This window comes from Burkholderia sp. L-4 (genome assembly GCF_056856535.1).
On the sequence record NZ_JBXEOX010000004.1, the window covers coordinates 115,344 to 173,014 of the forward strand.

46 protein-coding genes, 4 tRNA genes and 10 pseudogenes (2 of these 60 cut by a window edge) are annotated in these 57,671 nt (G+C 57.8%); 20 read left to right on the forward strand and 40 right to left on the reverse strand.

Annotation, left to right across the window (positions count from 1 at the left end):
* Together mdeB and AC1VVG_RS35605 are read right to left on the reverse strand one after the other, a co-directional pair.
* Window positions 1-1,023, reverse strand: partial view of an alpha-ketoglutarate dehydrogenase gene (mdeB, locus tag AC1VVG_RS35600; protein WP_482837681.1) — the 5' portion only. Its footprint begins 1,707 nt before the window's first position; the window shows 1,023 of its 2,730 coding nt (coding positions 1-1,023); it begins with the start codon at window positions 1,021-1,023; its stop codon lies beyond the left edge, outside the window.
* Window positions 1,020-2,252 carry a methionine gamma-lyase gene (locus tag AC1VVG_RS35605; protein WP_482837682.1) on the reverse strand — a complete coding sequence of 411 codons (1,233 nt, stop codon included), beginning with the start codon at window positions 2,250-2,252 and terminating at the stop codon, window positions 1,020-1,022. The genes mdeB and AC1VVG_RS35605 overlap by 4 nt, the downstream gene beginning before the upstream one ends.
* Before the next feature lie 138 nt (window positions 2,253-2,390).
* On the opposite strand from AC1VVG_RS35605, the gene AC1VVG_RS35610 reads away from it, so the two are divergent.
* The 9 genes from AC1VVG_RS35610 to tnpB (AC1VVG_RS35650) all read left to right on the forward strand — a co-directional run bounded on the left by AC1VVG_RS35610 (window position 2,391) and on the right by tnpB (AC1VVG_RS35650) (window position 6,020).
* A complete protein-coding gene (locus AC1VVG_RS35610; protein WP_482837683.1) occupies window positions 2,391-2,879 on the forward strand; it encodes an Lrp/AsnC family transcriptional regulator in 489 nt (162 codons plus the stop codon).
* 560 nt (window positions 2,880-3,439) lie between these two features.
* Window positions 3,440-3,823 carry a transposase gene (locus AC1VVG_RS35615; protein WP_482837684.1) on the forward strand — a complete coding sequence of 128 codons (384 nt, stop codon included), beginning with the start codon at window positions 3,440-3,442 and terminating at the stop codon, window positions 3,821-3,823.
* A 13-nt stretch (window positions 3,824-3,836) separates the two neighbouring features.
* Window positions 3,837-4,379, forward strand: a complete 543-nt coding sequence (locus tag AC1VVG_RS35620; protein ID WP_482837685.1) for a hypothetical protein — start codon at window positions 3,837-3,839, stop codon at window positions 4,377-4,379.
* 25 nt (window positions 4,380-4,404) lie between these two features.
* Window positions 4,405-4,626, forward strand: coding sequence for a hypothetical protein (locus tag AC1VVG_RS35625; RefSeq protein ID WP_482837686.1), 222 nt, complete (start codon window positions 4,405-4,407; stop codon window positions 4,624-4,626).
* 230 nt (window positions 4,627-4,856) lie between these two features.
* Window positions 4,857-4,930 (forward strand) — tRNA-Gly (locus AC1VVG_RS35630).
* Between the two features lie 2 nt (window positions 4,931-4,932).
* Window positions 4,933-5,020, forward strand: a tRNA-Ser gene (locus AC1VVG_RS35635).
* Window positions 5,021-5,100: 80 nt separating this feature from the next.
* Window positions 5,101-5,177 (forward strand) — tRNA-Ile (locus tag AC1VVG_RS35640).
* Between the two features lie 112 nt (window positions 5,178-5,289).
* Window positions 5,290-5,676: an IS66-like element accessory protein TnpA gene (tnpA, locus tag AC1VVG_RS35645; RefSeq protein WP_482837687.1), complete on the forward strand. Its 387-nt coding sequence runs from the start codon at window positions 5,290-5,292 to the stop codon at window positions 5,674-5,676.
* Window positions 5,673-6,020, forward strand: a complete 348-nt coding sequence (gene tnpB, locus AC1VVG_RS35650; protein ID WP_038785480.1) for an IS66 family insertion sequence element accessory protein TnpB — start codon at window positions 5,673-5,675, stop codon at window positions 6,018-6,020. Before tnpA ends, tnpB (AC1VVG_RS35650) begins: the two co-directional genes overlap by 4 nt.
* 204 nt (window positions 6,021-6,224) lie before the next feature.
* Here tnpB (AC1VVG_RS35650) and istB read toward each other — a convergent pair whose 3' ends face one another.
* Both istB and istA read right to left on the reverse strand, forming a co-directional pair.
* Window positions 6,225-7,013, reverse strand: a complete 789-nt coding sequence (istB, locus tag AC1VVG_RS35655) for an IS21-like element helper ATPase IstB (protein WP_440022064.1) — start codon at window positions 7,011-7,013, stop codon at window positions 6,225-6,227.
* Between the two features lie 4 nt (window positions 7,014-7,017).
* Window positions 7,018-8,529 (reverse strand): IS21 family transposase, encoded by a 1,512-nt coding sequence (istA, locus tag AC1VVG_RS35660; RefSeq protein WP_482837717.1) that lies wholly within the window; start codon window positions 8,527-8,529, stop codon window positions 7,018-7,020.
* Between the two features lie 238 nt (window positions 8,530-8,767).
* Here istA and tnpC (AC1VVG_RS35665) point away from each other — a divergent pair, with 238 nt between their 5' ends.
* On the forward strand, window positions 8,768-10,282 hold the full coding sequence (gene tnpC / locus AC1VVG_RS35665) for an IS66 family transposase (protein WP_482837688.1): 1,515 nt from the start codon (window positions 8,768-8,770) through the stop codon (window positions 10,280-10,282).
* Window positions 10,283-10,422: 140 nt separating this feature from the next.
* Window positions 10,423-10,507 (forward strand) — tRNA-Leu (locus tag AC1VVG_RS35670).
* Window positions 10,508-10,734: 227 nt separating this feature from the next.
* On the opposite strand, the gene AC1VVG_RS35675 is transcribed toward AC1VVG_RS35670, so the two are convergent.
* From AC1VVG_RS35675 to AC1VVG_RS35700, 6 genes are all read right to left on the reverse strand, one after another.
* The gene (locus tag AC1VVG_RS35675) at window positions 10,735-11,046 is read right to left on the reverse strand and encodes a hypothetical protein (RefSeq protein WP_482837689.1); all 312 of its coding nucleotides are present in this window, start codon (window positions 11,044-11,046) and stop codon (window positions 10,735-10,737) included.
* Between the two features lie 281 nt (window positions 11,047-11,327).
* On the reverse strand, window positions 11,328-12,653 hold the full coding sequence (locus tag AC1VVG_RS35680; protein WP_482837690.1) for a glycosyltransferase family protein: 1,326 nt from the start codon (window positions 12,651-12,653) through the stop codon (window positions 11,328-11,330).
* Window positions 12,650-13,948 (reverse strand): hypothetical protein, encoded by a 1,299-nt coding sequence (locus AC1VVG_RS35685; protein WP_482837691.1) that lies wholly within the window; start codon window positions 13,946-13,948, stop codon window positions 12,650-12,652. Before AC1VVG_RS35685 ends, AC1VVG_RS35680 begins: the two co-directional genes overlap by 4 nt.
* Window positions 13,949-14,031: 83 nt before the next feature.
* Window positions 14,032-14,760 carry a hypothetical protein gene (locus AC1VVG_RS35690; RefSeq protein WP_482837692.1) on the reverse strand — a complete coding sequence of 243 codons (729 nt, stop codon included), beginning with the start codon at window positions 14,758-14,760 and terminating at the stop codon, window positions 14,032-14,034.
* Window positions 14,753-15,493, reverse strand: coding sequence for a DUF2968 domain-containing protein (locus tag AC1VVG_RS35695; RefSeq protein ID WP_482837693.1), 741 nt, complete (start codon window positions 15,491-15,493; stop codon window positions 14,753-14,755). The genes AC1VVG_RS35690 and AC1VVG_RS35695 overlap by 8 nt, the downstream gene beginning before the upstream one ends.
* Before the next feature lie 877 nt (window positions 15,494-16,370).
* Entirely contained in the window at window positions 16,371-16,913 is a 543-nt protein-coding gene (locus tag AC1VVG_RS35700) for a YadA family autotransporter adhesin (protein ID WP_482837718.1), read from the reverse strand.
* 145 nt (window positions 16,914-17,058) lie between these two features.
* Here AC1VVG_RS35700 and AC1VVG_RS35705 point away from each other — a divergent pair, with 145 nt between their 5' ends.
* Complete coding sequence (locus AC1VVG_RS35705) at window positions 17,059-18,507, forward strand: hypothetical protein (protein ID WP_482837721.1); 1,449 nt, start codon at window positions 17,059-17,061, stop codon at window positions 18,505-18,507.
* Here the strand turns inward: AC1VVG_RS35705 and AC1VVG_RS35710 are convergent.
* The 15 genes and pseudogenes from AC1VVG_RS35710 to AC1VVG_RS35780 form a co-directional block, all read right to left on the reverse strand.
* Window positions 18,501-19,070, reverse strand: a pseudogene (locus AC1VVG_RS35710) (hypothetical protein); the annotation flags it as partial. The gene AC1VVG_RS35705 and the pseudogene AC1VVG_RS35710 sit on opposite strands and share 7 nt — an antisense overlap.
* 314 nt (window positions 19,071-19,384) lie before the next feature.
* Window positions 19,385-20,194, reverse strand: coding sequence for a response regulator transcription factor (locus tag AC1VVG_RS35715; RefSeq protein WP_482837694.1), 810 nt, complete (start codon window positions 20,192-20,194; stop codon window positions 19,385-19,387).
* Window positions 20,191-21,666: an O-linked N-acetylglucosamine transferase family protein gene (locus AC1VVG_RS35720; RefSeq protein WP_482837695.1), complete on the reverse strand. Its 1,476-nt coding sequence runs from the start codon at window positions 21,664-21,666 to the stop codon at window positions 20,191-20,193. The genes AC1VVG_RS35715 and AC1VVG_RS35720 overlap by 4 nt, the downstream gene beginning before the upstream one ends.
* Window positions 21,667-21,690: 24 nt before the next feature.
* Window positions 21,691-21,987, reverse strand: coding sequence for a hypothetical protein (locus tag AC1VVG_RS35725; protein ID WP_482837696.1), 297 nt, complete (start codon window positions 21,985-21,987; stop codon window positions 21,691-21,693).
* A 42-nt stretch (window positions 21,988-22,029) separates the two neighbouring features.
* Complete coding sequence (locus AC1VVG_RS35730) at window positions 22,030-22,842, reverse strand: peptidylprolyl isomerase (RefSeq protein ID WP_482837697.1); 813 nt, start codon at window positions 22,840-22,842, stop codon at window positions 22,030-22,032.
* A gap of 121 nt (window positions 22,843-22,963) precedes the next feature.
* Window positions 22,964-24,142 (reverse strand): DUF2827 domain-containing protein, encoded by a 1,179-nt coding sequence (locus AC1VVG_RS35735; RefSeq protein ID WP_482837719.1) that lies wholly within the window; start codon window positions 24,140-24,142, stop codon window positions 22,964-22,966.
* A 65-nt stretch (window positions 24,143-24,207) separates the two neighbouring features.
* A complete protein-coding gene (locus AC1VVG_RS35740; RefSeq protein WP_482837698.1) occupies window positions 24,208-24,756 on the reverse strand; it encodes a hypothetical protein in 549 nt (182 codons plus the stop codon).
* Window positions 24,757-24,767: 11 nt separating this feature from the next.
* Window positions 24,768-25,907 carry a DUF2827 domain-containing protein gene (locus AC1VVG_RS35745; protein ID WP_482837699.1) on the reverse strand — a complete coding sequence of 380 codons (1,140 nt, stop codon included), beginning with the start codon at window positions 25,905-25,907 and terminating at the stop codon, window positions 24,768-24,770.
* On the reverse strand, window positions 25,904-27,040 hold the full coding sequence (locus AC1VVG_RS35750; RefSeq protein WP_482837700.1) for a DUF2827 family protein: 1,137 nt from the start codon (window positions 27,038-27,040) through the stop codon (window positions 25,904-25,906). Before AC1VVG_RS35750 ends, AC1VVG_RS35745 begins: the two co-directional genes overlap by 4 nt.
* Before the next feature lie 176 nt (window positions 27,041-27,216).
* Entirely contained in the window at window positions 27,217-28,029 is an 813-nt protein-coding gene (locus AC1VVG_RS35755; RefSeq protein ID WP_482837720.1) for a YadA family autotransporter adhesin, read from the reverse strand.
* A 63-nt stretch (window positions 28,030-28,092) separates the two neighbouring features.
* Window positions 28,093-32,670: pseudogene (locus AC1VVG_RS35760) on the reverse strand (beta strand repeat-containing protein); the annotation flags it as partial.
* A 303-nt stretch (window positions 32,671-32,973) separates the two neighbouring features.
* Window positions 32,974-33,087: pseudogene (locus AC1VVG_RS35765) on the reverse strand (ESPR domain-containing protein); the annotation flags it as partial.
* An 11-nt stretch (window positions 33,088-33,098) separates the two neighbouring features.
* Window positions 33,099-34,235 (reverse strand): tetratricopeptide repeat protein, encoded by a 1,137-nt coding sequence (locus AC1VVG_RS35770; protein ID WP_482837701.1) that lies wholly within the window; start codon window positions 34,233-34,235, stop codon window positions 33,099-33,101.
* Between the two features lie 181 nt (window positions 34,236-34,416).
* Complete coding sequence (locus tag AC1VVG_RS35775; protein ID WP_482837702.1) at window positions 34,417-34,815, reverse strand: hypothetical protein; 399 nt, start codon at window positions 34,813-34,815, stop codon at window positions 34,417-34,419.
* A gap of 151 nt (window positions 34,816-34,966) precedes the next feature.
* Entirely contained in the window at window positions 34,967-35,725 is a 759-nt protein-coding gene (locus AC1VVG_RS35780) for an EAL domain-containing protein (protein WP_482837703.1), read from the reverse strand.
* Between the two features lie 301 nt (window positions 35,726-36,026).
* On the opposite strand from AC1VVG_RS35780, the gene AC1VVG_RS35785 reads away from it, so the two are divergent.
* Together AC1VVG_RS35785 and AC1VVG_RS35790 are read left to right on the forward strand one after the other, a co-directional pair.
* Entirely contained in the window at window positions 36,027-36,587 is a 561-nt protein-coding gene (locus AC1VVG_RS35785) for a recombinase family protein (protein ID WP_482837704.1), read from the forward strand.
* A 259-nt stretch (window positions 36,588-36,846) separates the two neighbouring features.
* On the forward strand, window positions 36,847-37,134 hold the full coding sequence (locus AC1VVG_RS35790) for an H-NS histone family protein (RefSeq protein ID WP_482837705.1): 288 nt from the start codon (window positions 36,847-36,849) through the stop codon (window positions 37,132-37,134).
* Between the two features lie 14 nt (window positions 37,135-37,148).
* Here the strand turns inward: AC1VVG_RS35790 and AC1VVG_RS35795 are convergent, their stop codons facing one another.
* Window positions 37,149-38,018 carry a recombinase family protein gene (locus tag AC1VVG_RS35795; RefSeq protein WP_482837706.1) on the reverse strand — a complete coding sequence of 290 codons (870 nt, stop codon included), beginning with the start codon at window positions 38,016-38,018 and terminating at the stop codon, window positions 37,149-37,151.
* A 695-nt stretch (window positions 38,019-38,713) separates the two neighbouring features.
* On the opposite strand from AC1VVG_RS35795, the gene AC1VVG_RS35800 reads away from it, so the two are divergent.
* Both AC1VVG_RS35800 and AC1VVG_RS35805 read left to right on the forward strand, forming a co-directional pair.
* Window positions 38,714-39,265 (forward strand): DUF2975 domain-containing protein, encoded by a 552-nt coding sequence (locus AC1VVG_RS35800; protein ID WP_482837707.1) that lies wholly within the window; start codon window positions 38,714-38,716, stop codon window positions 39,263-39,265.
* A gap of 9 nt (window positions 39,266-39,274) precedes the next feature.
* Window positions 39,275-39,499, forward strand: a complete 225-nt coding sequence (locus AC1VVG_RS35805) for a helix-turn-helix domain-containing protein (protein ID WP_482837708.1) — start codon at window positions 39,275-39,277, stop codon at window positions 39,497-39,499.
* A 707-nt stretch (window positions 39,500-40,206) separates the two neighbouring features.
* On the opposite strand, the pseudogene AC1VVG_RS35810 reads toward AC1VVG_RS35805, so the two are convergent.
* Window positions 40,207-41,088, reverse strand: a pseudogene (locus AC1VVG_RS35810) (IS3 family transposase); the annotation flags it as partial.
* A 66-nt stretch (window positions 41,089-41,154) separates the two neighbouring features.
* On the opposite strand from AC1VVG_RS35810, the gene AC1VVG_RS35815 reads away from it, so the two are divergent.
* Window positions 41,155-42,198 (forward strand): IS110 family RNA-guided transposase, encoded by a 1,044-nt coding sequence (locus AC1VVG_RS35815; protein ID WP_482835405.1) that lies wholly within the window; start codon window positions 41,155-41,157, stop codon window positions 42,196-42,198.
* A gap of 252 nt (window positions 42,199-42,450) precedes the next feature.
* Here AC1VVG_RS35815 and AC1VVG_RS35820 read toward each other — a convergent pair.
* Window positions 42,451-42,708 (reverse strand): annotated as a pseudogene (locus AC1VVG_RS35820) (transposase); the annotation flags it as partial.
* Between the two features lie 203 nt (window positions 42,709-42,911).
* Window positions 42,912-44,297 carry a trypsin-like serine peptidase gene (locus AC1VVG_RS35825; protein ID WP_482837709.1) on the reverse strand — a complete coding sequence of 462 codons (1,386 nt, stop codon included), beginning with the start codon at window positions 44,295-44,297 and terminating at the stop codon, window positions 42,912-42,914.
* 476 nt (window positions 44,298-44,773) lie between these two features.
* Here AC1VVG_RS35825 and AC1VVG_RS35830 point away from each other — a divergent pair.
* Window positions 44,774-44,878, forward strand: a pseudogene (locus AC1VVG_RS35830) (transposase); the annotation flags it as partial.
* A gap of 25 nt (window positions 44,879-44,903) precedes the next feature.
* Here AC1VVG_RS35830 and AC1VVG_RS35835 read toward each other — a convergent pair.
* From AC1VVG_RS35835 to AC1VVG_RS35845, 3 genes and pseudogenes are all read right to left on the reverse strand, one after another.
* A pseudogene (locus AC1VVG_RS35835) lies at window positions 44,904-45,761 on the reverse strand (IS3-like element ISBvi3 family transposase); the annotation flags it as partial.
* A gap of 256 nt (window positions 45,762-46,017) precedes the next feature.
* A complete protein-coding gene (locus tag AC1VVG_RS35840; RefSeq protein ID WP_482837676.1) occupies window positions 46,018-47,031 on the reverse strand; it encodes an IS110 family RNA-guided transposase in 1,014 nt (337 codons plus the stop codon).
* 66 nt (window positions 47,032-47,097) lie between these two features.
* Window positions 47,098-47,438, reverse strand: a pseudogene (locus AC1VVG_RS35845) (transposase); the annotation flags it as partial.
* Between the two features lie 94 nt (window positions 47,439-47,532).
* On the opposite strand from AC1VVG_RS35845, the pseudogene AC1VVG_RS35850 reads away from it, so the two are divergent.
* Window positions 47,533-47,790: pseudogene (locus AC1VVG_RS35850) on the forward strand (transposase); the annotation flags it as partial.
* 252 nt (window positions 47,791-48,042) lie between these two features.
* On the opposite strand, the gene AC1VVG_RS35855 reads toward AC1VVG_RS35850, so the two are convergent.
* The 4 genes from AC1VVG_RS35855 to AC1VVG_RS35870 all read right to left on the reverse strand — a co-directional run bounded on the left by AC1VVG_RS35855 (window position 48,043) and on the right by AC1VVG_RS35870 (window position 51,730).
* Window positions 48,043-49,086 (reverse strand): IS110 family RNA-guided transposase, encoded by a 1,044-nt coding sequence (locus AC1VVG_RS35855; RefSeq protein WP_482835405.1) that lies wholly within the window; start codon window positions 49,084-49,086, stop codon window positions 48,043-48,045.
* 178 nt (window positions 49,087-49,264) lie between these two features.
* Window positions 49,265-50,830, reverse strand: a complete 1,566-nt coding sequence (gene tnpC / locus AC1VVG_RS35860) for an IS66 family transposase (protein WP_175907236.1) — start codon at window positions 50,828-50,830, stop codon at window positions 49,265-49,267.
* A gap of 31 nt (window positions 50,831-50,861) precedes the next feature.
* A complete protein-coding gene (tnpB, locus tag AC1VVG_RS35865) occupies window positions 50,862-51,212 on the reverse strand; it encodes an IS66 family insertion sequence element accessory protein TnpB (protein ID WP_121863073.1) in 351 nt (116 codons plus the stop codon).
* Complete coding sequence (locus AC1VVG_RS35870; protein ID WP_175907237.1) at window positions 51,188-51,730, reverse strand: transposase; 543 nt, start codon at window positions 51,728-51,730, stop codon at window positions 51,188-51,190. The genes tnpB (AC1VVG_RS35865) and AC1VVG_RS35870 overlap by 25 nt, the downstream gene beginning before the upstream one ends.
* Here AC1VVG_RS35870 and AC1VVG_RS35875 point away from each other — a divergent pair.
* Window positions 51,715-52,581 (forward strand): annotated as a pseudogene (locus AC1VVG_RS35875) (IS3 family transposase); the annotation flags it as partial. The gene AC1VVG_RS35870 and the pseudogene AC1VVG_RS35875 sit on opposite strands and share 16 nt — an antisense overlap.
* Before the next feature lie 198 nt (window positions 52,582-52,779).
* Here AC1VVG_RS35875 and AC1VVG_RS35880 read toward each other — a convergent pair.
* From AC1VVG_RS35880 to AC1VVG_RS35895, 4 genes are all read right to left on the reverse strand, one after another.
* Window positions 52,780-53,508 (reverse strand): prepilin-type N-terminal cleavage/methylation domain-containing protein, encoded by a 729-nt coding sequence (locus AC1VVG_RS35880; RefSeq protein WP_482837710.1) that lies wholly within the window; start codon window positions 53,506-53,508, stop codon window positions 52,780-52,782.
* A 1,483-nt stretch (window positions 53,509-54,991) separates the two neighbouring features.
* Entirely contained in the window at window positions 54,992-56,095 is a 1,104-nt protein-coding gene (locus AC1VVG_RS35885) for a hypothetical protein (RefSeq protein WP_482837711.1), read from the reverse strand.
* Window positions 56,092-57,237 carry a type II secretion system protein gene (locus tag AC1VVG_RS35890; protein ID WP_482837712.1) on the reverse strand — a complete coding sequence of 382 codons (1,146 nt, stop codon included), beginning with the start codon at window positions 57,235-57,237 and terminating at the stop codon, window positions 56,092-56,094. Before AC1VVG_RS35890 ends, AC1VVG_RS35885 begins: the two co-directional genes overlap by 4 nt.
* Window positions 57,238-57,254: 17 nt before the next feature.
* Window positions 57,255-57,671 carry the final stretch of a hypothetical protein gene (locus tag AC1VVG_RS35895; RefSeq protein WP_482837713.1) on the reverse strand. The gene runs 801 nt beyond the window's last position, so 417 of the gene's 1,218 nt are visible here — the last part of the coding sequence; the start codon falls outside the window, past its right edge; its stop codon occupies window positions 57,255-57,257.

Genomic DNA, 57,671 nt, shown 5'->3' on the forward strand with positions numbered 1-57,671 from the left:
CTGGAACTGGCCGTCGACGGTGTCGGCGAACGCGCGGGCGAGCGCGCCGGCGTGATCGCGCGCGAACAGCGGATCCCAGTCGGAACCCCACAGCACCTTGATCACGTTCCAGCCGGCGCCGGCGAACAACGCCTCGAGTTCGTCGATCACGCGGCCGTTGCCGCGCACCGGGCCGTCGAGCCGCTGCAGGTTGCAATTGATCACGAACACGAGGTTGTCGAGCCCTTCGCGCGCGGCGAGCGACAGCGCGCCGAGCGATTCGGGTTCGTCCATTTCACCGTCGCCGAAGAAGCCCCACACGGTGCGGTTCGCGGTGTCCGCCAGGCCGCGATGCTGCAGGTAGCGCATGAAGCGCGCCTGGTAGATCGCGTTGATCGGACCGATGCCCATCGAGCCGGTCGGGAACTGCCAGAAGTCGGGCATCAGCCACGGATGCGGATACGAGCACAGACCGGGCCCGGCGATTTCGCGGCGGTAGTGCTTCAGGTGTGCCTCGTCGAGGAAGCCTTCGAGATACGCGCGTGCATAGACGCCCGGCGACGAATGCGGCTGGAAGTAGACGAGATCGCCGCCGGAACCGCCGTCGTCATGCCCTTCGCCCGTCGCCGCGCGGAAGAAATGGTTGAAGCCGACTTCGAACAGGTCGGACGCCGACGCATAGCTCGCGATGTGTCCGCCGAGCTCGCCGTATGCGCGGTTCGCGCGCACGACCATCGCGAGCGCATTCCAGCGCAGCGCGGCCGACAGACGCGCTTCGAGATCGGCATCGCCCGGATACGGCGGTTGTTCGTGCGCGGCGATCGTGTTCACGTACGGCGTGACGGGGCCGCGCGATGCAGCAAGACCGCGCGTGCGCGCGTGCGCGACCAGGCGATCGAGCAGGAACTGCGCGCGATCCTGGCCGACGTGAGCGACGACCGCGTCGAGCGCCTCCAGCCATTCGGCGGTTTCTTCGGGGTCGGCATCCACCGGCGCCGGCTCACCTTGCCGCGCTGCCAGCTGACTGTGGAACAGATCCGTCATGATTCGATTTCGGACTGGCGGAGTTGGGCTGCGTCGGTACGGCCACCGGCATCCAGCGCCTGCACCAGGTCGCCGAGAAGATCGGAAGTATCTTCAAGCCCGACAGACATACGGATGAGCCCGTCAGAAATGCCGTGTGCCGCACGTTCTTCTCGTGTGTAGGTCGAATGAGTCATGCTGGCCGGATGCTGCACGAGCGATTCCGCGTCGCCCAGACTGACTGCGCAGATGAACAGTTTCAATGCGTTGATGAAGCGCTTTGCCGCAGCTTCGCCCCCGCGCAGTTCAAACGCGATCATGCCACCAGCGCGGCGCATCTGTCGGGCGGCCAGTTCGTATTGCGGGAAACTCTTCAGACCAGGAAAATAAACCGCCTCGACCAGCGGGTGTAGTGACAGGAAATCCGCAACGACCTCGGCGTTACTACAGTGTCGCTCCATCCGTAAGGACAGTGTCTTGAGCCCGCGCAGCAACAGGAACGCGTCCTGAGGAGACATCACCGCGCCGGTCATGTCCTTGAGGCCCTGCAGGCGAATCTGAGTCGCGAGTTCCATTGAGCTGACGACCAAGCCTGCGGTAATGTCACCATGACCGCTCAAGTACTTGGTGGCCGAGTGCACGGCGACGTCGGCCCCCAGCTCCAGCGGTCGCTGCAGATAGGGCGTGCAATACGTATTGTCGACCACGACCTTGGCACCGTGGCGGTGGGCGATTTCTGCGACGGCGGAAATATCGACCATGCGCATGTTCGGGTTGGCCGGGGATTCGAAATACACGACACGCGTTGCTGCCGTCATCGCGCCCTCGACTTCACTCGGATTCGACATGTCGACGTAGGTGACACGTACGCCGAACTGTCCGATGCCGTGATTCAGGAACGCGAACGTGCAACCATACAGCGTACGGTCGGTCAGAATTTCGTCGCCAGGTCGTAGCATGGTCCACAAGGTGGCAGTAATGGCCCCCATCCCAGACGAGAAGGCGACGGCCGCTTCGCCACCTTCCAGCGACGCGATCCGGGCCTCGAGCAGCGCGAGCGTCGGATTGCTGATACGTGTATAGAAATAACCCGGTTCCTCGCCGGCAAAACAACGACCACCATACTCGACTGTCGGAAAGGCGAAAGTTGCCGACAGGTAGATCGGCGGAACCAGCGCGCCCTGGTGGGCTTGCGCATCGTAGCCGTGGTGAATGGCGCGCGTCGAGAAGCCAGGGTTGTCGTTTTGCATCATAGGTCTCCTGTTGAACGGTCCTGCTTACTGTAGCCAGCCGAAAACGGAAAGTGCTTCCAAAGTATTGACGTCCTACCCTGCAGGCGCGCACGATTCAGGCGAATATCCCCATCAGAGTAAAAATTTTTGCCGGCCATGACCCTCGACCGCATTGATCGCATCCTTCTGTTGGCGTTGCAGGACGATGCCCGACTGACGATTGCCGAACTCGCCGAACACGCATCGATCACAGCTTCGCCATGTTGGCGCCGCGTCCGGCAGCTCCAGGAGGCCGGATACATCCGTGGATATCGGGCTGTCCTCGCGCCCGACATGCTGGGATATGGTGTTACGGCGTTCGTGAGCGTGATGATGGGGGATCACGCGCAGGACATTGCACGAGAGTTTGAAGCGCGGTTGATGGAGATCCCGGAGATCATTTCGTGTCATCACGTGTCTGGACGCTACGATTTTCTACTCGAGGTGATTGCTTCCGACCTGCACGCGTTCGGCACGTTTACGCGCGAAGTGTTGCAAGCGTTGCCGGGCGTCAAGGAAATCTACTCGAGCTTTTCGTTGAAGGCCGTCAAGAATAGCCGCCAGCTTCCGGTTCCGGGCTTTGTTCTATCGCCAGAGTCGATATGAGTATCGATGGAGGCACGTGCGGAACGATCGGACATTTCAATAGTTGGGTTAAGACTCGGTGAAAATCAACAGCTTGTCGCCCCGTCCATCAAGCGTGGCGTCGATTGCCTCCCGGGGGTCGCGAGGTCCGCTTGTTGATGAGAATTGGCGATCCGTAAATATTTGGCGATATTTTACGTTTTTATGAAAAAATATTTAAGCCAATTTAATTGGCAATGCATATCTATTATATACTTTGGAGGAAGCTCGCACTCGCGTGCTTTATCAAACTCGACAATCACATCACGCATGGCCAACCGACCCACGATCGACGGACAACGCTCTGCGGCATCGCCCATATTCCTGTCAACGATTTGGCACTGCGTGCGTTAACTACGTACAATTTTGGCGTCTCGGGTAGCCCCTTTCCTGGAGTGGGTGAACGAAGGCAGGTGGATCATAAATATGTTGTTACTCACGAGTGGATCGAGCCAGGCACAACGGATTGGGGATCGCGCATGCCGCGTTCCCCGTGCCCGTTTCCCGAACCGTGTCCGGCGAGTCCTCCGCATTTCCCGGTAATGCATATCGACGACGACACGTGGGAGCAAGTCGCACCACTGATTCTTTCTGAAGAACCCTCTGGACCTGGGCGACCTTATACCGACGTGCGGATCGTACTGACGGCGATTGTCTACATCCTGTTGATGAATATCAGTTGGGGCAAGCTGCCTCGCCTGAAATTCGGGACATCGGGCATCACGTGCTGGCGGCAATTCCGCAAATGGGATCACGACAAGGTTTGGCCAAAGATCGAGCGGCGACTTACGCGAGAATGGCGACAACAGGGACACGTCGAATGGAGCGCGCAGCTACGTGATGCGGCTTCAAGTCGACTGGAAGAAATGAAGGTTCGCTCGCATCGCAAACAGATGCGCCAACGTATACGGAGGGCGGGCCGTTGAACCCGCGATTGCAATGGCTCGAAAATCGCATCCCAAGAAGCGAAAGCCTCTAACCAAAGAACAATTGTTGCCGCTGCCTTCTGATAAGGTCCGGGCGTTGTCGCTCGAAGCGCACATCGCATTGTCCGTGCTACGGCGCGGGCACGGACAAGCCATGCAAATCGGTTGTCTCGCAAAGACACTTTACCTCGCGTACTTTATGCGCGATGTAACGTCATCGGGGGCCGAAATCGAGCAGTTCCAGGTCGCCGAACTCATCGTGGAAGACTGCATCAACCGAGCGTCTCGCGGTGAGCACTGGGATTTGCCGGAAGAGGGTCACTCCGCGATCGAACGCATTTTGCAGTTGTACGATACTCAACTTGCCAGCGTGCCCGCACACCGGTTTGCAGACGCGTGGCAGCAGTTCCTGCGTGTCGTCGTAAACAACTGTCAAACACCGATCAACGGTTCGCGCGTTCAATCGCCAACGATCGGTGCTGATGTAGTGGAGGGATTGGTCCACGAATCACTGGACTTGCCTGAAAGTCGCCGCCGCAACATCGAATCCCAGTGAGCCATCTTCAATTCTCCGAGACAACGTGCAACCGATCAAGAAAACACGCGCCCGAGAATTAAACAATGGCCTTGGCGATTTGAAAGAATTGTCCTTCGCTCGTTCAACGAACGTCTCATCGAACCAAGCTACCGCTCCGCCCGCTCAGGGTCGCAAGCTGGCGATGCTGGCCTTGGTCATAGCACTGACGTTAGCCATACTGCACATGATATTGCTGGCGATTTTGTCGACGGCCCCGGTTTCCTGATAAGGAGGTTTATGCGACTAAAGCACATAGCGCGCGCGCTCGTTTCGACTATCACTCTACTGATGCTCGGTGGATGCGGACTATTTGGCTGCGGCGGTGCAGCAAGCAACGGTGGCGGCTGGGGAGGTTGCCATGTCGGGACGCGTTTTTAAGACACGGCACACACCTTAAGGCATCGATTCGCAGTACTTTCTCGTTTACTGGCTTTCGGTCAGAATAGTGCGCTGTGCGCGGGCGTAGCTCAATGGTAGAGCGACAGCCTTCCAAGCTGATGACGAGGGTTCGATTCCCTTCGCCCGCTCCAATGGAAACGTGGCCGAGTGGTTTAAGGCACCGGTCTTGAAAACCAGCGACGGGCAATCGTCCGTGAGTTCGAATCTCACCGTTTCCGCCAACGGGTCTGCGGCGAAATGCCAACAACCGTACGCCCTCCCGGGTCTCTATTGGTGGCGACGCCGCGAGACCCGTCCGTTCGGGCCCGTAGCTCAGCTGGTTAGAGCAGTCGACTCATAATCGACCGGTCGCCGGTTCAAGTCCGGCCGGGCCCACCAGCAACGTAAGCACGAGACCAGTACCGTCTGTGAACGCTCGGTGACGAGTGCCATGATGTCCTGTGAAGGACACGAATGACCAGTCGTGTCCACGATAGGAGTTGTGGACAGAGTGACTCAGACAGTCGAGATCCGGCCGAAACGGCAAACTCGCCGACATCCCACGGAATGGAAGCGGACCATCGTCGCGCTGACATTCGAGCCCGGCGCATCGGTCGCCCGTGTTGCTCGCGAGAACGGCATCAATGCCAATCAGGTGTGGGCATGGCGTCGCCTCCATGCGCAAGGCCTGCTAACGGACGATGCGATTCCAGACGCAATGCTGCCGGTTGTCGTCAACGAACCGTCTCAGCCGTCGATGGCGCTCGAGGTGCCGACTGCGACCGACAACATACCGTCCGGCTCGATCCAGATCCAGCATGGCAAGACGTCGATTCGCATCGAAGGCGCGCCAGACCCGGACGTGCTGCGTTCTGTTCTCGATCGCATTTTACGATGATCGGTCTGCCTCAAAACACGCGGATCTGGATCGCGGCGGGCGTCACCGATATGCGATGCGGCTTCAATTCGTTGGCCGCGAAGGTACAGACGGTGCTGGAGAAAGATCCGTTCTCTGGACACGTGTTCGTGTTCCGGGGCAAGCGCGGTGACCTGCTGAAGTGCTTGTATTGGAGCGACGGCGGGCTATGTTTATTGGCGAAGCGGCTCGAGAAGGGGCGTTTTGCGTGGCCGCGTGCTGACGCCGGCGTGGTCGCGCTCACAACCGCCCAACTGTCGCTCTTGCTCGAGGGTTTCGATTGGCGGCAGCCGGTCGAAGCCGCGCGCCCACGCAGCGCGCTGTAAACCATTGTTAACTGGTGCTCGCGTGATCATGGGCAGTCGTAAACTGTCCTCATGGAATCGACTTCGACCGCGCTGCCCGACGACATCGACGCTTTGAAAGCGTTGCTGCGTGAGCGCGATGTCACGGATCGGCGTAAAGGAGCCGGGGATGATCGGCGTAATGGCGCCAGTAGAACTGGGGGTAAAGTGCGGGTTCGAACGGTTTCAAGGTTGCGGTTTTTTGCCGTTTTTGGCAACTGTATTTTGGGGCGGATCAGGCATGGGTTTCGGTGCGCGTCGGCTGTCACCTTCAAGCACGAGCCGGTAGGCGCCGTGGCGTAACCGATCCAGAGTTGCCGTGCCGAGGATGCGGTTGTCGGGGAACGCGGCGCCCCATTCATCGAAGTGCAGATTCGACGTGAGGATCGTCGCCGCGCGCTCGTAGCGGGCATCCACGAGATCGTGGAAATCCTCATCCTGCGGGGTATGCAGAGGTTTAAGCGCGAAGTCGTCAACGATCAGCAGCGGTACCTTGGCGAACTGCTGGAACCGGCGTTCGTAGGTACCGGTCGCGCGCGCGGCGTTCAGCCGCTTGAACAGCTCGGTCTGCGAGATGAACAGCACGTCGCGCCCCTGTCGGGCCGCGCAATGTCCCAGCGCTTGCGCTAGATGACTCTTGCCCGTGCCCGTTTGCCCGGCGATCAGGATCGCGACCTTCTCGTCGAGGTAGCGGCCGGCCGCGAGATCGTAGACGTAGGCACGGTTCAGCGCGGGCAGCAAGTCGAAGTCGAAGGACTCGAGCGTCTTGCCGATGGCGAAGCCGGCACGCGAGAGGCGGATGGCGAGCTTGCGGTTCTCGCGACGGGCAACCTCGTCGTGCAGCAGCATCGCGAGGAACTCGGTGTAGGCAAGTTTCCCGTCGATGGCCTCGCGGTTGCGCTGTTCGAGCGAGTCGAGGATGCCGGACAGACGAAGCTGCTTGAGGATGGAATTCAGTTCGGGGCTTGGATTCATGGATTCAGTGGATCAGAAGGGATTGGAGGTCACGGCCGAAGCGGCCGCCGTCCTGGTAGGTGCCGCCCGGCGTCGCGGCAGGACGCGTGGTGGCCTGAGCGTCCAGACCCTTATCAAGGATGCCTTTGACGGTGCGGTATTTCGGGCTGCTGAAGGCGAGCGCGCGTTCGCAGGCCGCTTCCAGCCGGGCGTCACCGACCTGCTCGCGCAGCCGGATGAGTCCCTGCGCGCCGCGCAGATTGACGAGCACCATGTCGTTGAACAACGCAAGGATCACGCCGTGGCACGATGGTCCGATTTCCTTCGCGCGCGCCAGGCACCACTGCGGATCGTGCTCGAGCCAGGCCTGCGCCTCGGGCGGCTGATGGTCCCGGACCGTGTGGCGACCACCGGCCCGTTGCCGCGGGTGGGTCGCGACGAGCTGATGCTGGTGGTACAACTGGATGACCGTGTCGGTCGCCTTCAGCCAGAGGGGCTTGCCGACCAGTGCATACGGCGCCGAGTACAGCGCGTTGCGGTAAACGACGTGGCCGTCGCGGTGGACGCTGACTTCCTTCCAGACGGAGATCACCGGCGCCACGTCCGGCAACGCGGCGAGCAACGGGCGCTCGACGCCGAAGCGCGCGAGCGGTTGCTCGTGGGTCGTGCCGTGTGTGCGTGTGCCGGCCTCCTGCAGGACCCACTCGCGAAGCTGCCGATTCGCATCGGCCAGATCCCGGAACTCGCGCAGTGGCACGAAGGACTTCTTGACGTATTTGACGCCCGACTCGACGACGCCTTTCTTCTGGGGATCGCGTGGCGGACAGGCGTCGATCTTGAAGCCGTAGGCTTCGGCAAGCGCCGCGTAGGAGCGTTGTACAGCCGGATCGTACCGGCATGCTCGGATGATCGCGCACTTCGCGTTGTCGATGATGATCCGGCTGGGCCGGCCGCCGAACCATTCGAAGGCGCGCCGGTGGCAGGCCAGCCACGTCTCGACGGTCTGGTCCAGCACGATCTCGGCGTACTGGTGACGCGACCAGCACAACGTCATCACGAAGATCCATGTTCGAACCTCCATGCTCTCGACGCTCAGCACAGGACCGGCGCCGAAGTCGACCTGCACCGCGTCGGCAGGCGCGAACTCAAGGATCGTCGTGGCGGCCACGCCACGCTCGGCGGCAAGATGCCCGACCATACGGCGGACTGCAGAGTAGCTGCCGGTGTAGCCGTGATTGCGGCGCAGTGCAGCATGAATCGTGGTGCCCTGAACACCGGCAGCAAGCCAGCCGCGAATCTGCTCGCGAAACGGCTCCACCGTCGACACACAGGTACTCGGCAGATGCGGCGTGCGGCCGAAGACCCCTGCAATAACCGTATCGTCCGGCAACGGTTGCGTGGGATCGAGCCAACCCCGCGTCTGAGCTTCGCGGCGTACGCTCGTGAGCTTCTTGCGTCCCATCAGTCCGCCGCGCGCGATGTCACGGTCGGAGTCGCCCTGCCGCATACGGACAAGGACTTGGCGATACTCAAACAATTCGAACCTCCGATTGGCCATGGACGCTCCGTTCAAAAAGAACGGAGCGTACCGACTAGGAAAGTTCGAACCGCGCCTTTGCCCCGGCGCCGCTGGCGTCTTTACGACGATCCTGGACTGGCGCCTATACGCCGATCCTCAGGTGGCGCCATAACGCCGATCCTGGGCTGGCGCCTATGCGCCGATCATCAGGTGGCGCCTATATGCCGATCACGGATTGGCTCCATAACGGCGATCCGTGACACGCGACGCCCAGGTCGCCGAGCTGCGGCAGCAACTCTCGTCGCGCTCACTTGAGATCGAGCACCTAAAGCTCACGATCGCGAAACTGCGCCGCATGCAGTTCGGCCGTAAATCGGAGAAGCTGGATCGTCAGATCGAGCAGCTCGAATTAAGGCTGGAGGATCTGCAGGCCGACGAAGGCGCCGCCGATGTAGCAGCCGCTCCCGAGGCAAAGCGACCGCGCCGCGAAGGTCCGAGCCGCAAGCCGCTACCCGAACATCTTGAACGCGAAGAGCGCGTCCATCTGCCCGCCGATGATGACTGCCCCGATTGCGGTGGACAGCTCAAGCCGTTGGGCGAAGACGTCGCGGAGCAACTCGAATACGTGCGTGCGCACTTCCGTGTGATCCGTCATCGCCGCCCGAAGCTGGCCTGCGCGCGCTGCGATCGCATCGTGCAGGCTGCGGCGCCGAGCCGCCCGATCGATCGGGGCATCCCGGGTCCGGCGCTGCTCGCCCACATCGCCGTGTCGAAGTTCGCGTACCACCTTCCGCTGCACCGCCAGGCGGTGATGTACGCGCGTGACGGCGTCGAGATCGATCCCGGCGCGATGGGCTACTGGATGGGCAGCATCACGGCGCTGCTCGCACCGTTGGTCGACGCCGTGCGCCGCTACACGCTGGCCTGCGGTAAGGTGCATGCGGACGACACTCCGCTGCCGGTGCTGGCGCCGGGCAACGGTCGAACGAAGACAGGACGTCTCTGGGTCTACGTGCGCGATGATCGGCCGAGCGGCTCCGACGAACCGCCGGCGGCCTGGTTCGCCTACACGTCAGATCGCCGCGGTGAGCATCCGCAGCGACATCTCGCTGACTTCACTGGTGTGCTGCAGGCCGATGCGTTCGCGGGCTATGCCGAGCTATATCTCGACGGGCGCGTCCAGGAAGCCGCATGTATGGCTCACGCGCGCCGGAAGATCCACGACCTGCATGCGGTGCGCCCCAACGCCGTGACGGAGGAGGCGCTGGGCCGGATCGGCGCGCTCTACAAGATCGAAGAGCAGATCCGCGGCAAGCCGCCCGACGAACGGCGCAGTGTGCGCCAAGCGCGGGCGGTGCCGCTGCTCGACGACATGAAGCGTTGGTTCGAAGCGACGCTCGCCAAGCTCTCTGCAAAATCTGACACGACCAAGGCGATTCAGTACGCGCTGAATCGCTGGCCAGCGCTCGTCTACTACTGCAGCGATGGGTGTGCGGAGATCGACAACCTGATTGCCGAGCGAGCATTGCGAGCCGTCGCTCTCGGACGGCGGAACTATCTGTTCGCCGGCGCCGACTCCGGTGGCGAACGTGCCGCCGCGATGTATAGCCTGATTGGCACGGCGCGCTTAAACGGCCTCGATCCCGAGGCGTATCTCGCCTACGTGCTCGAGCGCATCGCCGACTATCCGGCTAACCGCGTCGACGAGCTGCTGCCGTGGAACGTGGCGCCGTCGCTGCCGCCTACTGCTCGCGTCGACCCCATCCGATAGCGTCGCAGAGCTCCGCAGTCAACAACCTGCACTACGGTACTGCTCGGGCGCTTACCCAGCAACCGGTTTAGCTCATCTGGTAGAGCAACCGATTTGTAATCGTCGGGTGGCGGGTTCGAGTCCTGCATCCGGCAATCCTTGCCCGGATGGCGAAACAGGTAGACGCAGGGGACTCAAAATCCCCCGCCGCAAGGCGTGCCGGTTCGACTCCGGCTCCGGGCACCACCTAGGGTTTTGGTCAATGGAGACTGCCGGACCGATGTTGAGAAAGCGCAATGTTTGGATAAACGCCAAATGACACGAGACGAAAGCGAAGAACAACGCAACTCAGACGACGAGGCATCCGGCGTGCAAGACGGCGAAGGCCGATCAAGAGCGAAGGCGAGGCTGGTCGGCGAAGCGGTCCGGCAACGGGTGCAGCGTGGCTCGTCCGCCCCTCGAATACACTAAAACTAACGTGTTAGCCGACCCTTATCAAGACAAATCTCCTTTATCTTTGCCACCGCATAGTCACGCCCCACTCCTTTTAAATTACTGGCAACACACTGATAGTATTTTTCTTTCCCATTAAATGGGATCGAATCACTTCGATGCAGCTTATCGCATGCATCATAAATGGACTCTACGGCCACTTTGCTTTTCGTTTGCCCAAGATATTTGGTCAGACATTGACCATAACCCAGCTCATCCGCTAAAACTTCCTTCCCTACAAGACACGCCCCTAAAATCAATGCTCCAATGCAGATCATCTTCTTGACGTTCATCGCAGACCCTCGCCGGGACTTGTGCCCGTATAACAGTCGTTATTTTATATTTCACGCTGGCGCAAACTATCATGCTTCCAGATAGCAATCAATTTCTCATATTGATACGCCACTTAATTATGAACAAATATCGCCAAACCGTTAACTACAGTTAGACCTATTGGATCTTTCTACTGTTCTTGCTACGCTTGCGTGGTTGTTTCACCACCGAGGTGAGGCAGCACACTCCGATCATCCGTTTCATGGGTTTGGTACGCAGCCTTATGGCTGCGTTTTTTTCCTCACGTAGGATGCGCGTCGTCATACGCCATCATCAACGCCCGCAAGTCGTACCACATCCCAAAGTAGTGCACGATAAAATTCCCTGGACTGCGGAACATCCACGGGGTATTGACGTCGACCAGGTCCAGAATTGCATCGTCCGTTAGCGCATCCGCCCGCTGCAACCCTCGAATGAACTGATACTGATCTCCGTTGCCTGCATACACCGTCGAGCGATCTTCCATCGCTTCGATGACCTTCATGATGTCGCAGAGCGCGGCCTCATTGCGAGGCGTATTCTTGAACCCCATCACGCCTGCGTTAAACTCCCACTGGCCAACATCGTGCGCCAGCAGCAACTCGCGCCCGCACAACAACGATTCGAGCGCTCGTTGCTGATCTGCGATCAGCACGTCGGCATCAAGCCAAATCACCCAGTCATGGTGCTTCAAATAGCCATGCAACAACCACGGTTTGTACCAGTTTGCGCTGGCTTGCAAGCCGATCTCCTTCGGCAAATCGCGATGAACGTATAGCGTGTAGCCGTGCCTGTCAGCATAACGACGGAAATTGCGCTCCGCTATTCGAGCATACACACTCACATTTGGTGTGAACAGGGTGACGATTGCGATGGCATGACCGGGGTTATAGGTTGCTCGCTCGGCCTCGGGTTCGAGTTCGACACACTCGTATTGTGGGAGCCGGAGGTACGGTAGACCAGCCGCTTGACACTGATTGATATGCTCAACCAGCACGTTCCGGAAGCGCCCCACCACCCCTTTCTGATTGGGCTGTTCGAGTTGGTCGTCCAGACTGAGTGCGAAGGTCGGAACTCTTACCCACTGCGGGTCGTAGTTGTAACCTCCCCCCATCACGACGCACATATTCGCCAACGGCGTCATATAGTGGTGAATCTCAAGTCCGTCGAAGAGCCCCGCTTCTGCTGGTGGCGGTGTTTGCCCACCTGCCCGGCACTGTTTGACGATATTCAGCACCGTTTGTCGTACCGCGTGAGTATTGCGCCAAAACTGCACATCGACCTGTGGCAATCCATGAGCAGCCGTTTGCACGAGCAGGATATCGCGCTCCTGCATGAATACGTGCGCGCGCACTTCCTGACTCAGGATGACGGCATCTTCGCTTAACAGCAGTACGATTTCTCCGTCAGGTGCCTCGCGTAGAATATGCAGCAGCACCTCATAGCGATGCAACACACGAAATGCGTGTAGCGGCGACATCTGCGAGGCATCGACATATCGATGCACGTAGCCGAATCGATTAGCATAGCGGCGATGGTTGGCCAGACTGGCAGGCGCGTCTTGTCGAAAGTGGCTAAGAATGATCATTTCTGCTTGTCGGAATCGTCGTGAGGCAAGGCGGTTGAGTGTCGGCCTGACACCGACACTTGCCATCGAGCATGGGCAGGCTGCCCCGGCAGGCAGCGCGAGCGTAGACCGATTGTGTCGCCTTGTGCGGTCCCGATCTCGAGGGTAACGGGTAAGCCGGATGTGTAGGCCACCTCGCCGTTCCTCGAGATCTCGACTTCGAGACACGACGGCTCATCTGCAAGATGCGTGGCACGCAATTTTAAGGTCGCAATCGCATCGGTGATGCGCAACTTCACATGTGTGTTGCCGCACGTGTGAATCGAGACAACCTGTTGCTCACCGCTGCTGGTAACATGCGGCCATCGATCCGGCTCAAATGTCGTACTCGCATCGATTTCGAGTCCGAGCGGATGGAGAAAAACACTGGCCTCGCCAGCTAAAGAATAGGAGTCCCACTGTACCTCGCGCGGATGTGTCAAGCTGAGCGCCCCACCGTTCTGTAGCGCGCTTGCTGCGTGGCGAGATAAGTAGCGCCAGCGGTTGATGTAGCGGATATCGCCGGTCATATGCAAAGCGCGAACAGATTTTTTTTGATGTTCGAAGACGATTGTGCCGTTTGTCCAGTCCTGACGTTCGCGCAACCCCCACTTTGGCAAAAAATTGTGTTCCTGCCCCAACAGACACACGCCGTGTTCGGCGGCCCAGAGGTGAAGTATCGTGGTATCGAGACCGTAGATCGACTGGAAATCCTGGCCCACCCGATTCAGACAGCGTTGAACAAAATGAGAGAAGCCTACCCACGCTGAGCGGTGCCCAGCAATCAATCCGGCCTGCAACGGAAATCCGTAGCGCTTAATAACCTCGTGTGAGCACTGTTGAATCAGGCGCTCCCGATTGGGGCCGGTGATCGGCCTGGTCACGTAATCGCAATAGTGCAGGTCTGGTGCAACATGTATGCGCCCGCTGTCTTGCACATCGTCAAACAAATCAAACGGCTGTCCGGTGAACCATACATCTGCGTCGTAGAGCGCGAGTTGACCAATTCGAGGGTCTTGCTCCAACACTCTGGCTGCGGAAACGAATCGATCACATGCGAGTTGGCCTGTCTGCGCACTCGGATGAATGGAAATTCCCTGCTCTTCCAGCAATCGCCGTTTGGCCGCACATAATCCATAGTCGATGACGCCAAGTAGATCACGATATCCGGTTGCCCGAATTGACAATACAAACGGGATGAGCATTTCGTACCATGCCTGATCGTTGTCATCTATGGCGACTACGACGATCCGTGCGGCATGAGGTACGGTGTCCATCGGAGATTCATGTTTCTTATCGGGCACGGGAAAGGGTCCTTATCATGGTTCACCGGGGCTTGCAATTTTCGCGCGCCCCCTTGTCAATACTTGATCCACTGTTGCACCCGCATCGCGCTGAATACAACAACGATCCCCAACGCCACGGCCACGACACAATTGAGTCTCTGATGACGCAGACGAAGTCGCGTCCAAAGCGGCCTCGCGATGGCCTTCCTCCGCGCTTTTTCGACGTCTTGCAGCGGGGGCATTGGTTGACGGCTTCGCTCGTCGGACTCAGTCCCCCGAAGCCCTGAGGCTCGCACGTGAAGAATGCACATGAGTTGCCTCTTCGTCGTCCCGATATGCTGCTGATAGCGTCTCAATACGCTGAACAAAATCGCCGTTGCCACGTACGCCACCGTGCACTGAACCGAGTTCGAAACAGACGATGTTGACGGGTCAGAATCGATGACGCCGATGCGGCCACTATCAAACAACTGCGCATGAATTGCCGCGCCCATCGCCTCGACACTTTTGAGTTTTTCGATTGTACTAATTCGATTCGATAGTCCGTAGGATAGGAAAATATTTGAATTTGAAGATGAAAGAGCCTGGTCGATTTTGTCGATCCCATACGGCGTGCCTGCTATGTCGAGCACATTTCGATAGCATTTCGACAATGCTTCTCGCATCAGCATTTCAAGTGTCGAGGGCGATGTGTCGGTATGGAGACTTAGCAGCATTGCCGCGTCACGATCAAAGGTCATGATCGCAGACTCGAGCGCTTGATAGTTGGCTACTTCGGGCGAGCCGGCAAGAATATTACTCATGCCCCTTCTCCATCAACGCCCCTCTGCGATCCGCACGCCTAGACTTGCCCATATCCAGCTGCACGCCGGCTCCCGTCAAATCCCCTTGCAATGCCTGTTGCAGCCGATGCTCCTGCGCCCTGAGCTTGCTCAGTTGCTCTCGCGCCTGCGCCTGCTCTGACTGCAGCGAAAGAACTCCCTCGCGCATCTGTGCCTGGCGTGCATTCACTTGCGTACTTTGTGCGCGCTCGATACTCAGATCCGCCTGCATCGCCTCGACTTTCCGCTTCGCTGAAGCAACTTCCTTGTCGTATCGGTCCCGCCATGCCTGAGCCAAAACGCGATTGCGTTCGACTTGCGCTAATTCTGTGCTCTGCGAGACGAACTGCTTGAACAGCTGATCGGCCAGTCCGGCTCGATCGGTACGCACGACTTTCCAGAATCGCTTGAACTGGAACAAGGCGACGAAGTAGACCAAATTCTCTCTGTCAAAGAACTCGCTGGCGCCATACTCAGCGTTGTAGACCGTACGAAGCTCATCAACCTTCTTGTCTCGAATCAAGCCGATCAGCGTACCGACCTCCCCACGCGTGTAATCGGACGGCACAGTCTGGTCCGACGACGCAGCTTGGTCTGAGGACGGCGCTGCCTCTTCTGATACAGGCATATCTTCCTGCCCATGAGCGACAAGACTCACCACCGCCATGACGCTGAGCAGTACACTTCGGACTGGACCAACCCACCTTGATTTCATTGCGCCCTACTCTCTCGATTCGTGTTCTTCACTTTGTGAACTGATCCGGGATATCGGTGATTCGACGATGTGACAGATAGCGCATCCAGTCTTGCGGCTGCACTGGCTCTGCCTGCGTCGAGATCTCCTCGGGGGTGTTTGTCATTACGCGCTCGCTCATCGCACTGCCACTATCTTGGACATGCGTGCTCCGCGCTAGCGGATGAGCGTGGTGGTGCGCTGGCCCATGCGGGCTTAAGCGAGTTGCCTCCAGTCTCGATTGAGGCAACGTAGGTGTTGGCGAAGATTTCAAGCGCCTGAGCACGGGTTGCTTGATTTCGCTTCGCTGCGTTGGTGCGCGCTCCACATATCGCGGCTTCATGCTCATCCGTGAGGTCTCCGACACGCCTGGTGATACGGTCGTAGCAAGGTCAGCCGAGCTCCGTACAACAGGCGATTGCACAGACTGCGCATGCGCCTGAATCGTTGCGGCACGCGGGACGTCATGTGCCGGCGGCACCACGTGCGGACGCAGCCACCAGCCAATTGAAGCGCCGGTTGCGATCATCCCCCCGAGCAACCAGCCAAACGGATACCGAACGCGTCTGGTTCGTCTGATGGGTGGCGCATACGCTTTTTCGATACGCACGGACTTCGGTTCGGCGGGTGGTACTGCAGCGCTGTCGCTACGCCCCGATCCCGACCCAGACCCCGACCCCGACCCAGGAACATGGACTCTAGCGGCTGACGGTGGAAGCTGCCGATAAAGATTGATCGGCGGACCCATCACGATTCGCTTGTGCTTCGCGTTGCGCTCGCTCATGACATAATCGATGCGCCACGCGTGCACACGCGCGAGCGCATCGCCCCAGGTTGGGCCGCAAACACATGGAACGGCTTAGAACTCATACCCGGCCTGGACCCGTCCACCCACCATCCCTGCACCAGTTACCGACCCAGCCAAATTGAACAACCAGTGCCCATTGCCTGTCCGATAGGTAACGCCTGCGGCCACGGCACTGTATCCACCGTAAGTGGCCGCGCCCGCAGCCATGACTGCTCGGCCCGGCTCGCTAGGCACCAGGCTCGGCATGGCCATCGCCGAAGCGATACCAGCATAGGCTCCGCGCTGCAAGGACGAAACGGAACTGCGCACGGCGTCGAGCTGACTGACGTTGACGGCGTCGGTGGGCGCAACGCCAGCCGCGACATTGACGATCCGACGTGGGTTGTCGGCCGAACCCACCGACACCGTATTAGGATCGGTCGCTACCGAGTTTGCGCCCAGGGCGACTGAATTGGCCGCAGTCGCCGATGCGCCTGCACCCAACGCGACAGCGTTTGTACTCGATGCGAGCGCATTGGCCCCGACGGCTGTTGTGAAGCTCGCCAGCGCCTGTGCCTGGTAACCCGATGCAAATGACTGGCTGTACGCGGCCACCGCTCGAAATCCTACGGCCGTCGCATTCTCCTGTTGCGCCTGAGCATACGCACCGTATGCGGTCGCGCCATTTGCCACCGTACTAGCCTGCGCTCCATTTACTCCGGCCACCGAGCCCGCACTCGCACACAACCCGGTCGCAGTCGTGTCCACGCCGTTTGCCACAGTGCAGCCCGTCGCATCGATACCACTGACGGTCGTCGCATCTCTGATTGCCCCCTGCGTCTGCACAAAGCCATTTGAGCCACCTCCGATCGCCGTGCCTAACACGGTCCCATTCTGCGCATTCACTGCTTCAGACTGGCGAACGATCGGCGAGAGTGTGGTCGAAAGCGAATCGACTCGCGAACTGACAGTGCTGACGCCAGTGGACAGCGACACGATCCCACTGAATGCCGTACTCAGACCGCTTGATGTTGACGTCGAAAGTGATCGGATGCCGGTCGAGAGTGAACTCACTGCCGTAGATGTTGACGTCGACAACGCATTGAAGCCCGTCGAAAGCGAACCAACTGCGCTCGTGTTCGTCGACACTACCGCCGACAGTGATCCCACATTGCTATTCGTCGTACTCAAGCCTGACGACAGTGAGCTCACACCCGTCGAAAGCGAACCAACCGCGCTCGTGTTCGTCGACACTACCGCCGACAGCGATCCGACAATGCTATTCGTCGTACTCAAGCCCGACGACAGTGAGCTCACACCCGTCGAGAGCGAACCAACCGCACTCGTGTTCGTCGACACTACCGTCGACAGTGATCCCACATTGCTATTCGTCGTACTCAAGCCCGACGACAGTGAGCTCACACCCGTCGAGAGCGAACCAACCGCACTCGTGTTCGTCGACACTACCGTCGACAGTGATCCCACATTGCTATTCGTCGTACTCAAGCCCGACGACAGTGAGCTCACACCCGTCGAGAGCGAACCAACTGCGCTCGTGTTCGTCGACACTACCGCCGACAGTGATCCCACATTGCTATTCGTCGTACTCAAGCCCGACGACAGTGAGCTCACACCCGTCGAGAGCGAACCAACTGCGCTCGTGTTCGTCGACACTGCCGCCGACAGTGATCCCACATTGCTATTCGTCGTACTCAAGCCTGACGACAGTGAGCTCACACCCGTCGAAAGCGAACCAACCGCACTCGTGTTCGTCGACACTACCGTCGACAGTGATCCCACATTGCTATTCGCCGTGCTCAAGCCTGACGACAGTGAGCTCAAACCCGTCGAGAGCGAACCAACTGCGCTCGTGTTCGTCGACACTACCGCCGACAGTGATCCCACATTGCTATTCGTCGTACTCAAGCCTGACGACAGTGAGCTCACACCCGTCGAGAGCGAACCAACTGCGCTCGTGTTCGTCGACACTACCGCCGACAGTGATCCCACATTGCTATTCGTCGTACTCAAGCCTGACGACAGTGAGCTCACACCCGTCGAAAGCGAACCAACCGCACTCGTGTTCGTCGACACTACCGTCGACAGTGATCCCACATTGCTATTCGCCGTGCTCAAGCCTGACGACAGTGAGCTCACACCCGTCGAAAGCGAACTCACCGCCGTCGAAGTTGACTGCGACACGCTATAGAGTTGCGATCCATTGATGGCATCCGTGCTTGTACTCGTCACACTGCCGGCCGCGAGTTTCGTGATCGACGTCGACGACATGTTAATTCCGCTCCGGAACGTGCCCAAACCAGTCACCGTCGTTGCACCGTCCAGTGCAATTCCGGAGGGGCCGTACAAATACACGGTTCCTGGACTAGCGCCCCCAACACCACCTACCGCAACATATGCTTCCCCTAATGCCGGATAAGAAGTGGTTTCCTCCTCTGACAAAACGACTCCTGATGATCCCGTACACGCGCCTGGGATCACAGAGGACGCGGCTGAAGTTGTATAGTCTCCATTTGCAGGAACAACGCTTCCTGGCGGCACAACCCCCGTGTAGCTGTAATGGGTCATGGCTGAGTTTGTTCCGCAATTGACAATTGTACCGGCCTGCGATTGAGGCGAAACGCAGGCGAGATATGCCAACACCCCTATATAAGCCGCAGAAGGTCTAATTAACCCGAATCGCGATCCACCTCTTTGATTTCGATGCCGCATCATATGGCTCACATCCAAAACAACCTCAACACGTATACCCATACCAGATCTCGATATTTCAAAAAAACGTTTTTATATTTTAATCATATTGAAAATGATGCGATCATTAATCAACGATTGCGCCAATATCATAAATTCGCATAGATAATATGAGATAGACCAAAATACAATTATCAACTCACCCTATAAACATGAATGCCAAGATTGAGTTACGCAAATTCAGTGGAATCAATTCGTCATGGTCCATCCCAAAAATCGCTCCGGGCAGGAATGCATATCAAACTGCGCACCCAAGTCATCGGCGGCAGCTGGCAGCACACCCACGTTACCTGCTCCCATTTTTTAGAAAAAACCCTTTAATCCGCCTTCACTCGTCTGGGCGAGCCACTTGACCACACCTCATCCTGATGGTCAAAGTGGGCAGAAGATGCGACCCGATCAGTCATCGATGCCACGACATGCCTCTCACGCTCATCCGATGAAGTAACCGTCTCCAGTCGATAGCCAATTGAGTAATACGTCTTTAGGTAGAATCCGTGTCGCGGATCAATCTGCATCTTGCGCTTCAACCTATAAACGTGGCTGCTCAAGCTGTGCGATGTAAACTCACTACGGTCGCCCCCCCAGATCCGACCTAACAGCACTTCACGCGTAAGCAACTGATCCACGTACGTAAAAAACATGACCGCCAAGTCGAATTCGCGCGGCGTCAAGGCAATCCGGGTGTTGCCGAGCCACACCCAGCGATTTGGTACATCGATTCGATACAATCCCGCCTCGATTTTCATATTCGTGCTACGACGTGCGGGATATGCATGCCTGAGCAGTACTTCTAGCCGTGCAGCCAACTCATCTGAATCAGACGGCATCATGACCGCATCATCCGCGCCTGCTCGTAGCGCCACTGCCGTTTCCGCGCGCCTTACTTCATTCGTGACATACAAAATCGGCAAATGGGCCACTATCCGATCCCGCACCCAGTTCAACATGTCGAGTGCTGAACGATCGATCGGTTGTCCAATAACGATCAGGTGCGCCTCGATATGTTCGGGTGCACTGAGCCAAGCCTGCCCGTCGTTGACTATCGTTGCTTCATGCCCGACTGCCTTGACCGCCCGAACGATTGCCTCATTTTCTTGTGGGTCGTGATTAATAACCAGAATCATGATCGTCTCTCTCTATGTCTATTCTCAGCGTCCCCCTTCTGACACACTTGCGTCCAGATCACCTCCAGCGACGTCCCTGTATCATCCCCGCCATTCCGTAGCACCCCCCTTTCGCCTACAAGATGCGCTCGAATACGTAACCGCTCGGTTGGATTTGAAATCAACCCTTCCAGGCATGACTCGTACATGTCCCCACTGGTCGCGACACCAGAGACCAGATTGACAGACTTCAATACGGACGCGCCAATACGCGATGCCATGGTCTCACCGGCCCACGTGACTACCGCAACGCCTGCGCCTAATGCGTCATGCACATTCGAGAATGCGTTATATGGATAGGTATCCAAAGCAATATCCGCACACGACCATCTCTGACGATGGTTTATTTCGTTTAGTTGCGTCGCGAAAATCAAGCGCTCCGGCCCCACCCCCCTTATCGCCGCTTCTCTGGACAAGTTAAGGATGACGGTTTGGTCTCGAGCTAGCAGCCAAAGGACGCAGCCCGGAAATCGTCGTAATGTGGAACACCAACGATCGAACAGGTCGGGTGTGATTTTGTGAGACGGCCCAAAATACGCCAGCACACATGCAGCTGCCGGCAAACCATGATCAATTCGTCTCGCGCGCCTGTACGTGACGGGCTTCCATTGCCTGGTCCGATAGCACCCCGGCACGCGCCAGATTTTTTCCGAAAAATCAGCCTCCCGTCCCGGCGGGACGATCACGTGATCAACGATCAAACCGTCGACCAAGGCCCCGAATGGCCCTGGATAGATCGGAAGGCCCAGCACACAGCGCGCCGGGTGATGCGCCAGCACGCCCACCAGAGGATCGGTCGGGCCTTGCATAAAAACCAACACATCCAGGTCGTCCTTGCGCAACCGAGCGGCCAGTTTTTCGCATCCTACGCCTGAGACTGGAACATAGCGATTGAATGCTCCGCACAGGTTCTCCGTTCCCTGGCGAATAGCCGAGTCGGGGGCCATGTCATAAGCAATGTATTCGAACGCGCTTCTATCACGTCGCCGCCTGGCTACGCTCATTGCAAAATCGACAAGCGGCCGCTGGTCGAACTGCCGCCCGAGAAAGCCCACGCGAATAGTTTTCCTTCTCTCCCCCGGCAAGTAGGCGGCCTTTGCCGACACGTCACCCTGCCGCCGGCCGATCCACATTGAAGCATAACGATCGGCCGATAGACGCAGATCCACGGCATTGAAATACGGTGACGCAAGGAGTGTGCTTCCACAAGCCCACCCATTCGTGTGGCGTACCGTGCCCTGTATCAGCCGTTGCAAATGGTCGTACCGGCGCCAGTCGCAAACATGCATCGAGCAACGCAACTCTTGTAGCGCGGCGTCGAAATCGAACGGCTTTTTCTCTCCGATTTGAATATAGAGCTTCCGTGCCGCGTCATATTGCTTCTGCTGTACCAGACTATTCGCTTGCGCGTAATCGAACTCGATGTGACTCATCCCCGTTACCTATTTCCGATGGTACTAGTACCACTGCACGACCAAAGCAGCACTTAGCGCCACACCTATCGTGACGCCCATCAGGCGTCCCCAGACTGCGCCCCTCAAGTCGCTCGCCGCAAACAAGAATCGCTCCGGATGGCGCCATACCGTACGCAAAAGCAACAGTCGCAGACATGTCACGAGCCAACCCGCAATCAAGGCGATGATGCATCTCAAGCCAATCCCGTCATACTTCAGGATTCCAAACCGACCATCCACCATCACCACAATCATCAAGCTCAAGCCACCTACCGCGGTACTGACAATCAAGCTCGACATGAAGTGATCCACCGGGTGACGATCTAACATAGTTCCTCCCGCTTACTCAATTTTGGCTTGCCGTCGCAAACCATCCAGCAGTTCCTTCTCGTCACGTAGTCGGGATTCTTTGAGCATTTCCTGGCGGATACTTTGCTCAAGCTGCGCGAAAGGTGGCCGTTCACTCTCTCGTTTATCTTCAAGCCGAACAAAGACAAGATTCTTGTCGACCGCAACAGGCGCTGATACCTGCCCAATTGCCATTCTTGGTAGCATGCTTGCAATCGGCCATGGCATGCTGCGGGTGGCCCCCTTTTCAAGGGGCTCAGGTAAATTTGTCCATGGCCACAATCCTCCTTGAGCCGCATTCGGCGCCAGACTGTATTGGGTGGCCAACAGATCGAATGGGCGCCCTGCGCGAAGATGCCTCATTACAGCTTTCGCTTGCACTGCAGTTGCCACCGAAATAATCCTCACACGGTAGTCCGTAGGCCCCCAGTCCTTGAAGCTTTCCTCATAGCGAGCACGCACCGCTCCGTCTGTCACAACCGGAACGGGGATTTCCCGAGTCAAGTAATCGGAAATCTGCGCGTTTTCTCGTGCGATCTGGACAGTGTGCGCGGCCTCTGCACTCGGTTCGATGCCGGCCTTCTGCGCCGCTTGGCGTAATAGCTCGTGATCGATGAGCTGCGTCTTGATCGCCTCTCGAAGTGCCGGTGTATCAACTTGCTGGAAGCCCCGGACGACGTCGTCGATCTGGCCCTGCGTGATGGCTACACCATTGACTTTCACGACATCGGCCGATGCCGGAACAGCCTGGACCCGAGACCCCTGCGTCTGTTGAGCGAACGCCGAATTGGTCAGGCTTGCCAGCAAGACCGCTACCCATCCCACGTATCGCAAGCGACGCTTATCTACTGTGCAGCGAGCCCTACAAATTTCGAAACCATTCATCTTGATCTCACGCTACTTCCTAAAATTTGACCTGATGCCCTCGTTACGCCGCAGCCGGCGTTGCCATCAATTGGTCCAGCAATTCGTCGTAGGACGCAATCAACTTCGCGTTCGTCGACAAAAATCGGCCAATATTTTCACGTTGCAGACGGCGGTACGCGTCCCACTCGACATCGCATTGTTCGACCGCCCGAACAAGCTGAGTTGCGCCCGTCTCAACATCGTTTTCGGGGTAGAAATAGCCCAAATCCTGGCAAAGATGCGCGTTGTGAACCAAAGCAAACCCCTGCCAACAAACGTCAAAATAGAAGTAGTTGAGCGCCAGTCCCCACTGATGGGAAATCACGATGTCGGCGTGCTCAGACAGAAAAGCGGGTGTGTCAAAACGACCCGCAAAGCCCGCCCGGCTGTCTCGCACCAGATCCAGTGTCTGCGCCAGGCTGATGAACATCGGGCTACGTGTGGCCAAATGGTCCGAATTTGTGACGTATAAGCGATCGATCGCATTTCCGATTTTGCGATACGCGCTGTCAGCAATCAGCATCGGATACATGCAAAACTTGAACACATCCATATTCGGCTCCATGACAGCGAGCCGCTTGGGTTGGTGACGCGGGCGATACTCCCCAGCATGGGGCAGATGTGCCGAGCGCGCTTCCAGACACATCGGATCCCATACGAACGGCACCGCCCTCATCGGACGACGACGCAGTGCCCCAAAAAAATGCCAGCTGCTCTCCACGATCTGCGGGATGATCCATACCTCGTCATACCGTGGGTTGATGAACAGCGGTCCGACGTCGCCTCGATTGAACAACATCGATTCCATGTTCTGCACATACTCGGGCCCACAGCAGTAGCTCACGAGACGGGCGCCGCGGCGCTTCAAATAGTCGGTCTGGTCACCGCTGATCTGCCCACCCAATTCAATGAGCACGTCCAGCGTGTCCTTGACCGTCTCGAACGACTCGGTTGGGAACGTCGCACGATCCCACGGCAACGCACCGTCCAGGCTGACATCCGTTGTGTTCACCAATGTCACGCGATGTGCACGCGGCGAGTGCGCAAACATCTTGGCCAAATAGATTGCGTTCTGCTTGATGCCGTTTATCCACATGCTCTCGCCTGCTTCGCGCAGCCCGATCGTGATACCGATATGCAGACCGCGCTCGACACGCTTCTTGGCACGTGATCCATTCGCTTTCTTTTTGGATTGCTGAATTTCTTCCACGATTATCTCATCCCGTTATCGTAACGATGAATCGCTACCGGTTGTGTCTATTATCCCTACCGGCCCGCTACCGCAGCCGGCCACGTATAGTCGACTTGACGCCGAAATATCAGGCACGATGGGGCGGCATCCACCAGCGTCACCGTTTCCCGTCCACCTCTGGGCGGCGTATAAACCGTGACCGATCGCACCAGTTGCGTCGCCTGGTATCCCTGCAGTTCGCTATGCGCGACCTCCTTGCACGTTGTCGCCGCGCTCGATATGCGCTCCACGAGCAACGCACATCGATTGTCGCTACTGGGCACGGTCGTCAAGGACAGCAACGCCGACACCTTGTCGTACTCAAGCCCGATGACCGAAAAGAAGGCGCCCCCGTCCGGATTCGCCCGGTCCCAGTCAACCAGGATGTCGTGCTTGCGGGTCCCGCTCACGGCCCGTGAGGCGACTTGCGCGATCGCGGACCCACAACGCCGGATATTGAGCTGCTGAGCCGCTTGCGCAAGCAGATTGGTCGCTTGCGCCGGCTGGGGCGGCACCAACTGGGCGTGCGCAGCCACCGCCAGCACCACGAACGATGCGCCCACAGCGCACATCACTGCGTTCATGATCGCGCGCCTCACACATACTCCGTTCGACATGGATTGAGCTCGACCAGCGCCGCTGTATAGGCCGCTACATTTTCTGGCGACTCAGGATCCAGCTTGCTCAGCAGCGTCTTGGCCTCCCGCCGGTAGTCGTCCAGACGCAGATCGTGTTGCGCAAAGGCCCTTCTCAACGCAAGCGCACCGTCATGGCAGTCGAAGTCGTGATACCGATACCCGCACGCACCGATCAGGTCCGAGTTGTGGATGAGCGGATACCCTCCGTAGAGCGCTTCGTAATACACATAGTTTTGACCGTTCTCCCAGTGGTGCGACACAATCGCGTCAGCGTGCTCCGTCATGATCTGGTACACCGGATATCGACCTTCGAAAGTCGCAAGACCGTGTTTGACAAGGCTCAGGTTGTGGCAGTACGAGACGAATTCATGATTGGAAGTAAAATTCGACGTATTGAACACCATCAAATGTCGGATCATCGCCGGGTCCTGGCGATGCGCAACATCGGCCACCAGCATTGGAATGAAGCTCGTCTTCACCATGCATAAATTGGGCTCAAGAACTGCGAGACGCCACGCCGACTTGCCCGGCTCATATCCGAACGGCTTTTGCCCCGAGACCGATCGGATCGTGCGCTCGAGAATCGCCGGGCTCCACAGGTGTTGCATCACTTTCACATGCCCACGCTGGACAATCTCGTAGTAGCTTTTGCAGGTGCGCTCGAATGCCGGCAACGTCCAGATCACGTCATACGGCACCCCAGACGCCAGCATCCCGTGAGGTTTGCTGAACATCATGCGCTCGATGTCGATCGCATAGTCGTTGGCCACGCGCATGCCCACTATCCGTCCACCTTTGGAGCGAAATGCGCGCCCCCAGTCCGGATTCAGCTGCGCGCTCAGCTCGATCACAATGTCCAGATCCCGCATCGCCGTGTCCAGATCGATCACCGGCGCCGGCGCCAGCGAAAGAAAATCGCCCGCTTCACGGGGGTCGCCTTCGCCTCCGTTGACCAGGTAAGCCGCCTCAATTGCGGGCGAGCACTTCAGCAAATTGATCAGAAAGAAGCAGTTCTGGAAAATCCCGTTTTCCCACAGTGACTGCTGTCCTTGGCGCACAAACAGGGTGACGCCCACCTTCAGTCGTCGTTGAGTCATGCCACTCGCTCCTGAGTCCGGCTCGTCAAACGCAGCAGCAGTTGCGCGTATGCCTCGAGATTGGCCGCCGCATCCGGCGCCAGCCGCTCAATGAACCGGTGTGCCTGCTGCCGATAGGCGTCAAGATGTTCATGGTGGTGATACGCTGCCCACAACAAGCGGTCAGCGCCGGCTGACGCATCGAAGTCCGGATAAAAATAGCCCGCGTCCGTCCCCAGCCACGCTGAGTTGTGGATCAGCGGATACCCCCCATACAACGCGTCCAGGTAGACGATGTTCTGTTCGTTATTCCACTGGTGGCTCACCACAGCGTTCGCGTTCTGGCCCATATATCCGGGAAAGTCGTGGCGCCCCGGGAAGCACGATCGGCCGGCCTTGGTAATATCCAACGAGTTCGCCAGATAATTGAAGGTCGGATGCTCTGCCATGTGGCTGCTGTTCAGAACATGCATCGCCGTGATGGCATCAGGATCGGCGCGATACACCTGCTCACAAATCAACATCGGTATCGCACAGCACTTCACCACCGAAATGTTTGGCTCGAAAATCGCTACCGACAGCGGCTGGCGAATCGCCCCGTCTTCAGGCTTTCGATAGCCGAATTCAACCCCGCTGGCCTCCAGCGCCACGCGCCGTGCCTCCACAAAGTCCGGCTTCCAGATAAAAGGCGCGACATACACCGGACACCGGTGCAGTGCAGCCATCATGCTGCTCAATCCTCGATCCTTGGACAACACCCAGATCTCGTCACAACGATCCGCTCGCGCCGCATATCCCCCTCGGGCAAACACCACCGGCTCAACCAGCCCAACATACGGTTGCCCACAGCAGTGAAACACCACCTTCACCCCACGCGCGCGCACATAATCCAACCACTCCACGCTCAACCCGCCCGCCATCTCGATCACGACATCCACCAGCTCCGTCGCGTCTTTCGGCTTCATCAGCCTGAAGCGCTGCGCCACTCGCATCTCATCCGGGTAGCTATCCTGATTCCCGCAGTCCAGCAGCAACACCTCCTTGACCAACGGCAGTTGCTCCAACAACTGCGCCAGAAACAGTACGTTCTGCCCCAATCCGTTTTCCCAGACGCTTTGCCCCTCATGCGTCAATACCGATATGCCCACTCGCATTTGCTTGCCCCTTGATTTTTTAAGACCTTCTCCACCCGTGTCATCACCTTTGCTACAGGTGCGTGCGTCTTGTTCGCTATCGCTTCTCTTGTCGGTGCCCGCCTGCCGCACTGCGCAAACAAGCGGGCTCCGATGTCGGCGAGTGCCTCACGGCACTCGCCAGTCCTACCGCCTCATTACCACTGGTACGACACACCCAGACCGTAGGTCGAGCCGGCAGCCGACACGCCAACCCCACCCTTGACCTTGATGTTTTTCGCCACCCGAGCACTGAAGCCGATTGCCATGGCCTGGTAGCCTTGGTAACCCGCCGTGCTGATCCCCATCGCGAACACCGAACCCGGGTCCACATCGGGAATCATCGTCAGCGCTGTCGCACCCGCGATACCGGCATAGGCCAGTCGCGCCGTGTGGTTCACGGACGACTGCACCGAACCCAGTTGCGACACGTTCACCGCGTCCGTCGGATTGATACCCGGCGCGACGTTGGTAATGCGGCGCTCGTTGCCTGCCGAACCCACCGACACCGTATTGGCTTCCGAGGCAATCGACCCGTTACCCAACGCCACCGAGTTGGCCGCCGCCGCCGTCGCATACGCCCCCAGTGCAAGCGAGTTCGTCTGCGTGGCCGACGCACTCGCACCGAATGCGGAAGCGTTGTTACCCGAGGCCAGCGAATTCGAGCCCACGGCAGTCGTCGGATCCGCCGTTGCCTGTGCCTGATAGCCAATGGCCACCGAGCCCGCGTTGTTGGCAATCGAGCGGAAGCCCACTGCGGTCGTGTTATCGCTTTGCGCCTGGGCGTACGCACCGTAGGCCGTGGCCCCGTTGGCCGCGGTACTCGTCGTACCCGCCATCGCGCCCAGACCCGTGGCCGTCGTATCCAGACCGTTGGCAATCGTCATGCCCGCCGCGGTGACCTTCGCCGTCGACGTGTTATTGAACGTTGCCCCTTGCGTGAGCACCTGACCGTTCGCGCCTCCGCCCATCACCGCCACACCCGCGGTCGCACCCTGGTTCGATGCCGCATTCGCCTGCGCGGCGAGCGAGCCTACCGCCGTAGACAGGTTGTTCAGCCCCGTCGAGACCGCAGTCGACACCGCACCACTCATGTTCGTCGACAGCGACGCCACCGAACTGGTCACACTCACCAGGCCCGACGACAACGATGTGATTCCGTAAGAGACAACGCCAGACAGCGACGCCACGTTACTGTTGGTCGAAATCAAGCCGCTCGAGAGCGACGCGATGTTGCTTGCGTTCGTCGAGATGCTGCCCGACATGCCGCTGACCGTCGTCGACAGTGCCGTTACCGTGCTGCTTGTCGTGCTCAGTCGCGTCGACAGTGAACCGATGCTGCTCGTGTTCGTCGACACTACGCTCGACAGTGAGCCGATGCTGCTGGTGGCCGTGCTCAGCCCAGACGAGGTCGACGTCGACAGCGAGGCCACGTTGCTGTTCGTCGTGCTCAAGCCGAGCGACAACGACGCGACGCTGCTCGTATTGGTGGAAATCACGCCCGAGAGCGACGCCACATTGCTGTTCGTCGAGCTCAGGCCGCTCGACAGTGAACCAATGCCACTGCTCACCGTGCTCAGGCCAGAGGACGTCGATGCCGACAGCGAGGCAATGTTGCTCGTGTTCGTCGACACCACGCCCGAGAGCGACGCCACATTGCTGTTCGTCGTGCTCAAGCCGCTCGACAGCGAACTCACACCGCTGGTCACCGTGCTCAGGCCCGCAGACGTCGACGAGGACAGCGACGCCACGTTGCTGTTTGTCGTGCTCAGGCCACTCGACAGTGAACTTACGCCCGTCGACAGCGAGGCAATGTTGCTTGTGTTCGTCGACACCACGCCAGAGAGCGACGTCACATTGCTGTTCGTCGTGCTCAAGCCGCTCGACAGCGAGCTCACACCGCTGGTCACCGTGCTCAGGCCCGCAGACGTCGACGAGGACAGCGACGCCACGTTGCTGTTTGTCGTGCTCAGGCCACTCGACAGTGAACTTACGCCCGTCGACAGCGAGGCAATGTTGCTCGTGTTCGTCGACACCACACCCGAGAGCGACGCCACATTGCTGTTCGTCGTGCTCAAGCCGCTCGACAGCGAGCTTACGCCCGTCGACAGCGAGGCAATGTTGCTCGTGTTCGTCGACACCACGCCAGAGAGCGACGTCACATTGCTGTTCGTCGTGCTCAAGCCGCTCGACAGCGAGCTCACACCGCTGGTCACCGTGCTCAGGCCCGCAGACGTCGACGAGGACAGCGACGCCACGTTGCTGTTCGTCGTGCTCAAGCCACTCGACAGTGAACTTACGCCCGTCGACAGCGAGGCAATGTTGCTCGTATTCGTCGACACCACGCCAGAGAGCGACGTCACATTGCTGTTCGTCGTGCTCAAGCCGCTCGACAGCGAGCTCACACCGCTGGTCACCGTGCTCAGGCCCGCAGACGTCGACGAGGACAGCGACGCCACGTTGCTGTTGGTCGTGCTCAAGCCGGTCGACAGTGAACTTACACCCGTCGACAGCGACGCGATATTGCTTGCGTTCGTCGATACCGATCCGGACAAGGAAGCAATCCCACTCGAGGTCGACACCGACAGCGACGACAGGTTGCTGTTCGTCGTGCTCAGGCTACCCGACACCGCGCTCGACAGCGTGCTCAGACCCGACGACAGGCTCGACGAGAACGTCGACGACAGCGAGTTCAAGCCACTCGAGGTCGACACTGACAACGACGACAGGTTGCTGTTCGTCACGCTCAGGCTCGACGTCACCGCGCTCGACAACGTGCTCAGACCCGACGACAGGCTCGACGAGAACGTCGACGACAGCGAGTTCAGGCCACTCGAGGTCGACACCGACAGCGACGACAGATTGCTGTTCGTCACGCTCAGGCTCGACGTCACCGCGCTCGACAACGTGCTCAGACCCGACGACAGGCTCGACGAGAACGTCGACGACAGCGAGTTCAGGCCGCTCGAGGTCGACACCGACAGCGACGACAGGTTGCTGTTCGTCACGCTCAGGCTCGACGTCACCGCGCTCGACAGCGTGCTCAGACCCGACGACAGGCTCGACGAGAACGTCGACGACAGCGAGTTCAGGCCACTCGAGGTCGACACTGACAACGACGACAGATTGCTGTTCGTCACGCTCAGGCTCGACGTCACCGCGCTCGACAACGTGCTCAGACCCGACGACAGGCTCGACGAGAACGTCGACGACAGCGAGTTCAGGCCGCTCGAGGTCGACACCGACAGCGACGACAGGTTGCTGTTCGTCACGCTCAGGCTCGACGTCACTGCGCTCGACAATGTGCTCAGACCCGACGACAGGCTCGACGAGAACGTCGACGACAGCGAGTTCAGGCCGCTCGAGGTCGACACCGACAGCGACGACAGATTGCTGTTCGTCACGCTCAGGCTCGACGTCACCGCGCTCGACAGCGTGCTCAGACCCGACGACAGGCTCGACGAGAACGTCGACGACAGCGAGTTCAAGCCGCTCGAGGTCGACACCGACAGCGACGACAGGTTGCTGTTCGTCGTGCTCAGGCTACCCGACACCGCGCTCGACAACGTGCTCAGACCCGACGACAGGCTCGACGAGAACGTCGACGACAGCGAGTTCAGGCCGCTCGAGGTCGACACCGACAGCGACGACAGGTTGCTGTTCGTCGTGCTCAAACCGCTCGACAGCGTCGATGTGGCCGTCGAAACCGACGACGACAGTGTGCTCAGCCCAGAACCGAGATTGGCAATGTTGCTTGCGTTCGTCGATACGCTGCTCGACAGATTCGCAATATTGCTGCTTGCAGACGACAGCGCGCTCACCGTCGTCGACATCGACGTCAACGAACTATTCGTCGAACTCAACCCGCTCGAGAGCGAACTCACACCGCTATTAGTCGTACTCAGGCCTTGCGACAGCGAACCAATGCCGCTATTAGCCGTGCTCAAGCCCACCGACAACGAGCTCACACCCGTCGACAGCGAACCGATATTGCTATTGGCCGTGCTCAAGCCGTTCGAGGTCGAGTTCGACAGCGAGGCCACGTTGCTGTTCGTTGTGCTCAGGCCGACCGACAGCGAGCTCACGCCCGTCGACAGCGAACCGATATTGCTGTTGGCCGTGCTCAGACCGTTCGAGGTCGAGTTCGACAGCGACGCCACGTTGCTGTTCGTCGTGCTCAGGCCAACCGACAGCGAGCTCACGCCCGTCGACAGCGAACCGATATTGCTGTTGGCCGTGCTCAGGCCGCTCGAGGTCGACACCGACAACGACGTGACATTACTGTTCGTCGTGCTCAGGCCGACCGACAGCGAGCTCACACCCGTCGACAGCGAACCAATGTTGCTGTTGGCCGTGCTCAGACCGTTCGAGGTCGACGTCGACAACGACGTAACATTACTGTTCGTCGTGCTCAGGCCACTCGACAGCGAGCCCACCCCAGAAGACAGGTTCGCAATATTGCTTGCATTCGTCGACACACTGCTCGACAAGTTTGTAATATTGCTGCTCGCCGTAGACAGCGCACTGACCGTAGTCGACAGCGAAGTCAGCGAGCTGTTTGTGGTGCTCAACCCACCCGAAAGCGAGCCGACACCACTGTTGACCGTGCTCAAGCCCGACGAGAGCGAACCGATATTGCTATTGGCCGTGCTCAGACCGCTCGAGGTCGATACCGACAGTGATGTGACATTGCTGTTCGTCGTACTCAGACCCACCGACAGCGAACCAATGTTGCTATTGGCCGTGCTCAAGCCGCTCGAGGTCGACACCGACAGCGATGTGACGCTGCTCGTCGTCGCGCTCAGGCCGCTCGAGAGCGAACTTGCACCCGACGACAACGACGCGATGCTGCTCGTGTTCGTCGACACCGCGCCCGACAGCGAGCTGATCCCGCTATTGGCCGTGCTCAAGCCAGACGACGTTGACGACGAAAGCGACGCAACGTTGCTGCTGGTCGCGCTCAAGCTGCTCGACAACCCGGAAACCGAGGTTGAAACAGACGACGACAGCGTGCTCAGTCCTGAAGTCAGGTTGGCAATGTTGCTCGCATTCGTCGAAATGCTTGATGACAGACCAGTAATGTTGCTGTTCGCCGTCGAAATACCAGCAACGACCGAGGACAGCGACGACACGGCACTATTCGAAGTACTAACTGATGTTGACAAATTATTAACATTTGTCGACAATGAACCGATGTTGCTCGTGGCGGTCGAAACCGACAACGACAGCGCGCTTGCCCCCGACGACAGCGAAGCAACATTGCTATTGGTTGTTGACAGGCCGATTGACAGAGAACTGGTGCCAGTCGACAGCGAAGCAATATGGCTGTTTGCTGTTGACAGGCCTGAGGATGTCGAACTCGACAGTGAGGCAACGCTGCTGTTTGCCGTGCTAATGCCGGAAGACGTTGAGTTCGAAAGAGACGCTACGTTACTGTTTGCGGTACTCAGCCCCGATGATGTTGACGTCGACAGCGATGTGACGCTACTGGTTGCCGTGCTTAAACCACTCGACAACGACGTAATATTACTGAATGCCGTTGAAATACTCGTAGATGCTGACGTCGATACTGCATACAACTGTGAACCATTAATCGCATCTGTACTCGAAGAACTTACGGCACCTGGGGCGACACCACTCAAACTAAAACCGCCCGTCACCGGTGTCATTGATAACACTTTACCAGCAGCAGTGAAGTGATAGCCAGACGACCCCACATACATTACCGTGCCATTGTCATTTCCTATAGTGACTAATCCAGTAGTCACTGCATCATATGGATCACTGCAAGGGATGCTAGGATAAGAACCACCCTGAGCATATATATAACTAGAGGTCGTCGTGTTGGTAACACAAGCACCAAGTGCATATGCATCGGGCATCGATATTACCATTCCGATCGCCAATATAGCTACACCAGTACTCTTTTCAACAATCGATTTCTTTTTACCTTTTGCATTCGTTTTTTCAGAGGCAACAACCCAGCATCCCTGGGATTCGCTCCATACTGTTCTATATATCTTGTTCATCTTTCGTTCTCTTATCTCTGCTGCTTTACACTCGCAGTCGCTACCGACATCTCTTCCAACTCAGTCAGCAACTGCTCGACAGGTGACGACCCACTCCCCGCAGGCCAGTCCCGATACCCTTTCGCGTGCGGGTACCACCCACACTCTTCGTCCTCCTTTCCCCAGTGCCACTCGGCGTGCTTACCCAACAGCACTCGCGTCTCGCAACCGAGTGCCCCCGATACATTCACCTCCGGCGAGTCCACCCCCACCACCACATCCATCTCCTGCATCAACGCCGCTACACTGCTCATATCCAGCAGCTCACGCCCGAGCCGATCCGCCCCATCCGAGAACCCACCCGACCCTTCTCGCCCCGTGTTCAACTCGAACACCCGGATCGCTCTCGGCATGCCGCACAATTGCGCTCGCACCACACTGAGTCCCGACAGGCCACTCTCCAGGCGCGTGTCTCGATTGCCTCGGGGATCCACCAGTCCCACACGCAGCCCAGCTTGCTCGCCCCGAAGAAGCGAGCGCACCTTGCCGACGTCATCCACGCTCGGCCTCAGATACGCACCGCGCTTGGGCAGCGGTAAATACCCTGGCAAGTCCGACTGCCTCGTCTTCATCCATTGCCGACCGGCCGAGCCGATCGGCAGATCGTGCAGCCGCCCGCCGTACAACTCCCACGTCACCACCGTCGCCTCCCGGAAGCTGCTTTGAAACAGCCGCACCAGCGTCGAGTGGCAACTCACTACAACGCGCATTCCAGCCGCCCTGGCACGCACCAATAGTTCCGGGAAGAACGCCGCGAACAGGATCTGCTCACTAAGGCGCGACTCGCACACGATCTCCAGCACGCTGCCTGGCCGATAGCGACCATCCCAAAGCATCTCTTTTGCGCTCAACGACATCGGCGCCACAAAGGGCTCCGCGCCTCGGCCGCGACGGTAATGCACCCACCCCTGCTCAAAGCGCCCGTTCAGCAGCAAGTGCTGCGCATAGTCCCGATGGACCTGCGGCATGGAGTCTTCCGACAGCGCCTGACGGAAGTGCCGCTCCGCTTCTTCCGTCCGATTCAGCCGGCTGCAACACACCGCCATTCGGTACACCACCAACGGATTGATATCCGCTTGAACTGCACGCACCGCCTCGAAGTAGCGCAATGCACTGATCCACCGCCCTCTGCGGAACATCGACTCACCAAGTTGCCGAAGCGCGCTAGGGTCGCCGAACCTCGGCACGTCAGATTCGCTACTCTCCATATCTAGTTCATCCGACCGACACATGATTCGCACACCTTAGTAATGATCTGATCTTTTATTCTCAGCCGAACCACGCGATCGGCTAGTGAGTCAGCCCGGTAGATAGACAGGAATCAAATTCGTGGTCGTAGTCGTAACGACGCGACCGGAGATCGGCCGTCACCGTCGTAATCACGCTGCGTCCGTGGTGCCGGCCTGCGGACATCAGCGCCATGAATATCCGACTCGCAGACCGACCATTCGCAGTCCTGTATTCATTGATCGCAGCCTCGTAACCCACCCGCAAACCGTGTGAGATCGCCGAATCCTCGCCGTACATGCCCATCGACACGCCAATGAGGTACGCGCGCGCGGCCAGCTCCTGTCCTCTCTTGTCCAACATTGGCATTCGCGTGATACGGATCACCACCGCGCGCAACACCTCGCTCCATTGCGGAGGCACCGCACCCTCGCTTCGTGTCACGTCGATCCACTGCGTCAACGTGGACAACAAATCGTGTACTGCGCTCGCTCCCGTGAGGACAGCGCGAGCTTTCTGTTTGCCTGCCTCATGCCTATTTTTATTTCTCATGGTCTTGACACACTGCATCAGTTATTGACGGATGCCGATGAAGGCAACTCACTTGATTACGTCACGCGTCCTGCAGGTAACGGAATTGCCCCCATCTGGCACCCATAGCATTTGCCAGGGCGGCATCCTGACTCGCCTCCACCCCATCCACGATGACGCAGGGGGCCGATTCGCCGGCCAACTTCAACAGTTGGGCAAGTCGACGCTTGCCGCTAGCCGATTGATGAGCGGCGCACAACAATGTCCGGTCCAGCTTGATGAAGTCAGGGGCGCTAACGGCCATTGCACTCTGTACGCCGTATCGAACGCCAAAATCCTTGATCGCGACCCGGCAGCCACACCATTTCAGCCTCCCGAAGAAGGCGCGGCCGGCTACCGGATCCAGCGGCGCCATCTCCGCCAGCTCGACAATCAGGCGCCGTGCGACATCGGGCTCTCGCTCGAGCATCTGGAAAACACTGTCCCACCAGACATCCTCGATCGCGCTCTCTCCGTTGACCGCGCAACCTAATGCAGCACTTGGGTTTGCTCGCAGAATCTCGATCGTGCCCTGCATCACCAGGCGATCGAACCACCGCGTCATGTCCGCCGATTTCCCCAAAGCTGTTGACAGATTCATACCCACACGGGCGGCCAAACTCACTTCGCGTGCCTCGTAGAGCAAGTGGCTGGTGTCATCCAGCGCGAGAATCTGTTCCTGGTTGAACTGCAGCGCCGCTTCGACTCGCTGTTGTTGTCGCGCTTTGTCCACGGGGCCACCCATGCTTCGTGGCCATCCACGCCCAGCCATCCCCGTACTGCGCTGCATCCCGGTCTTCATCGCTTTAATTTCCTGTGATGATTTGATTCAGGCCTCTACGTGCCCATCCCGCCGTCGGTGTTAAACTGCCGTTTGAATGAGGGATGCTCTGGGGCCGCCCGTGCGCGGTACGAAATCGACCGATTCTGACAAATTGCAGCAACGGGGAAGAGGTCTCCCGACGAGACCAGAGGATTCAAGGGCTTAGCGATTCACAGGTGGTGTGCGGCACGCAACGACAAAATCGGTCGTTTTTGTCAACGTGCCAATCAACGCTGCCGGGCTGATCACCCGGGAGTGTGGTTTTTTTGAGAACACACCCATGAAAATCGGATATGCCCGCGTCTCCACCGGCGAACAGAACCTCAACCTTCAGCTCGATGCACTCAAGCGCGCAGGTTGCGAACACATTTATACGGATCAAGGTGTCTCCGGATCCCGCTTCGCCCGCCCGGGTCTGGACAACGCGCTCTTTCGGCTCAAGCCAGGCGACACGCTGATCGTATGGCGGCTCGATCGCCTGGGCCGCTCCCTCAGTCGGCTTGTCGACCTGATCACTCACCTCGGCAAACGCCGTGTCCAGTTCGCGTCCTTGACCGAAGCCATCGATACCGCCTCCGCCGGCGGCACGCTCATGTTTCACATGATGGCGGCCCTCGCGGAGTTCGAACGACGGCTGATTAGCGAACGCACTCGCGCGGGGCTCGACGCCGCGCGCGCCCGCGGCACGCGACTCGGACGCCGCCGGGCGCTCGGTCCCGACGAGTCTCGACAAGCGCTACGCCTGCTTCAATCCGAATCCACGGCGTATGTCGCTGAGCGCTTCAATGTTCACCCCAGAACCGTGCATCGCCTCAAAAAGCGGGGAGCTTCTGCTGAATAACTTCGGCCTGACTTTTCGCAGTCCGACGTGTTTCGTGAAGAATTGTTGATTTGCCTGACCCGGCAAAATATGAAACTCTATTTTGGCCACCGAGTGGTATTCCCGTGCGTCGTGGCACAGTGAGGCTCCCCCCCGGGCCTCGCTTCTTGGTGAGCCATGTCTTGATTGAATGGCTCATTTTTTTCTTCTAGCGACAGCGTCCCGCATGCCGTACACATGCAGGACGTCATACATCACTATGGACAATTACCAAGATCTTATGCAGCAAGAACTGGCGCTCAGAGAACGCATGGAACTTGCACGCAAGCGCGAACTGGCCGATACGATCGTCTCCATCGCACGCCTGATGGTGCTTTACAGTATCTCCATGGACGATATCGAGGATGCCATCCGTGCACTAAAGTCTCCCGCGCCACGCCGCAAACGTGTCCCCCAGTACATGGACCCCATCTCAGGCAAAACCTGGTGCGGAAGCGGCCGCCGACCCAAATGGATGCACGGCCAGGATATCGAAAACTTCAGAATCAAAACCGACACGGCAGCCTGAACGCACCACTTCCGTCATGTATCACTTGATGACGAAGTGTCCGGCTCCTTGGAATACACAGTCGCTCGCCTTCGCACTGGGCGATAACGCATCCCTGGCGACCGCTGCCATTTGTCCGCACTGACCAACGGCGTCGGCCGCATCGACCAGCCGTGGCTCGATCCCTTCTGAAGGCTCCATGCTAACCCCATACTCGTCTGCCCTCGTGTACAACGACACGCCCGCTTCACTGCTCTCACCAGTCGTCCCAGCCCGTAAACGCGATCGCCCTCACTGCACGCCACGACGTCGCACCGAAGCTCGCAGACCGCGTCCTGAACCTCTTGCCCGAACACCTCAAACTCCCTGAGCCGCTTACGCAATGTTCGGTGGTGAACCCGAAAGCGAATCGCCACCTCCGACTCAGGAAGCTCCCGCAGCAACACCCTCGCCTCCCGCACCTGCGCGTCATCCAGCGCCCTTGGCCGTCCCAGACGTTTGCCTCGATCCCGAGCCGCCGCCACGCCCGCGCGCGTACGCTCACTAATCAGTGCGCGCTCAAATTCCGCCAGCGCTGCAATCATATGAAACGTAAACATCCCCGTCGGCGTGCCCGTATCGATCAGCTCCGTCAATGACGCAAAATGAATTCCGCGTGCGCGGAAATCGTTGATCAACGCAAGCAAATGACTTAACGAGCGCCCAAGTCGATCCAGGCGCCACACCACCAGTGTGTCGCCCGGTTTCAATCCCGCCAGCACTTCGTTCAATCCTGGCCGATCCTGTCTGGACCCCGACACGCCGTGGTCCATACAAATCTCATCACAGTCCGCCTGTCGCAATGCGCTCAGTTGCAGATCCAGGCATTGCTCGTCAGTCGACACGCGCGCGTACCCTATTTTCACACCTACCCCCGTGCCCGGCCCTCTTGTTTTCTCTTCTTAATCAACCGTCTTCGCAGTCTCTTCAAATTCGCCCGTACTTTATTTGTATTACTTAATACATTATACGTCTATAAAATAAACATCAATAGTTACCCATCCACCCCGCATTCCCAAAAAATCCAGTTTCATTGATCTTAGTCAATTTCACAAAACTCATACGAATCAACGAAGCAGCTCCACAACAATTGCTTCACCATTTAAGTAAACCCGTATACCTCTTACCATTCACCCAATTCCCCAGGCACGCCTAGAAGATGTAACGTTATATAGGGTCGTATATCAACTCGCCGTTTTTTGAGCCGATCGCAATCCGGTTTGACCTCGGCCAATTCGAAGTTAGTGCCCGAGCAGTACCGTGGCGCACGCTGTTGACCACGGATGCCATGCATGAGATCGCGGCAGCGAATCCATGCCCGTGTCGCACCGTCGACGGATCCCGTAAAACACGATCACCCATGCTCATCGACCGCTTGTCGTCCTGGCGGTAGTTGAGCATGGCACGTGGCCTAAGCGCGCATCGCAGGGCAGCGCGGCAGCAGCCGTTAAGAAGTTCGATGTGAATCATCGCGAATGGCTTCAATACATTCATTTCTTATTGTTTTGCGATAATTTATGATGCTACAATCTTATCTGCTCAACTTTTAAGGCTCTCGCCAATGACATCCGATCGCCTCTCTCATCTAAGTCAGCGTATGGCGGCCGCCACCCTCTGGCTGATCGTTGCCATGCTGCTGCTCAACGCCGCTTGCTGGCTATATCCGAGTCTGAACGGCTACGGGCTCGGGTTCGCCCTGACGGATCGGCTGATAAGCAACCTCGGTGTCGACGTCGGATCATTCCCCTACTGGCAAAAACTCGGCGGGATAGTCCTGTCGAGCGTCCCGTTGCTGGTCCTCGCAATCGGCCTTCGTCATCTTCGCTGCCTTTTCCAAAGCTATGGGTGCAGAGAATATTTCTCGCCCATCACAGCAAACCACCTCGGGAAAGTTGGCCGATCCGTCGGGTTTTGGGTTGTTCTGAACCTGATTTGTGAGCCATTGCTCAGCATCTGGTTGACGATGCGGGCGCCCGTCGGACACCGCATGATCGCGCTAAGCTTTGGCCCGCCAGACATCGTGGCGTTGTTCCTCGCAGCGTGTATCGCCGTGATCGCTCATATTCTGCGGCACGCAAGCGAACTGAACGCCGAAAATCAGCAATTCGTATGAGATGCCACCATGTCTATCATTATCAAGCTGGATATACTACTTGCGATGCGCAAGGTCAAGTCGAAGGATCTTGCTACGGCTATCGGAATTACTGAACAGAACCTCTCCCTGTTGAAGCAGGGAAAAGTGAAAGGGGTACGCTTGGCAACGCTGGATGCGATTTGCCAATATCTCGACTGCCAACCGGGCGATCTTCTGGAGCATCACCGCGAAACATCAGTCAGTCCGGAATAATCCGACATTCCCAATCCGGACGGAGCGTGGGCTCATCGATCACTCCTTTGCTGACCCGACTCGTGCAACGCAACGGTCGCGTGACAATCTTTGCGGTTGTGATCGCAGCGGCGCTCCATGCGGTGGCGCTACTTGCGTTGAAAAATTCTCTGCGGCCCCAGCCAGGTAATCCACAACCAGAACACCGCGCGCTTACCGTAACGTTTATACCGGCTGAAACGCGGCGGTCGGGGACCGCACCTTCAAACGACACTATCCATATTTCCCGGGCCACCAAGCAATCACGCTCGCGTGCCGCGACGAATCCTAGTTCCGTTCAACAACTGCGGGAACGCGAAACGACCTCTGTGCCCCGCCAAGATGTGAGTACGCCGGTAGCCATCCCTGCCGACACCTCTGGTGTGAGCAAATCTCCAGACGAGAGTATTGACTGGCAGAGGGATCTCCAGACCATCGACACCCTCCGATCAGCTCAATATGGCACAACGCCCCAGCCTGCCTCGCGAGAGCCTCACAACCACACACAAGAAGTAACCACGCTGCTTGATCGCGAGATCTCGAAGACCGCCCGCAGCGACTGCCGAAACAAATATTCCCGGATGGGACTTCTAGCGATCCCGATGCTTGCAGTCGATGCGATGAACCGGGACGGGTGCCAGTGGTGAAAGCCACACATCCCGTGACCCTGAACTGACCCTGAACCAGAATTAGTCCCGGTCGGAAGTGGAGATTTCCGGCTTGGTTGAGTTGTCAGGCGAGGCGGATTCCCTTGCCTGACGGGCGAATTCTGCGGGTGTCATCCACTGCAATGCGGAGTGGGGACGAACCTCGTTATAGTACGTGCGCCAGTCGTCGATTTTGCTCTGCGCGTCGGCCAATGACAAGAACCAATGTACGTTCAGACACTCCTGCCGGAAGCGCCCGTTGAAGCTTTCGACCTTGGCGTTGTCAGTGGGCGCGCCCGGCCGGCTGAAATCCAGTTCAACGCCATGTTCATAGGCCCAGCGATCCATTGCCTTCGAAATGAACTCGCTGCCATTGTCGACCTTGATCGTGGCGGGGTGCCCGCGCAGGGAAGTAATACGCGTCAGCGCTTCGACTACATGCTCCCCCGTCAGACTTTGCCCGACCTCGATGGCCAGGCATTCCCGGGTGTAGTTGTCGACGACGGTCAGTGTCCGTAGACGTCTCCCGTCGAACAGTGCATCCGCAACGAAATCCATGCTCCAGATTTCGTTGATCGCGGTCACGATATGCTTGGGCTGTCGCAGCCGAGCCGATTTGTTACGTCGTGGTCGCTTATGCCGCAGTGAAAGGCCCTCCGCCCGATACAGCCTGTAGACGCGCTTGCAGTTATCTCGCCAGCCTTCCCGTCGCAGGACCACGTGAACGCGCCGATACCCATAGTGCACGCGCGTGGCGGTGATTTCCTTGATACGCATGAGCAGCGCCGACGAATCGCGCGCAACCGACTGATACCGATACAGCGAACGAGACATGCCAAACAACGCGCAAGTCTTCGTCAGGCTGGTTCGATAGCGATCACGCAATTCATCGATCAACATGCGCCGACGGGCAGGCTTCAGAGCTAATAGGATGGTCCGCCCCTCCCTGAAGGGGGATACTGAAGCCCCCGAAACCGTCGGAGAATGATCATGCGTATCGTTTCTCACAGCTGCGCCGTCTACGGCGTCGACCTGGGTAAGACGACGTTTCACATCGCCGGAGCCGACCAGCATGGACGGCCCACCCTGAGAATCAAGCTTCGTCGCGACGCCTTGCTACAGTTCTTTGCAACCGCGTCTCCCGCGCTCGTGGGCATGGAGGCCTGTCCGGGATCCCATTGGCTGGCAAGGAAACTGATCGCGTTCGGCCACGACGTCAAGTTGATACCGGCCCAATTCGTCAAGCCCTACCTGAAGTCGAACAAGAATGACACGCTCGACGCCGAGGCAATCGCCGAAGCAGTAACACGCCCAACGATGCGCTTCGTCCCTGTCAAACGCCACGAGCAACTTGACATGCAAGCGCTGCACCGCGTGCGTGCCCAATTCGTTCATCAGCGCACGGCCCTAGTGAGTCAGTTTCGCTGCTTTCTGCTCGAATACGGCATCGCAATCCACACCGGTATCGGCATGTTTCGACGCGATGCGACTCGCATTCTCGCGGACGATTCCAACGATCTGACGCCGACGATGCGACAGCTGCTGACGGATCTGTGGTCGGACTTCCTGCGTATTGACGAGCGCGTCACCGCACTTTCCGGTCAGATCGAAGCCTCTGCCAAGCACGATGACGTTGTACAGCGCCTCACGACGATTCCGGGAATTGGCCCGCTTGGGGCAAGCGCTTTGTGCGCAGCCATTGGAAATGGCAAGCAATTCCGCAGCGGACGTGACTTGGCTGCATGGATCGGCCTCGTTCCGCGTCAGCATACGACCGGCGGCAAGCCTACGCTCTTGGGCATCAGCAAACGCGGCAATACGTACCTGCGCCGCTTACTTGTATTGGGCGCTCAGTCCTGTCTGATGCATCTGGATCGCTCAAGAGATCGGCTCGGGCGATGGCTGGATACGCTCGAGAGCAGGATGCATCACAACAAGGTCGTGATAGCGCTGGCGAACAAACTTGCTCGCGTCGCGTGGGTTGTACTCACGCGCCCGGGCGCCCTGTACGAAAAAATGGATCCACGCTTCTAGAACCGAATCGACTTCAAGTTTGCAGGGACGTGGAATCGAGATGACGCAACAGTTGACTGGCGTGTCGTAAGCCTTGGTCAAAAAAGCGGGCTAGCAAGTCCGAACCAGCTTATTAGGAACGGTACGCGCAGATCTCATCATGGCCTGAACGCCAAAAGCGTTCGACTCGCGAGAGGCCGGATACATTTACGCAAACTGACATGCGTCGGATCGACAACGCTCGCCTTGCAAAGCCGGGGCGGACCATACATTTTTTGCGAGTACGTCCTGCAACATGGCCTTGTCCAGGCTCAGGTCCGCCACGAGCCGCTTCAGCTTCGCGTTTTCCTCTTCGAGCTGGCGCAAGCGGCGCAGCTCAGAAGGCCCCAACCCTCCGAATTTCTTCTTCCAGTTGTAGAAAGTCGCCTCGCTTATTCCGAGTTTGCGGCAGATCTCTTCGACCTTCGTACCCAGCTCGGCTTGCTTCAGGGCAAATGCGATCTGCTCTTCCGTAAACTTGCTCGTCTTCATGGCATGGCCTTCGTGTCCGCTTGGACACATCATGCCGAATTTCTCTACTTTTGCACCGGACTATTTCTTGGGTCAGGGTCACAAGCCGGAAATCTCCACTTCCGCCCGGGACTAATTCTGGTTCAGGGTCAAGGAGTTCAGCGATTCCCCCTCGACCCGCTAACCCTCGCCGCATCAGATGCCGACTAGTTTTGCAGGGCCGACTACATAGCGAAATGTAGCTCAACCGCTTTCATGTCAGCCATTTTTTCATACATATCTCTAACCCAGTCACGTAGAATTGGAGAAAATCCGATATCTCTTTCCATTGGCACATACCATGATATTTCAGGGGAGGCCACAAAAACGCCAACAATATATTCCCAACTTCCATCGACATCCGCAATGCGCTCAAAAATCGGCCCACCGCTCGCGCCAGGATCTAAATTCCCAGTTTTTTCAACGCACTTGTTGGTATAAATCATAAGTATGTCGTTTGTCGAAAGCTTCCAATTCCAGATGAAGTTGCTGTAAGCCTGCGTCCCAAGACATGTCGCTAAATCAGAGTTCCCGGGATATCCAACAGCACTTAGCGAATTTCCAGTCGAGGGATTTTTATTAAAAGCTATTCCATAGCTTCCCGCCGTTTCCTCAAGTGTTTTTCCGGTAAAGCTATTTCTTTCAAATTTAATAAAAGCGATATCGTACGATGCATTCCCGCCATTCAAATACGATTGATTGAAATAGACTTTTGGGATATTTTGATAAAATTTAGAAACTCTGAAAAAATGATCGTTATTGCAATCCCCTATTTTGTAAGGATCTCCCATTGATTTTGTCTCGCCAATGCATAGGGTGAAATCAGTAAACTGACTTAACGTGCTAGACGAAAATAAACAATGAGCCGCCGTGATAACAAGAGATCCACTTTTCGATGGGACGACCGCTGCAGAGCAAGACGCCCCCTCCCCCCTATCATTAGTACCTCTTAGCCGTCCCACAGCAGGAAACGAATTTGATGCTTGGTTGCTCGAAGGATTTCCCCGAACTCCGGTCACGGGCTGGAAAACAGTACTCTTAGCCCCATCAAACAGGCCAAACAACGACGAGACATCTCTTCTTGGCCTTCCGCTAGATACGATGTTGTCAGTGAATTCCGGAGACGATGCGACATTAATTGTAAATGAAGAGTTGGTAACGCCTGCATACCTACTATTAAGCATGGTTCGTCCAGAAAGCGACCCTAAGTTCGCGGCTACATCAACCACATAGGAAACTCTCAATCTATGAATAGGTAAAAATGGGAAATATGAATTTCCTGATACACTGCTACCTTCGCATGTAATGCGTGTCGATGGAAATTTATTTGTTATATTGCAAGTAGGAAGATTACTCCCCTGCACACCGGTAAAGATAACTCCATCGGGCGCATCGATTGAGATAGATCCAATAACGCTTGAAACCGTTCGTGTTGCAGCAAATTCAACGACACCATCACCTCCCCTTTGTGCAAAAGAAGTCGAGGTCGACTGAAGATATTGCGGTTGTGCTGCCCAAGCTCCAGATACACCCAAGACCAAAATCAAGGTCGCATATAAAATTCTTTTCATAAAAATTCTCCATTTTCAAATTTCAATTGAGCCATCCAAATCAAAATCGATAAGCCATCACCTGTAGTGAAAGTGCATTTTTCTTGATGCCTTGAAAACCCCAGAATGATCACCGCCTAAGTCTTTAATTAAAATAACCGAGGTTTCGCCCAAGGCAGACGACTGCAAGTTAGTGAAATTTCTCAGAAAATGCAACAAGCATTTTCCTTGCCTGATTCGATAGCTGCGGCCTTCAATATATTTCCATGATGCACTCGGAGCAACTTAAAATGCGATCAAAATGGAAATATTCTATTGATTTTCACCAGATGCTTTAGCCTTACTGTTGACCTAGGACGTTTCTTGTAGCCGTTTGCCAAGTGAATTCTCTTTTATCCTGGACCGGCCAGCCTTTCGTAGACATCTTCGAGCCATAATTGGACTGCCCACGGAATACTAGACGCCGCTGGCCTATGATTTGAGCATAGGAGGTCATCATGAGCGCACAGAGATTTACCCCGGAATTCAAACAGGAAGCGGTTCGGCAAATCACCGAGCGGGGCTACTCCGTGGCCGAAGTTTCGGCCAGGCTGGGCGTGACCCTGCCTCGTTTTCACGTACAGCAACTCATGCGGCGATCAAGCTGGCCTCGTAGTCGACGGGGGTAAGGAAGTCGATCGAGGTATGCAGGCGCTGCCGATTGTAATAGCCCTCGATCCAATCGACGATATCCAGGCGGGCGTGAGCACGCGTTTCGTAGTGAGTCTGGTAGATTCTTTCGACCTTCAGCGTCTTGAAGAAGCTTTCCATCGGGGCGTTATCCCAGGCGTTGGCACGGCGGCTCATTGAAACGTTTATCTTGAACGCGGCGGTCAATTTCCGGTACGCGCGACTGGCATATTGGGTGCCGCGATCGGAGTGCAGCAGCAATCCCGGTGGCGGTTTGCGTTGCCAGCACGCGCTGCGCAACGCCTGGCAGACCAGATCCGCGTTGATCCGCTCGGACATCGACCAGCCGACGATGCGCCGGCTCGCCAGATCCAGGATCGCCGCCAGATATAACCAGCCCTCGCCGGTCCTCACGAACGTGATGTCGCTTACCCAGGCTTGATTGGGCCGCCAGCCGTCGAAACGCCGATCCAACAGATTCGGCGCCACCGGCAAGCGATGCGTCGAATCCGTCGTCACCCGATACGGGCGCTTGTAGACCGGACGTAGCCCCTGGCGTTGCAGGCTGCGACGCACGCGTTCGGCGCTCACCGGCCGGCCCTGAGCACGCAACTGCCGCACGATTCGAGGACGGCCATAGCTGCCGCGGCTGGCACGATGAATGGCGGCGACCTCAGCGTCCAACATGGCATTGGCCAGTGCCCGCCGACTTGGCTCCCTGCCGCGCCACTGGCAATAGCCGCTGCGCGACACACCCAGAACCCGGCAAAGCCGACTTACGCTGTACTGGTCGCGATGTGCGTCAATCCAGGCGTATATATGGACTCCCCAGGTTTTGCAAACAATGCGTCTTCCTTTAATGCAAGGTGTCAGTCTGCACGTATATATTCGGCCTGTTTATGCGGGTCACCGCTGGCCATAATGCAAATCGCCTGCCTCGTTCTCAATACCTCAGCGGCCTTCCTTGGCCACTACGCCTGTCGGATTTTCGAGGCTGGGTCAGACCCGTCGCATCATCGATTGTTCATTGTTCGCAAACTGCTGGTGGCTCTACTGCAGAGATCTTATGGATTCATGCGGTCGCGAAGCGCTCGCTCTTGGCAAGCAACGCCCACGCTATGCGTGCTAGTTTGTTCGCCAGCGCCGCCGCTGCGACATTCACCCCACGTCTGCTCGCGAGCTGGCAGGCCCAGCGCGACAGCGCATCGGTTCGCTTGCCCGCAAATCGCATGATCGACCGCGCTCCCTGGACCAGCAGCCAGCGGATGTATCGATCTCCCCGTTTGCTGATCCCGAGCAACTTTTGCCTTCCTCCGCTGCTGTGTTCGTGAGGCGTGAGTCCGAAACTGGCGGCCATATGTCTGGCACTGCGGTAGCGCCTCGCATCTCCCACCGCGGCGATCAAGGCCGTGGCCGTCACGGGACCGATACCGGGGATTTCCTGCAATCTGGCGCAACGCTCATCTTCTTTCGCCAATCGTCTCACGCGCCTATCCACGGTGTCGATCCGCTCTTCCAGCGCCGTCAACTCGGTGCACAAATCAAGCAACAAGTCCCGCGCCAAAGCGGGCAACGTGTCGCTTTCATCCGCGAGAAGTCGTCGTGTCCCCTCTTTGAAGGCTGAAACGTGAATTGGGAAGACGATCCCGTACTCGCCCAGTAACCCACGCGTCTGATTGATCAAGGCGGTGCGCTCTTGCATAAGCCGTTGTCGAATTCGGTGCAGCATCTGGACAGCTTGTTGTTCCTTGGTGTTGACCGCTACTGTTGGCATATCCGGCTGACGAGCCGCCTCGCAAATGGCTGCTGCGTCACGGGCATCCGTTTTGGAACGCCGGACGAATGGTTTTACATATTGCGCGGGAATAAGCTTGATTCGGTGCCCAAAGCCAGCCAGTCGGCGCGCCCAATCGTGCGAGCCAGCGCAAGCCTCTATCGCGATCAGGCAAGGCGACAGGTTTGCGAAAAACTCGAGCACCTGAGAACGTTTGAGGCGCTTGGTCAGTACCGCTGCGCCGGCTGCGTTCACTCCGTGAACCTGAATGACATTCTTCGCGATATCGAGCCCGATGACTTGTGCACTCATGCTGGACGTCCTCATTGGAAAATCGTGATTATCGCCACCCCGAGGGGTGGGGAGTCCATCGCATTACCTCACCGCGACCCCTTCGCGAAGTACGCCGTCGCCTTTCGAAGAATTTCGATATCCAGCTTTGCGCTGGCCAGTTCCTTACGCAGACGGCTGTTCTCGGCCTCCAGGTCGCTAACCGGACGACGACTTGAGCTCGGTGCACTCGACGCCGGCCCCGCTGCGGCCTGCGCACTGCCATCGCACTGATCACGGCACCAGTTCCCCAGCGTCGCCACCGGCACGCCCAGCCTGCGAGCGGCTTCATGCTGACCGACGCTCTCAGCGAGCCGCACCGCCTCAACCTTGAATTCCTTCGTGTACTGCCGTCTGGGTACCACGTGCTCTGCCATGTTCTTCTCCATACAGGCAAAAAGTTGACCCTGACCCAAGAAATAGTCCGGTGCAAAAGTAGAGAAATTCGGCATGATGTGTCCAAGCGGACACGAAGGCCATGCCATGAAGACGAGCAAGTTTACGGAAGAGCAGATCGCATTTGCCCTGAAGCAAGCCGAGCTGGGTACGAAGGTCGAAGAGATCTGCCGCAAACTCGGAATAAGCGAGGCGACTTTCTACAACTGGAAGAAGAAATTCGGAGGGTTGGGGCCTTCTGAGCTGCGCCGCTTGCGCCAGCTCGAAGAGGAAAACGCGAAGCTGAAGCGGCTCGTGGCGGACCTGAGCCTGGACAAGGCCATGTTGCAGGACGTACTCGCAAAAAATGTATGGTCCGCCCCGGCTTTGCAAGGCGAGCGTTGTCGATCCGACGCATGTCAGTTTGCGTAAATGTATCCGGCCTCTCGCGAGTCGAACGCTTTTGGCGTTCAGGCCATGATGAGATCTGCGCGTACCGTTCCTAATAAGCTGGTTCGGACTTGCTAGCCCGCTTTTTTGACCAAGGCTTACGACACGCCAGTCAACTGTTGCGTCATCTCGATTCCACGTCCCTGCAAACTTGAAGTCGATTCGGTTCTAGAAGCGTGGATCCATTTTTTCGTACAGGGCGCCCGGGCGCGTGAGTACAACCCACGCGACGCGAGCAAGTTTGTTCGCCAGCGCTATCACGACCTTGTTGTGATGCATCCTGCTCTCGAGCGTATCCAGCCATCGCCCGAGCCGATCTCTTGAGCGATCCAGATGCATCAGACAGGACTGAGCGCCCAATACAAGTAAGCGGCGCAGGTACGTATTGCCGCGTTTGCTGATGCCCAAGAGCGTAGGCTTGCCGCCGGTCGTATGCTGACGCGGAACGAGGCCGATCCATGCAGCCAAGTCACGTCCGCTGCGGAATTGCTTGCCATTTCCAATGGCTGCGCACAAAGCGCTTGCCCCAAGCGGGCCAATTCCCGGAATCGTCGTGAGGCGCTGTACAACGTCATCGTGCTTGGCAGAGGCTTCGATCTGACCGGAAAGTGCGGTGACGCGCTCGTCAATACGCAGGAAGTCCGACCACAGATCCGTCAGCAGCTGTCGCATCGTCGGCGTCAGATCGTTGGAATCGTCCGCGAGAATGCGAGTCGCATCGCGTCGAAACATGCCGATACCGGTGTGGATTGCGATGCCGTATTCGAGCAGAAAGCAGCGAAACTGACTCACTAGGGCCGTGCGCTGATGAACGAATTGGGCACGCACGCGGTGCAGCGCTTGCATGTCAAGTTGCTCGTGGCGTTTGACAGGGACGAAGCGCATCGTTGGGCGTGTTACTGCTTCGGCGATTGCCTCGGCGTCGAGCGTGTCATTCTTGTTCGACTTCAGGTAGGGCTTGACGAATTGGGCCGGTATCAACTTGACGTCGTGGCCGAACGCGATCAGTTTCCTTGCCAGCCAATGGGATCCCGGACAGGCCTCCATGCCCACGAGCGCGGGAGACGCGGTTGCAAAGAACTGTAGCAAGGCGTCGCGACGAAGCTTGATTCTCAGGGTGGGCCGTCCATGCTGGTCGGCTCCGGCGATGTGAAACGTCGTCTTACCCAGGTCGACGCCGTAGACGGCGCAGCTGTGAGAAACGATACGCATGATCATTCTCCGACGGTTTCGGGGGCTTCAGTATCCCCCTTCAGGGAGGGGCGGACCATCCTATTAGCTCTGAAGCCTGCCCGTCGGCGCATGTTGATCGATGAATTGCGTGATCGCTATCGAACCAGCCTGACGAAGACTTGCGCGTTGTTTGTACGCGGTCTTTTAACGACGCCCCTCAGTGGTTGAGGGCAGCAGGCATTCTCCAAGGCATGAGATCGGCGTAGTCGTCGGCAGTTGCAGCGAGCGGCAACCTGGTGAACAGCCAGACCAGATAGCGATACGGCTCGATGCCGTTCGCCTTGCACGTCTCGACGAGGGAGTACAGGTTGGCACTGGCCTGCGCGCCGGCGACAGTATCGGAGAACAGCCAGCCCTTGCGGCCGACGACGAACGGCCGGATCGCGTTCTCGCACAGGTTGTTCGAGATCGGCCAGTTGCCGTTACCGACGTAGCGGACCAGCTTGGGCCACTGTCCGCTCATGTACTGCAATGCCTTGCCGAGCAGACTCGACGGCACGACGCCTGGCAGATGCTCGACCAGCATGCGCTCGATGATGGTGAGCACGCGGGCGCTGTACCGGGCACGCAGTCGCTGCCGGCGTTCAGACTTCCACTTCGCGCTGCGCGCCTCGGCCGCGAACAGCTTGCCGATCAGCACGACGAAGCGCGTCGCCAGTAGGTCCGGCGAGCGTGCCGCCTTCGGCACCGACTCCTCGGCCTTGATGAAGCCGCGGCGCACGTGTGCCCAGCATCCGAGATGCACGAGCTGGTGATCGTGGGCGATGCCGTTGTAGAGCTCGTACCCGTCAGTCATCAGCACGGTGCCAGGCTGCACGCCGGCATAGAGCTTCTGCGCATGCTGGGCGCCGCGCCCCGGCGAGTACGAGAACATCCGCACAGGCGGCCCCGAGCTGTTGACCTGCGCCCACAGGTAACTCTTCGCCTGCGGCCTTCGTCCCGGCTCCTTCAGCACCTGGAACGTTGTCTCGTCGCCGTAGATCAGGTCCGATTCGAGCAGCGCGTCGCGCATCAGATTGATCACCGGCTGCGTGGCGAGCCCCACCCGCACTACGCTGGCGGCCAGCGTGTTCGACGAGATGGCGCCGCCGAAGCGACGCAGCAGCGTGGCCTGGCGATACAGCGGCATGCCGTACTGGTACTTGCCGGTGATGATCCACGCCAGCGCGGATTCCGTGAGCAGCCCGCGAGGGATGATACGCGCCGGTGCGGGCGTGACCTTGATACCGAGATCGCAGCATGGGCACGCGTATTTGACCCGTTGGTGCTGAACGACGCACACTTGCTCGGGAATCACGTCGAGCTGTTCGCTCGTTTCCACGCCGATCTCGACGAGAGCATGGCCATCATGCGCGCAGAACCGTTCGGACTCGGGCAACTCGTGTCGCACGACCTCGCGCGGCAGGTTCGGATCGAGTGGTTTGCGCCCACGCTTGCCGCGCGTGTGAGCGGCGACCGATGTGCCGGGCATATCCTCGCGCGCGGGCGCGTCGGTAGTCGTCGCCAGCGCCTCGGCTTCGTTGAACAGACCGAGCTGGTCAGCATGGCGCGCTTCGCTCGATGCGCCGAACAGTTCGTGCTTGTAGGCCCGCAGTTTCTCCTCGGCCAGATCGCGCTGAGCCGTCACGAGTCGAAGCTCACCGCGCAGCGCATCGCGTTCGGCGCTCGCGGCAATCAGCGCCTCGTACTCCTCGGCGCTCAACATGACGGGATTGTTCGGCATGGCCGGTTAGACCATGTCGCCCTCGTCGTGTTCAGCTCATCCGCGCGTAATATCGCTGGGGATGCTTCTGGATCACGGCCAGGTCGATTCCGTCGAGCAGCCAGTGCAACTGCTCAGCGCTGAGCGTGATCGTGTCGCCTCCGTTCGGCCAGACGAAGCGGTCGGCTTCGAGTCGCTTGAGCAGCAACCAGAAGCCGTTGCCGCCCCAGCCGAGAATCTTGATGCGATCGCGTCGTCGGTTGCCGAACACGAACAGCGCCGAGGTCATCAGATTCAGGCGCATCGCCTGTTCGACCAGAATCGACAACCCGTTGATGCCCATGCGGAAGTCGACTGGATCGCGATGCAGATAAACCTTCAGCTCTTCGTCGAACCGGAACACGGCAGCCTCCCGAGCATCTGGATCACCGTGGCCAGCTCATCGACACTCGCCTCGCCGAGATCAAATTCGACACCATTGGACAAGCGCACATGTAACGAGAGCGCCATCAACGACGGGGCTGGTGGCAGTACTGGGGAAACGGCAGGCACGGTCGACGCAGTCGTGACGACAGGAACGAATGCCCGCGCTTCACTCATCGGAACCCGACGGGCAGTGCCCGGAATGTCGATCGATACGCCGTCGATCACCAGCGGGTCCGGCCTCGTTGGGGTTTGCAGCGTATGCTGCTGATGGCGCGAGATCCAGCGGCGCAACTGATTCGGATTGACGTCATGGTCCATAGCCGCCCGGGCGATCGATACCCCCGGCTTCAGGCAAAACTCGACCAGCTCCCGCACGGCATCTTCATCAAATTCCCGCCGGCCATCCCGTCGTTGGCCAACTACCAGTCTGCTTCGAAGGTCCTGTTTCTCTGTCATCATGGTCTGAGTGCATGTGTCCACGCGGACACTTAGCATCTGACCTTATGCCTACCATTGGTAGGGCGTCGTTTATTGACGGCTTACCGTTGTTTGGCATGTCTCGTTCGCTGTATCGGTATCAGTCGGTTGCGCGCGATTCGTCGGCGCTGCTCATGCGTATCAAGGAAATCACCGCCACGCGCGTGCACTATGGGTATCGGCGCGTTCACGTGGTCCTGCGACGGGAAGGCTGGCGAGATAACTGCAAGCGCGTCTACAGGCTGTATCGGGCGGAGGGCCTTTCACTGCGGCATAAGCGACCACGACGTAACAAATCGGCTCGGCTGCGACAGCCCAAGCATATCGTGACCGCGATCAACGAAATCTGGAGCATGGATTTCGTTGCGGATGCACTGTTCGACGGGAGACGTCTACGGACACTGACCGTCGTCGACAACTACACCCGGGAATGCCTGGCCATCGAGGTCGGGCAAAGTCTGACGGGGGAGCATGTAGTCGAAGCGCTGACGCGTATTACTTCCCTGCGCGGGCACCCCGCCACGATCAAGGTCGACAATGGCAGCGAGTTCATTTCGAAGGCAATGGATCGCTGGGCCTATGAACATGGCGTTGAACTGGATTTCAGCCGGCCGGGCACGCCCACTGACAACGCCAAGGTCGAAAGCTTCAACGGGCGCTTCCGGCAGGAGTGTCTGAACGCACATTGGTTCTTGTCATTGGCCGACGCGCAGAGCAAAATCGACGACTGGCGCACGTACTATAACGAGGTTCGTCCCCACTCCGCATTGCAGTGGATGACACCCGCAGAATTCGCCCGTCAGGCAAGGGAATCCGCCTCGCCTGACAACTCAACCAAGCCGGAAATCTCCACTTCCGACCGGGACTAATTCTGGTTCAGGGTCAAAGTTATCAAACTTCTTGCTGTACGTGGAATCGAGGCAGGGTCACTGCCACTCCCAACCTCTGATGGGCGTCGTTAAAAGACCGCATGCCAATTTATAGCAACCGCGGGGGGGGGGGGCAGCATGAGCTGACCTGCTTCTCGAGTTTATGAAACGCTCGCTTCCGATTTCCGAACGATTTCCCTAATTAAGTACGAGATTTGCGACCAGCTCCTGACTCTGGAATTCGGCGTTGGAACCTCCATTGATATCCTGCGTCGCATCACTGCTCCAGTTCACACTTCGCCCACTAGCCCGACTGCGCTCCTCACGCAACGTGCCAAGTCCTGCGTCGACACGGCCATCGAGCATGCTGCTTAACTGCCGAGCCAGATCGGGTGTCAAGCCCGTCACCCGCAGGACCGTTTTGGTTGCAAGGGTAGTGCCGCCGGGGGCCAAGATGGACCAATCCGTCACGGTGCCAAGACATACTCGAAGTTCATGGGCAAGACCGGCTTTGTCTTGATAAACATAGGTACTCGCCCTACCGGGTCCACGACCTATCGGAAGCGTGACGCCGGCCTGAAGCATTGCCTGACTTAGCGAGGGTGCGGCCGTGCCGTCACATAACCATCCCGTATTCGAGCTCAGACTGATCGGATGCGCATTAACAAAGCCCGTCGGCGTCGTAGGATCGTCACCCGGTAGCGTTCCGCCGGTACGAGTCACATACGTGTCGAAAGCGCTGATCCAGCCTTGTATAAATTCACTGTATATCTTTACGCCTACTGCGTTGCGATATACATCGCCACCAACAACCGCGACGCTGGCCAAAATCGCGACGACAATCAGGACGATCGAAAGTTCGATGAGCGTAAAGCCGCGATGCGAACGCCGGGCACGCTCGGGCTGAGGTTCATGGGTGGTCATCATGGGGCAGTAGACTTGGAGAGTGCTTCAAATAAGTGTTGTCTGATCGCTGAATTGATCGTCGGCAGGTCAGGCAACAGGCGACTGGGGACCCTTACGGGTATAGGCGCGACGCTTGGACGTACACGAAGACGGCGGAATCCGTGCTGCTACATCGGCGCATTCAACGATCCGGCGATACTTGCTAAGGCAGCTACCATGTTCACTACGGCATCTGGCAATCTCCGCCGCAACACCTCGATAGCGCAACGTGCCTCGATGCCGCTCCGAATCGGAGACACGATCGGGATAGACATCACGCATCTTCTGCAATCGCTGGCGACGGAGCCAACACAATCGCATCGATCAGCATCAACAATTGCGTGGCGTCGCAGACATTAAGCTATACAGGGTAGCGACAAGCGAGGCGCCAGTGGCGCCGGCAACTATTTGTCGCTTGGAACCGGTTCGCGCACGATCGGTAGAGTTTGTCCCAGTTCTTCTACTGCCCCAACTGCTCGAACAAAGTCGGAAGCGGTGACAACGCACGAAGAATCGATTCGATCGGCGGCACGCGGCCTCGGAAGCCGCATTTCCTGGATCCGATCCCGGACGCTGACCTGTTTTCAGTCCAGCAGGCAGTGCTCGCACCTGATGTCCGATACGCAGCCCATCTTGGCAGCTAGATCGTTCGAGGGAATTCCGCTTTCGAGTACGAAAAGTATTCCGGTCGGCGCAGCAAGATCGGCTACGAGTTTGGGCCCACAACACCGGAATCGCCACGGCGCTGCTTATGGCAAAAGTAGTTCGTTCAATGCCCACAATTCGTCGTTGATAATCGGCCTGACCGCCTCCTCACTGCGCATATCGGAATAGTCGAGGTTAGCCTTGCCTTCGTGTTAATGGGGACAGCACTCTCGTACAGCACGGAGCAAGCGTTCACGGGAAACTCGCGAGAAAACGGAGCCATATAGCGGCCTTGCAAGTTCGGCGTCAATGGTTTCCTTGATCCAAGCGACGAAGCAACGTCATCTATACTTCAATTACCGACGGACGATCTCGCTCATGTTGAGTTCGGGGCTATAGCTGAGTAAGTAAAACAGAACGTCATGGTGCCTCGATCAGCCAGCGTTGCCGCCTTGCTTCATCAATGCCGTGACGGACGCTAGTGTTATCCGAAACGAGCACGGCCGACCGTCACCGGCCGCCAGCTGCGGCGATTGCACACTCACGCCGAGTCGCGTAATCACCCCAGGCGCACGCACACTGATTGTCCGCAGCACCAGCCCAACGGCGCGTGTCCTAATGTCCCGATGACGGCAACTCAAGGCCAGCTGTTCCACGGTCGAATCTCCACTTCGTCTAGTCGCAACTCGCGTCGCGTAGGTTCGAAGCTTCCGATATATGCCATGCATTCGCAATGTCTTCAAAATAAAATTACTCAACAAGCTTATTCACCACATTGATCTCGGGCACTGCTTTGAGCCGTTTAACTCGAACAGGCATGTTAAAGGTAGGGACTATCAAGTAGCCCGCTTGTCGCATGTCGCTGTATTTCATCGATTTGAATAGCCAAGCCGGCCATGATTTGATCTGACAGAATGACATTGTCGATGGCAGAATAATACTCGTTAAATCCATATCGGATCATTTTAATTGCATTAAACGCCTCGTAAATGCTTTCGGTAGTCAAGTCCACGACAGCGAATGGCACGCCGGCACAACTGGGTGCGTCAGCGCGTGCACAATTACCTTGCTCAATCAGCAAGTTCATAACTTTCGCTCCGACTTTGGCCGGGCCTGTCACAAGCAAAGGCGTTGCATTGTTGATCAAGTCGGTCGTGGTTGACTGCTGGAGCAACCTCAACAGGATTTGGTAATCCGCAAGCGCAAGCAGCAACATCTGGGCGCTGAGCAGTGTATTGAAAGGCGTACGTGCGAAGGATGCTACTTGTTCGGGGCAGTCAAGATCCTGCGCCAGCTCGGCGAACGTGCGGTTCAGTGCTTGGGTCGAATCACTAGCCTTTGTATTTTTTAGGGTGGACGCTCCAATTTGCAGAGAATAGGCAGGATCAACTGACGTACCCGCAGTCCTTGGAGCAGTAAGCAGTGCACATACTTGCAGGATTTTGGATGGCTGAGCCGCGAATTGCGTCGCCGGCACCACATGAACCTGATTTATTTGGATCTGATTTGGCCGCATAGCGAGCACGTCGATGTGATTGCCGACGCCCGTTGCGAGTGCTACGTCTCCGGTCCCGCGTTTGGGATATGGGTGCACTGTGTATCGAATCTGGCCGGTTGTGGCTTCGGGCAGGCCCAGCGTCTGATATGGAACGTAACCGTTGGCGGTCGCGCTGCAGGTTGGGGGTGCAACGCCACTAGTGTCCGCCGCTGGGCAGGGAAGCGAGCCATGCTCAAAGAGATAGGCTATTAGCGCGACGTTTGCACGTTCAAGTATGACACTGCGCTCGGAACGAGTCTCCTGATTGCGGGTCATCTGGTTTAGAACAAGCAAGCCGACGACAAGCAAGCCCGCAAGTGCAACGACCAGCGCTGCCTCAATCGTGCCAAACCCTCGATTGCGCTGATGCCTCTGGGAGTTTCTCATAACCTACCCTCAATTTGTTTCTGAAGGCGATTTTGTGCTTCTTGTTGCATTTTCTGAAGTTGCGTGACGTAATTCCGCGCGCTCACAATGGCGGTCTGAGCATTTTTGAGAGAGGCTATATCGCTGTTCGTTTTACTCATACCCGGATCGATTGTGCTAACAATTTGGAATTGTAGGCCGATATAACCGATCAAGACGACGTCAGCAACAATGACATTTACCAGCCCGATCACGGCCGCTGGATTCGTCCCATCGATAGCGTCTGGAATAGCCATCGTTGTTTGAATCAGCGTGCTGACGAGATCCGCGGCCAGATTGGCCAGCAAGCCTGCGCGAATAGCTATCTGGAAATCGTCACTGAACAGTGACTGTTGCGCGCGCTGGAATTGAAGCTCGCGGAAACGAGCTAAGCTTTGCGCGACTTGCACCATGCCTTGACTGGCTACGATCTTTTGCGCGGTGCTACCAGCGCGCGTGATCACCTCGGGGCAGCGTAACCATCCTTCCATTTCCCCCAAACCAATAGCACGTAACCCGATGCCGCGAGCGAGCTGAGCTTGTGCTTGCGGGCTGCCGGGCAACATTGACAGATCAGGCGGCAGCGTATTGCGGTCCGGTGAAATTTGCACCACAAAGGCCGCTGGAACACCAGCGACACGCAGTTGTGGCGACCGTGCAGCAGCACTCAGAGCGGCGCATAAATTAAGCCGGGATGCCGAAGGGTTAGTCGGCCAACTGGAGCGCTGTCCGGTGCTGCTTACATACTGAGGCATATGTTGATTGGGATCAGGAGTGTACAGACCGGCCCCTGCAGACACCAAGCGGCTGTCAACGGCATACCACACGGACATTTTTCTGTCGGACAGGCCGAGCATGACCAGGTCGATCCACCCTTGCGTGGACGGCAGCACATACCGATTCAGCGCATAGCCGATGACGGCCTGGTGTACTTCGTTCAGCTCGTCTTGGACTTGCCTATCCGGAGGCACAGGAGCACTGGAGCGTATAAATGGAAGCAGCACCACAGACAGAATACCGGTGACCACGACTGCTAAAGCAGCCTCCAGCAAGCTGAACCCCCTCTGTGCGGCACGGTTGCTGGCCCGATGTTGGCAGAGACTCACTGCTGCTTGGTCGTTCATGTGGTTTTTACTCACGGTTATTTCGCGTTCACGGTACCTGTAACGGTGGGACCAATTTCCCAAGTGAAGCCCATCTCGGTAGCCTTTTGAACCGCGTCGTCGGCTGGTGAAACTCCCGAGTTTGAATCTGGCATTCCCCAAGGCTGGAATCCCCAGAGCTTGTCCAGCAGCAATTGATACTGGCCGAGATAGATAGTGTCGTTTATCGACGCCAACGCTTGTGCGCCCAGATCGACAATTCGACGCGTCTCGGCAAGGTTATAGAACTGAAGCGAAGCTGCGGCCTGAATCGCGAACCATGGCATAGCTAGAGCTGTCAAAGAGCTGTCTCGCTTGGCAAATTCAGTCATCCCTTGCGAAGCACGCACACCGGTAAAGATCCAGTCGAGCACGATCAACTGAGGAACCAGTACCGTTGTCATCCAGTGGAACGA

Coding starts and splice junctions, on each gene's coding strand:
- AC1VVG_RS35815 (WP_482835405.1), top strand. CDS start 41,155: ATGCGTATCGTTTCTCACAGCTGCGCCGTCTACGGCGTCGACCTGGGT.
- istB (WP_440022064.1), bottom strand. CDS start 7,013: ATGAATCCAAGCCCCGAACTGAATTCCATCCTCAAGCAGCTTCGTCTG.
- AC1VVG_RS35870 (WP_175907237.1), bottom strand. CDS start 51,730: ATGCTAAGTGTCCGCGTGGACACATGCACTCAGACCATGATGACAGAG.
- AC1VVG_RS35685 (WP_482837691.1), bottom strand. CDS start 13,948: ATGGACACCGTACCTCATGCCGCACGGATCGTCGTAGTCGCCATAGAT.
- AC1VVG_RS35805 (WP_482837708.1), top strand. CDS start 39,275: ATGTCTATCATTATCAAGCTGGATATACTACTTGCGATGCGCAAGGTC.
- AC1VVG_RS35740 (WP_482837698.1), bottom strand. CDS start 24,756: ATGAACGCAGTGATGTGCGCTGTGGGCGCATCGTTCGTGGTGCTGGCG.
- AC1VVG_RS35745 (WP_482837699.1), bottom strand. CDS start 25,907: ATGACTCAACGACGACTGAAGGTGGGCGTCACCCTGTTTGTGCGCCAA.
- AC1VVG_RS35690 (WP_482837692.1), bottom strand. CDS start 14,760: ATGAGTAATATTCTTGCCGGCTCGCCCGAAGTAGCCAACTATCAAGCG.
- AC1VVG_RS35715 (WP_482837694.1), bottom strand. CDS start 20,194: ATGATTCTGGTTATTAATCACGACCCACAAGAAAATGAGGCAATCGTT.
- AC1VVG_RS35720 (WP_482837695.1), bottom strand. CDS start 21,666: ATGAGTCACATCGAGTTCGATTACGCGCAAGCGAATAGTCTGGTACAG.
- AC1VVG_RS35605 (WP_482837682.1), bottom strand. CDS start 2,252: ATGCAAAACGACAACCCTGGCTTCTCGACGCGCGCCATTCACCACGGC.
- AC1VVG_RS35695 (WP_482837693.1), bottom strand. CDS start 15,493: ATGAAATCAAGGTGGGTTGGTCCAGTCCGAAGTGTACTGCTCAGCGTC.
- AC1VVG_RS35840 (WP_482837676.1), bottom strand. CDS start 47,031: ATGAGTGCACAAGTCATCGGGCTCGATATCGCGAAGAATGTCATTCAG.
- AC1VVG_RS35620 (WP_482837685.1), top strand. CDS start 3,837: ATGGCTCGAAAATCGCATCCCAAGAAGCGAAAGCCTCTAACCAAAGAA.
- AC1VVG_RS35675 (WP_482837689.1), bottom strand. CDS start 11,046: ATGAACGTCAAGAAGATGATCTGCATTGGAGCATTGATTTTAGGGGCG.
- AC1VVG_RS35885 (WP_482837711.1), bottom strand. CDS start 56,095: ATGAGAAACTCCCAGAGGCATCAGCGCAATCGAGGGTTTGGCACGATT.
- AC1VVG_RS35790 (WP_482837705.1), top strand. CDS start 36,847: ATGCAGCAAGAACTGGCGCTCAGAGAACGCATGGAACTTGCACGCAAG.
- AC1VVG_RS35615 (WP_482837684.1), top strand. CDS start 3,440: ATGCATATCGACGACGACACGTGGGAGCAAGTCGCACCACTGATTCTT.
- tnpC (WP_175907236.1), bottom strand. CDS start 50,830: ATGCCGAACAATCCCGTCATGTTGAGCGCCGAGGAGTACGAGGCGCTG.
- AC1VVG_RS35755 (WP_482837720.1), bottom strand. CDS start 28,029: ATGGGCGGAGGCGCGAACGGTCAGGTGCTCACGCAAGGGGCAACGTTC.
- AC1VVG_RS35680 (WP_482837690.1), bottom strand. CDS start 12,653: ATGATCATTCTTAGCCACTTTCGACAAGACGCGCCTGCCAGTCTGGCC.
- AC1VVG_RS35780 (WP_482837703.1), bottom strand. CDS start 35,725: ATGAAGACCGGGATGCAGCGCAGTACGGGGATGGCTGGGCGTGGATGG.
- AC1VVG_RS35785 (WP_482837704.1), top strand. CDS start 36,027: ATGAAAATCGGATATGCCCGCGTCTCCACCGGCGAACAGAACCTCAAC.
- AC1VVG_RS35890 (WP_482837712.1), bottom strand. CDS start 57,237: ATGAACGACCAAGCAGCAGTGAGTCTCTGCCAACATCGGGCCAGCAAC.
- AC1VVG_RS35855 (WP_482835405.1), bottom strand. CDS start 49,086: ATGCGTATCGTTTCTCACAGCTGCGCCGTCTACGGCGTCGACCTGGGT.
- AC1VVG_RS35825 (WP_482837709.1), bottom strand. CDS start 44,297: ATGAAAAGAATTTTATATGCGACCTTGATTTTGGTCTTGGGTGTATCT.
- AC1VVG_RS35800 (WP_482837707.1), top strand. CDS start 38,714: ATGACATCCGATCGCCTCTCTCATCTAAGTCAGCGTATGGCGGCCGCC.
- AC1VVG_RS35750 (WP_482837700.1), bottom strand. CDS start 27,040: ATGCGAGTGGGCATATCGGTATTGACGCATGAGGGGCAAAGCGTCTGG.
- AC1VVG_RS35610 (WP_482837683.1), top strand. CDS start 2,391: ATGACCCTCGACCGCATTGATCGCATCCTTCTGTTGGCGTTGCAGGAC.
- AC1VVG_RS35880 (WP_482837710.1), bottom strand. CDS start 53,508: ATGATGACCACCCATGAACCTCAGCCCGAGCGTGCCCGGCGTTCGCAT.
- AC1VVG_RS35725 (WP_482837696.1), bottom strand. CDS start 21,987: ATGTCGAGCTTGATTGTCAGTACCGCGGTAGGTGGCTTGAGCTTGATG.
- tnpB (WP_038785480.1), top strand. CDS start 5,673: ATGATCGGTCTGCCTCAAAACACGCGGATCTGGATCGCGGCGGGCGTC.